53 protein-coding genes and 1 riboswitch (1 of these 54 running past the window's edge) are annotated in these 57,671 nt (G+C 40.0%); of the genes, 11 read left to right on the plus strand and 42 right to left on the minus strand.

Annotation, left to right across the window (positions count from 1 at the left end):
- Positions 1-199: 199 nt before the first annotated feature.
- Both RVY80_RS10255 and RVY80_RS01495 read right to left on the minus strand, forming a co-directional pair.
- The gene (locus RVY80_RS10255; protein ID WP_459350125.1) at positions 200-625 is read right to left on the minus strand and encodes a YdcP family protein; all 426 of its coding nucleotides are present in this window, start codon (positions 623-625) and stop codon (positions 200-202) included.
- 386 nt (positions 626-1,011) lie between these two features.
- The gene (locus RVY80_RS01495) at positions 1,012-1,947 is read right to left on the minus strand and encodes a YitT family protein (RefSeq protein WP_295193851.1); all 936 of its coding nucleotides are present in this window, start codon (positions 1,945-1,947) and stop codon (positions 1,012-1,014) included.
- Positions 1,948-2,135: 188 nt separating this feature from the next.
- Between RVY80_RS01495 and ispE the strand changes: the two genes are divergently transcribed.
- From ispE to RVY80_RS01515, 4 genes are all read left to right on the plus strand, one after another.
- A complete protein-coding gene (gene ispE, locus RVY80_RS01500; RefSeq protein WP_295187459.1) occupies positions 2,136-3,017 on the plus strand; it encodes a 4-(cytidine 5'-diphospho)-2-C-methyl-D-erythritol kinase in 882 nt (293 codons plus the stop codon).
- A complete protein-coding gene (locus RVY80_RS01505) occupies positions 3,017-3,727 on the plus strand; it encodes a GntR family transcriptional regulator (protein WP_295187455.1) in 711 nt (236 codons plus the stop codon). The genes ispE and RVY80_RS01505 overlap by 1 nt, the downstream gene beginning before the upstream one ends.
- 61 nt (positions 3,728-3,788) lie before the next feature.
- Positions 3,789-5,231, plus strand: a complete 1,443-nt coding sequence (locus RVY80_RS01510; protein ID WP_295193846.1) for an alanine/glycine:cation symporter family protein — start codon at positions 3,789-3,791, stop codon at positions 5,229-5,231.
- Positions 5,232-5,634: 403 nt separating this feature from the next.
- Positions 5,635-6,891: a Glu/Leu/Phe/Val family dehydrogenase gene (locus RVY80_RS01515; protein WP_295193843.1), complete on the plus strand. Its 1,257-nt coding sequence runs from the start codon at positions 5,635-5,637 to the stop codon at positions 6,889-6,891.
- A 187-nt stretch (positions 6,892-7,078) separates the two neighbouring features.
- Here RVY80_RS01515 and RVY80_RS01520 read toward each other — a convergent pair whose 3' ends face one another.
- The 8 genes from RVY80_RS01520 to RVY80_RS01555 form a co-directional block, all read right to left on the minus strand.
- Positions 7,079-7,567, minus strand: a complete 489-nt coding sequence (locus RVY80_RS01520) for a QueT transporter family protein (RefSeq protein WP_295187448.1) — start codon at positions 7,565-7,567, stop codon at positions 7,079-7,081.
- A 256-nt stretch (positions 7,568-7,823) separates the two neighbouring features.
- Positions 7,824-8,990, minus strand: coding sequence for a glycoside hydrolase family 3 protein (locus RVY80_RS01525; RefSeq protein WP_317329388.1), 1,167 nt, complete (start codon positions 8,988-8,990; stop codon positions 7,824-7,826).
- A gap of 250 nt (positions 8,991-9,240) precedes the next feature.
- Positions 9,241-9,930 carry a 7-cyano-7-deazaguanine synthase QueC gene (queC, locus tag RVY80_RS01530; protein WP_317329567.1) on the minus strand — a complete coding sequence of 230 codons (690 nt, stop codon included), beginning with the start codon at positions 9,928-9,930 and terminating at the stop codon, positions 9,241-9,243.
- A gap of 116 nt (positions 9,931-10,046) precedes the next feature.
- The gene (locus RVY80_RS01535) at positions 10,047-10,802 is read right to left on the minus strand and encodes an exodeoxyribonuclease III (RefSeq protein ID WP_317329390.1); all 756 of its coding nucleotides are present in this window, start codon (positions 10,800-10,802) and stop codon (positions 10,047-10,049) included.
- Between the two features lie 106 nt (positions 10,803-10,908).
- The gene (locus RVY80_RS01540) at positions 10,909-11,139 is read right to left on the minus strand and encodes a hypothetical protein (RefSeq protein WP_295187438.1); all 231 of its coding nucleotides are present in this window, start codon (positions 11,137-11,139) and stop codon (positions 10,909-10,911) included.
- Positions 11,139-11,984 carry a sulfurtransferase gene (locus RVY80_RS01545; RefSeq protein WP_295187435.1) on the minus strand — a complete coding sequence of 282 codons (846 nt, stop codon included), beginning with the start codon at positions 11,982-11,984 and terminating at the stop codon, positions 11,139-11,141. Before RVY80_RS01545 ends, RVY80_RS01540 begins: the two co-directional genes overlap by 1 nt.
- Complete coding sequence (locus RVY80_RS01550; RefSeq protein WP_295187432.1) at positions 11,981-12,385, minus strand: (deoxy)nucleoside triphosphate pyrophosphohydrolase; 405 nt, start codon at positions 12,383-12,385, stop codon at positions 11,981-11,983. Before RVY80_RS01550 ends, RVY80_RS01545 begins: the two co-directional genes overlap by 4 nt.
- Before the next feature lie 95 nt (positions 12,386-12,480).
- Entirely contained in the window at positions 12,481-15,396 is a 2,916-nt protein-coding gene (locus tag RVY80_RS01555; protein WP_317329392.1) for a DEAD/DEAH box helicase, read from the minus strand.
- Positions 15,397-15,606: 210 nt separating this feature from the next.
- Here RVY80_RS01555 and RVY80_RS01560 point away from each other — a divergent pair, with 210 nt between their 5' ends.
- The gene (locus RVY80_RS01560; RefSeq protein WP_317329393.1) at positions 15,607-16,533 is read left to right on the plus strand and encodes a DUF3829 domain-containing protein; all 927 of its coding nucleotides are present in this window, start codon (positions 15,607-15,609) and stop codon (positions 16,531-16,533) included.
- Positions 16,534-16,628: 95 nt separating this feature from the next.
- Here RVY80_RS01560 and RVY80_RS01565 read toward each other — a convergent pair whose 3' ends face one another.
- The 10 genes from RVY80_RS01565 to RVY80_RS01610 all read right to left on the minus strand — a co-directional run bounded on the left by RVY80_RS01565 (position 16,629) and on the right by RVY80_RS01610 (position 29,714).
- Complete coding sequence (locus tag RVY80_RS01565) at positions 16,629-17,558, minus strand: ABC transporter ATP-binding protein (RefSeq protein ID WP_317329394.1); 930 nt, start codon at positions 17,556-17,558, stop codon at positions 16,629-16,631.
- Positions 17,548-18,348, minus strand: a complete 801-nt coding sequence (locus tag RVY80_RS01570; RefSeq protein ID WP_295187418.1) for an ABC transporter ATP-binding protein — start codon at positions 18,346-18,348, stop codon at positions 17,548-17,550. The genes RVY80_RS01565 and RVY80_RS01570 overlap by 11 nt, the downstream gene beginning before the upstream one ends.
- Positions 18,349-18,428: 80 nt before the next feature.
- On the minus strand, positions 18,429-19,997 hold the full coding sequence (locus tag RVY80_RS01575; protein WP_295187415.1) for an ABC transporter substrate-binding protein: 1,569 nt from the start codon (positions 19,995-19,997) through the stop codon (positions 18,429-18,431).
- An 86-nt stretch (positions 19,998-20,083) separates the two neighbouring features.
- Positions 20,084-20,905, minus strand: a complete 822-nt coding sequence (gene nikC / locus RVY80_RS01580; RefSeq protein WP_295193285.1) for a nickel transporter permease — start codon at positions 20,903-20,905, stop codon at positions 20,084-20,086.
- On the minus strand, positions 20,906-21,844 hold the full coding sequence (gene nikB, locus RVY80_RS01585) for a nickel ABC transporter permease (protein ID WP_317329395.1): 939 nt from the start codon (positions 21,842-21,844) through the stop codon (positions 20,906-20,908).
- 277 nt (positions 21,845-22,121) lie between these two features.
- A riboswitch (cobalamin riboswitch) is annotated at positions 22,122-22,305 on the minus strand.
- Positions 22,306-22,670: 365 nt separating this feature from the next.
- A complete protein-coding gene (gene potE / locus RVY80_RS01590; RefSeq protein WP_317329396.1) occupies positions 22,671-24,008 on the minus strand; it encodes a putrescine-ornithine antiporter in 1,338 nt (445 codons plus the stop codon).
- 687 nt (positions 24,009-24,695) lie between these two features.
- Positions 24,696-25,223: a hypothetical protein gene (locus RVY80_RS01595; RefSeq protein ID WP_317329397.1), complete on the minus strand. Its 528-nt coding sequence runs from the start codon at positions 25,221-25,223 to the stop codon at positions 24,696-24,698.
- A gap of 409 nt (positions 25,224-25,632) precedes the next feature.
- The gene (gene argH / locus RVY80_RS01600) at positions 25,633-27,060 is read right to left on the minus strand and encodes an argininosuccinate lyase (protein ID WP_317329399.1); all 1,428 of its coding nucleotides are present in this window, start codon (positions 27,058-27,060) and stop codon (positions 25,633-25,635) included.
- A complete protein-coding gene (locus RVY80_RS01605; RefSeq protein WP_317329400.1) occupies positions 27,060-28,271 on the minus strand; it encodes an argininosuccinate synthase in 1,212 nt (403 codons plus the stop codon). The genes argH and RVY80_RS01605 overlap by 1 nt, the downstream gene beginning before the upstream one ends.
- Before the next feature lie 375 nt (positions 28,272-28,646).
- Positions 28,647-29,714: a transglycosylase domain-containing protein gene (locus RVY80_RS01610; RefSeq protein WP_317329401.1), complete on the minus strand. Its 1,068-nt coding sequence runs from the start codon at positions 29,712-29,714 to the stop codon at positions 28,647-28,649.
- A 260-nt stretch (positions 29,715-29,974) separates the two neighbouring features.
- Here RVY80_RS01610 and RVY80_RS01615 point away from each other — a divergent pair, with 260 nt between their 5' ends.
- Entirely contained in the window at positions 29,975-30,253 is a 279-nt protein-coding gene (locus tag RVY80_RS01615) for a metal-sensing transcriptional repressor (protein ID WP_295187395.1), read from the plus strand.
- Between the two features lie 158 nt (positions 30,254-30,411).
- On the opposite strand, the gene RVY80_RS01620 is transcribed toward RVY80_RS01615, so the two are convergent.
- From RVY80_RS01620 to ptsP, 4 genes are all read right to left on the minus strand, one after another.
- Positions 30,412-30,810 (minus strand): hypothetical protein, encoded by a 399-nt coding sequence (locus tag RVY80_RS01620; RefSeq protein WP_317329402.1) that lies wholly within the window; start codon positions 30,808-30,810, stop codon positions 30,412-30,414.
- A gap of 536 nt (positions 30,811-31,346) precedes the next feature.
- Entirely contained in the window at positions 31,347-31,610 is a 264-nt protein-coding gene (locus RVY80_RS01625; protein ID WP_295193295.1) for a hypothetical protein, read from the minus strand.
- A gap of 99 nt (positions 31,611-31,709) precedes the next feature.
- Positions 31,710-31,970, minus strand: coding sequence for an HPr family phosphocarrier protein (locus RVY80_RS01630; RefSeq protein WP_295187388.1), 261 nt, complete (start codon positions 31,968-31,970; stop codon positions 31,710-31,712).
- 106 nt (positions 31,971-32,076) lie between these two features.
- Positions 32,077-33,804 (minus strand): phosphoenolpyruvate--protein phosphotransferase, encoded by a 1,728-nt coding sequence (gene ptsP, locus RVY80_RS01635; RefSeq protein WP_295187386.1) that lies wholly within the window; start codon positions 33,802-33,804, stop codon positions 32,077-32,079.
- Positions 33,805-34,023: 219 nt separating this feature from the next.
- Between ptsP and dapF the strand changes: the two genes are divergently transcribed.
- From dapF to RVY80_RS01655, 4 genes are all read left to right on the plus strand, one after another.
- Positions 34,024-34,857 (plus strand): diaminopimelate epimerase, encoded by an 834-nt coding sequence (gene dapF, locus RVY80_RS01640; protein ID WP_295187383.1) that lies wholly within the window; start codon positions 34,024-34,026, stop codon positions 34,855-34,857.
- 81 nt (positions 34,858-34,938) lie between these two features.
- On the plus strand, positions 34,939-36,336 hold the full coding sequence (locus RVY80_RS01645; RefSeq protein ID WP_317329405.1) for a Na+/H+ antiporter NhaC family protein: 1,398 nt from the start codon (positions 34,939-34,941) through the stop codon (positions 36,334-36,336).
- A gap of 102 nt (positions 36,337-36,438) precedes the next feature.
- Positions 36,439-37,353, plus strand: coding sequence for a 1-phosphofructokinase (gene pfkB / locus RVY80_RS01650; protein ID WP_295187378.1), 915 nt, complete (start codon positions 36,439-36,441; stop codon positions 37,351-37,353).
- Positions 37,354-37,434: 81 nt separating this feature from the next.
- The gene (locus RVY80_RS01655; RefSeq protein WP_317329406.1) at positions 37,435-39,444 is read left to right on the plus strand and encodes a PTS fructose transporter subunit IIABC; all 2,010 of its coding nucleotides are present in this window, start codon (positions 37,435-37,437) and stop codon (positions 39,442-39,444) included.
- 224 nt (positions 39,445-39,668) lie between these two features.
- On the opposite strand, the gene RVY80_RS01660 is transcribed toward RVY80_RS01655, so the two are convergent.
- Positions 39,669-40,226 carry a nitroreductase family protein gene (locus tag RVY80_RS01660; RefSeq protein WP_317329408.1) on the minus strand — a complete coding sequence of 186 codons (558 nt, stop codon included), beginning with the start codon at positions 40,224-40,226 and terminating at the stop codon, positions 39,669-39,671.
- A 325-nt stretch (positions 40,227-40,551) separates the two neighbouring features.
- On the opposite strand from RVY80_RS01660, the gene RVY80_RS01665 reads away from it, so the two are divergent.
- Positions 40,552-42,498, plus strand: coding sequence for a subtype B tannase (locus tag RVY80_RS01665; RefSeq protein ID WP_317329409.1), 1,947 nt, complete (start codon positions 40,552-40,554; stop codon positions 42,496-42,498).
- Between the two features lie 100 nt (positions 42,499-42,598).
- Here RVY80_RS01665 and RVY80_RS01670 read toward each other — a convergent pair whose 3' ends face one another.
- From RVY80_RS01670 to RVY80_RS01750, 17 genes are all read right to left on the minus strand, one after another.
- Positions 42,599-43,108 (minus strand): hypothetical protein, encoded by a 510-nt coding sequence (locus tag RVY80_RS01670; protein WP_317329410.1) that lies wholly within the window; start codon positions 43,106-43,108, stop codon positions 42,599-42,601.
- 185 nt (positions 43,109-43,293) lie between these two features.
- The gene (gene cysK / locus RVY80_RS01675; protein WP_295187366.1) at positions 43,294-44,229 is read right to left on the minus strand and encodes a cysteine synthase A; all 936 of its coding nucleotides are present in this window, start codon (positions 44,227-44,229) and stop codon (positions 43,294-43,296) included.
- Positions 44,230-44,280: 51 nt separating this feature from the next.
- A complete protein-coding gene (locus tag RVY80_RS01680; RefSeq protein WP_317329412.1) occupies positions 44,281-44,730 on the minus strand; it encodes an RrF2 family transcriptional regulator in 450 nt (149 codons plus the stop codon).
- A 439-nt stretch (positions 44,731-45,169) separates the two neighbouring features.
- A complete protein-coding gene (gene ahpC / locus RVY80_RS01685; protein ID WP_295187359.1) occupies positions 45,170-45,733 on the minus strand; it encodes an alkyl hydroperoxide reductase subunit C in 564 nt (187 codons plus the stop codon).
- A gap of 238 nt (positions 45,734-45,971) precedes the next feature.
- The gene (locus RVY80_RS01690; protein WP_295187356.1) at positions 45,972-46,100 is read right to left on the minus strand and encodes a hypothetical protein; all 129 of its coding nucleotides are present in this window, start codon (positions 46,098-46,100) and stop codon (positions 45,972-45,974) included.
- A gap of 180 nt (positions 46,101-46,280) precedes the next feature.
- Positions 46,281-46,703, minus strand: a complete 423-nt coding sequence (locus tag RVY80_RS01695) for a redoxin domain-containing protein (RefSeq protein WP_317329413.1) — start codon at positions 46,701-46,703, stop codon at positions 46,281-46,283.
- Between the two features lie 272 nt (positions 46,704-46,975).
- On the minus strand, positions 46,976-48,586 hold the full coding sequence (locus tag RVY80_RS01700; RefSeq protein WP_317329414.1) for a CTP synthase: 1,611 nt from the start codon (positions 48,584-48,586) through the stop codon (positions 46,976-46,978).
- A 12-nt stretch (positions 48,587-48,598) separates the two neighbouring features.
- The gene (gene argS, locus RVY80_RS01705; protein WP_317329416.1) at positions 48,599-50,320 is read right to left on the minus strand and encodes an arginine--tRNA ligase; all 1,722 of its coding nucleotides are present in this window, start codon (positions 50,318-50,320) and stop codon (positions 48,599-48,601) included.
- On the minus strand, positions 50,286-50,768 hold the full coding sequence (locus RVY80_RS01710; RefSeq protein WP_295187344.1) for a YwiB family protein: 483 nt from the start codon (positions 50,766-50,768) through the stop codon (positions 50,286-50,288). Before RVY80_RS01710 ends, argS begins: the two co-directional genes overlap by 35 nt.
- A 109-nt stretch (positions 50,769-50,877) precedes the next feature.
- Positions 50,878-51,339, minus strand: coding sequence for a GIY-YIG nuclease family protein (locus RVY80_RS01715; RefSeq protein WP_310746132.1), 462 nt, complete (start codon positions 51,337-51,339; stop codon positions 50,878-50,880).
- A complete protein-coding gene (locus RVY80_RS01720) occupies positions 51,308-51,961 on the minus strand; it encodes a peptidylprolyl isomerase (protein ID WP_295187341.1) in 654 nt (217 codons plus the stop codon). The genes RVY80_RS01715 and RVY80_RS01720 overlap by 32 nt, the downstream gene beginning before the upstream one ends.
- 199 nt (positions 51,962-52,160) lie before the next feature.
- Positions 52,161-52,589 (minus strand): VOC family protein, encoded by a 429-nt coding sequence (locus RVY80_RS01725; RefSeq protein WP_317329417.1) that lies wholly within the window; start codon positions 52,587-52,589, stop codon positions 52,161-52,163.
- Positions 52,546-53,322 (minus strand): HAD family hydrolase, encoded by a 777-nt coding sequence (locus RVY80_RS01730; protein ID WP_295193316.1) that lies wholly within the window; start codon positions 53,320-53,322, stop codon positions 52,546-52,548. The genes RVY80_RS01725 and RVY80_RS01730 overlap by 44 nt, the downstream gene beginning before the upstream one ends.
- Positions 53,323-53,330: 8 nt before the next feature.
- Entirely contained in the window at positions 53,331-53,573 is a 243-nt protein-coding gene (locus RVY80_RS01735; protein WP_310746133.1) for a DUF1653 domain-containing protein, read from the minus strand.
- 11 nt (positions 53,574-53,584) lie between these two features.
- Positions 53,585-54,655: an iron-containing alcohol dehydrogenase family protein gene (locus tag RVY80_RS01740; RefSeq protein WP_295187330.1), complete on the minus strand. Its 1,071-nt coding sequence runs from the start codon at positions 54,653-54,655 to the stop codon at positions 53,585-53,587.
- A gap of 213 nt (positions 54,656-54,868) precedes the next feature.
- Entirely contained in the window at positions 54,869-56,197 is a 1,329-nt protein-coding gene (gene brnQ, locus RVY80_RS01745) for a branched-chain amino acid transport system II carrier protein (RefSeq protein ID WP_317329418.1), read from the minus strand.
- 199 nt (positions 56,198-56,396) lie between these two features.
- Positions 56,397-57,671, minus strand: the 3' portion of a protein-coding gene (locus RVY80_RS01750; protein WP_295187324.1) for a molybdopterin-dependent oxidoreductase. The gene runs 732 nt beyond the window's last position; only the last 1,275 of its 2,007 coding nucleotides appear in the window; the start codon falls outside the window, past its right edge; it ends in the stop codon at positions 56,397-56,399.

Genomic DNA, 57,671 nt, shown 5'->3' on the forward strand with positions numbered 1-57,671 from the left:
TGTAAAATGTACTTGGGTCATGTAACGTCCTCCTGGGTATGTTTTTGTGGTTAAAAACATTGTACCGTAAAAAGGGCTGTTACATGGCCTTTTAACTTTTACACAATTATATGGACTTTATCCCATTAATACTGTGCTAAATTTTACCTTCTATTATACATAGACATATTAGCAACTCTGTACATTATTATCTTAGCATTTATAGCTCCCATGAATAGTAGACTTTCGCAAAGTTCTCTACAAAATTTTCTACATGATGAGTATCAACGTATTCCTTTTCTATGATAGTTGTTTCGTGAATAGTATGAGTATCTATAGCTGTAAAGTGCTTGAATATCGCAAAGCTGAAACTAAGCCCTAAAAGTACCCACAAGGCAATCACAACCTTTTTATGAGGATTGACTAACTTCACACGTTCCTCAAAGCCGAAATGTTTTTCGCCAGCTTCAGCAGGAAGCACCACCACAATATCATCTGCTCTTTGAACATCAGAATAGAGATTATAGCTTCTTGATAAGACAGTTAGCCGTCCGTTGATTCTTCGCTGAACGACTTTATCCTCGCCAGCAAATTCTAAATTGCCGAATGTTTTTTCCATGTTGGGAATCACAAATTTAAGTTCCATATTTTTACCTATCCTTTCTTTTTTATTGGCTGAATGAATGTTTGATGGTCTTAAAGAGTGGGGAACGACCTTTTGATTCTTGATTTTTTGTTTTCATAAGTTCACTTCCTTTCAAAATCGGGTAAAAAAATAGACACCTCATTTTTTGAAGTGTCTACCTATTAAATATTCAAATTTTATTGGAAGTATCTTTATATCTTCACTTTTCAAGGATAAATCGTCGTATCAAAGCTCATTCATAAGTAGTAAATTAGTAGTAAATTGAGTGGTTTTGACCTTGATAAAGTGTGATAAGTCCAGTTTTTATGCGGATAACTAGATTTTTATGCTATTTTTGAATTCAAAAAAGGCTAACTTTCATTGTGAAAGCTAGCCTTTTCAATAAATTATTTTGAACTCATTTCAGAGTCGCGGGTATCATGTAATGATTTTTCATATTCCTCCGCTAATTTTTCCTCTACATTTGTTGGGTTAATAGGTTTTGTGAACCCTTGACCAATAACCTCTGCCGCATCAGTGATGAGCATAAATGCAGATGGGTCTACTTTATCAACGGCTTCTTTCAAACGATTAACCTGCATCAAACTAATAGCAATCATCACTGTGTCTCGAGGTGCACGGGTATAAGCCCCTACACTATTCAAAATAGTGGCACCACGCCCCAAATCATTGAGTATCATTTCACAAATAGCATTTGTTTTAGTCGTAATAATAAAAGCTACCTTACGTTGATTAAAACCAGTTACAATTTTATTCGTAACCAATGTATACACATATAAACTGATTAAAGTAACCGCCACTGATTCAAGACCCACTACAAAAATGGAGGCTACTAGTACTAAGGCACTAACACCAAAAAGAGCACTGCCAATTTGGATACCATAATATTTACGAATAATGAGTCCGATAGGATCGAGCCCCCCTGTATTACCGCCTACCCGATATACAATACCAAGGCCTACCCCAGTGACAAGACCAGCTATCATAGAACTGATAATCGGGTCTTTTAGCAAATGCATATATTGTAAGAAGTCAAAATAGTTAATGAACCATGATGATATCAATGTGCCATAAATAGTTGGCCACATTTGAGCTTTCCCCAAGAACCGCCACGTAGCCCACATGATGGGAATATTTAAGATTAAATTCATGGCACCTACCGATACATCAGTCAGGTAGTATAAGAAAAGGGAAATACCGCTCACACCGGTGCTTACCAATTTATGAGGCAATATAAAAGCATTTAATCCCGCCCCAAATATCGCCGAACCAATAGCCACCATCATATACTGATAAGCTATCCCCTTCATATTCCTAGTCATAATTCCTCCTGAAATTGAAATTTCACTATAAATAGACTATAATTAATTGACAAAAACGAAACACTCAGAATATAGTTTTTATAAAATTACGCATACTATAGACTATATTTTTGAAACACACAATCTCTTGTTTGCCCTTTCATGGTAGACAATTTATAACACTTTGTCAATAACGAGGAAACAAAACTTTGGAACAATTAGGTTGTAGTAAAATCAATATCGGTTTATCTATTTTAAACAAACGCAACGATGGTTATCACAATATCGACACCATCTTTCAATCCATCAGACTCAGCGATTCTATCTATTTCGCCCGTCATCACTCCGTTGTATTCTCTGGCATCGCCCCAGAATTACCGCAATATATTCAAGATATGATTCCCTATGATGAAAGAAACCTCGCACTCCAAGCAGTGCGCGAATTACAATCCTACACCAGTTGCAAGGCCGGAGCAGCTATTCATCTATTAAAACGTGTGCCCGCAGCCGCCGGTCTTGGTGGTGGCAGTGCTGATGCCGCTGCTATGTTAAAAGGTCTCAATAAATTCTGGGATCTGCGACTCACAGAGGACGAATTATTAACTATCGGCGGTAAACTTGGGTCCGACGTTCCTTTCCTTTTAAAAGGTGGTACAGCTCGTGGCACTGGTCGCGGCGAAATTATGGAGTTCCACGAATCACCAGCGCCACATTGGTTGCTCATCGTAAAACCTGAGATTTCCGTCTCTACAGGTATTGCGTATAATAAATTTAACGGCATTAGCCAATTTACCTCTACTACAATCGATCATGTATTATCTGCATTAAAGGCCAGCGATTTACAGCGAGCTTTCACTGTAAGCGGTAATACATTCGAAGAATTATTATTCCCAGAGTATGAAGAATTGCAGCAATGCAAGGACTTCTTTACAACCCGCGGATACAATACCATTATGACCGGCAGCGGTCCAACGATGGTCGTATTATTAGATAAAGCCACTGATGCGTTGGCCTTACAAGAAGAAATCAAAGCCAATGGGCACAACTGGCTCTCTCTCATTACCAAGACTTGTTCACAGGAGGACGTATAATGTCAAAACGCTTGCAGCCTATCCGATTAGACGCATACAAACCACTTCGAGAAGTGGTAAGTGAAACATTACGCCAAGCAATCCAAGATGGTGTATTAAAGCCAGGCGAACGCTTAATGGAAATCCCCCTCGCCGAAGAACTAGGCGTCAGCCGCACACCAATTCGGGAAGCCATCCGTAAATTGGAACTAGAAGGTTTCGTTATTATGATTCCTCGCCGTGGCACCTATGTGGCGAACATTACGCTCAAAGACATTACACAAGTATTTGAAATTCGATCCGCCCTCGAAGAATTAGCCGCTGGTTTAGCTGCCGAACGCATCACGGAGGATGAAATCGAAACATTAGAACGTATGCTCGTTGAGATTGGCGACCTCATGGAAGCGAAAGACATGGAAAAAGTTGTAGCTGCTGACGTTGAGTTCCATGAAATTCTCTATAAGGCCTCTCGTAATGATCGCCTTGCAGAAATTGTTCATAATCTTCGTGAACAAACCTCTCGTTTTAGAAGTTTTTCCATGAACCAACCAGGTCGTTTGACCAAAACTTGGGAAGAACATCGTCAACTCGTAGAGGCCATTGGTTCACACAATGCAAGTCAAGCACAAAAAATTGCACGTCTTCACATGGAACATTCAGAACAAACATTATTAAAAGGTTTAGAGGATGCCCAATCCCTCTCCACCGATGGAGCGTTTGTAGCGCCATAATCACTAATGAAGTATTTGTAATACGATTATATTATATGTATTTTTATAGTTAGGAGCTATCATGGAAGAACTATTAAACTCTTGGGTCTCCACACTTAATGGTTATTTGTGGAATTATTTAATTATCTTTATTTTAATTGGTGCGGGTCTATTCTTTACAATGACCACTCGCTGTGTACAGCTCCGCATGATTCCTGAAATGATTAAACTCGTAGCAGGTGGTGTAGGCAACAAAACAGACAACAAGCAAGTATCCTCATTCCAAGCATTCTGTGTTAGTACTGCCTCTCGTGTAGGTGTTGGTAACATTGCAGGCGTGGCTATTGCCGTAGTTCTCGGTGGCCCTGGTGCGGTGTTCTGGATGTGGATGATTGCTATCATCGGCTCTGCTACAGGCTTTATTGAAAGTACACTAGCACAAATTTACAAAGAACCATTAAAAGAAGGAGGCTTCTACGGTGGCCCTGCATACTATATTCGTTATGGGTTAAACAGTCCCTTCCTATCCATCCTATTTGCCATTCTAATCAGCGTAACCTTTGGTTTGATTTATAATTCTGTACAAGCAAATACATTATCTGCAGCGTTAGCTACCTTTGACATTCCAGCTATGGAAACATCTATCGTCGTCGCTGCTCTTGCGGGACTAGTAGTATTTGGTGGGATTCACCGCGTAGCTAAATTAAGTGAAGTCCTTGTACCAATCATGGCAGGCCTTTATATTCTAACAGCTTTATATGTTATTATTACAAACATTACTCAATTTCCTCATGTCATTTATACCATTATCACATCCGCCTTCGATCCACTCGCTGCAGGTGGTGGTTTCATGGGTGCCACAATGATGAATGGTATTAAACGTGGCCTATTCTCTAATGAAGCTGGTGAAGGTTCCGTACCAAATGCAGCGGCTACAGCAACCGTAGCACACCCAGTAGAGCAAGGTCTAGTTCAAGCTTTTGGCGTATTCCTTGATACATTAATCATCTGTACAGCGTCTGCTTTCATTGTGTTAATCGTTGGTGATTATAGCACAACCGGCTTAACTGGTGTGGCCCTTGTACAATACAACTTAGCTCAAGAACTCGGCTCCTGGGCGCCCTATGCAGTAGCGGTATTCATCATCATGTTCTCCTTCAGTTCCATCGTTGGTAACTACTACTATGGGGAAATCAATATCAGCCATTTGACAGATAAAAAAATCTATCTTCAACTGTTCCGCGTTGGTGTTATCGCTATGACATTCCTCGGTGGTATTGCCTCCCTTGATCTTGTTTGGAACCTAGCAGATTTATTCATGGGCTTCCTCGTATTGACAAATGTAAGTGCCATTGTTCGTATGGGCCGCCAAGCTGGTTTGGCATTGGACGACTATATCGCACAAAAACGAGCTGGCATCGAAACACCTGTATTCCACCGGTCCCTATTGCCTAAACAAGAGGGCATCATCTGGTGGGGTGACGGTCAGACTACAGACAGCAGTGCTGGTAAATTTGATAAATAATTCCATATCCTATTCACCAATTTGGTAATACTGTTTTGATAAAATCATTTTGGTGAAAGTAACAGCCGTTGAGCATGACCCTTAACGGTTGTTTTTATTTTCTTACACCTTTTACTTCACCTTGATCTTCTAGTTTTTATGACAAGGTATATTCTATTCCCTCCGCATTTGCCTCAACTGCACTTTTTCATCGAATTTCATTGCTTGTTTATTGTAAAGGGACCTATGTTTATCTACTCTGCATAGATCAAACTATAGAATATAGTTGCATGCAATTGAAAGACTTTTACCAAATAATCGTTTATAATTATATGTATAGAAATAATATTAATGCATTGTATGCAAAACACAATGCGAAACCATTTCCGTTTCATGCAAGCTGTTTATTAACGAGGTGATTTTTATGAGTACTTACAACCCTTATGAAAACATGTTAAACACATTGGATGCAGCAGCAAATCAATTAGGATTAACGCGCAATGATTATGAAGTAATCCGACATCCAGAACGAGAATTAAAAGTTTCTATCCCATTACAATTAGATAATGGAGATGTAAAAGTATATGAAGGCTATCGTTGCCAACATTCTACAATTCGTGGTAGTGCAAAAGGCGGTCTTCGTTTCCACCCTGATGCAGATGAAAATGAAGTACGCGCTCTTGCTGCTTGGATGACAATAAAAAATGCCATTGCCAACCTCCCTTATGGCGGTGGTAAAGGTGGCATCAAAGTAGATCCAAAAACATTATCCATTCGTGAACTAGAAAGATTAACACGTAACTTTACGCGTCGTATCGCCCCTATCATCGGTGTAAATACAGACGTTCCAGCACCAGATGTAAATACAAATGGACAAGTTATGAGCTGGATTGTTGATGAATATAGCACATTAAAAGGTGAATGGAGTCCTGGTGTTGTTACTGGTAAACCTATTGAAGTAGGCGGTTCCCTTGGTAGAAACGAAGCAACTGGTCGTGGTTGTCTCATCGCCTTACAAACTTACCTAGAACGCGAACATCTTGATTTATCCAAGATGGCCGTAGCCGTACAAGGCTTTGGTAATGTAGGCTCTGTGGGTGCTCTCCTCATCAGTCGCGCTGGTGGCAAAGTTGTTGGTATCGGCGATGTTAACAACGCCTACTACAAAGCAGATGGTATCGATGTTGAAGCAGCTTATGTATACGCTAATTCTCATGGCCGTTCCCTTGATGGTTATACAGAAGAAGGCTTAACAATTATCGGTCATGAAGAATTATTAGATCTTGATGTGGACGTTTTGTACCTCGCTGCTCTTGAAAACCAAGTCAATGCAGATAACATGAAAAATATTAAAGCTCGTATTATCCTAGAAGGTGCAAATGGACCGTTAACTAATGATGCAGATGCATACTTCACTGAAAAAGGTACCACAATCATCCCTGACGTACTCGCTAATGGCGGTGGTGTTGTAGTATCCTATTATGAATGGGTACAAAATAAAGCTGGTTTCTACTGGTCTGAAGAAGAAGTTAACGAACGCTTGAAAGTTAATATGCAAAATAGCTTTAATGCAGTATGGGAAATTAAAGAAAAATATAATGTTCCATTCCGCTTAGCGGCTTATATGTTAGCATTGCAACGGTTAACTGCAGCAATTAAATTACACGGATATAACTGCTAATTTTCAATAGATAACAGTCAATTCAGTTATGTTGGCTATTAATCGCACCAATGGTAATTGCTAGTGCGAACAAATATCTGTAAATAAATTAAGACCTAGTAATCATCATTAACGATCATTACTAGGTCTTTTTATGTCCATTCTATTTTATATTGTAGTGCTAAAGTTAACTTTCACCAAGGAAAATTTAACGAATCCCCATGACAGCTGCCATAGCTGCTCTACGAGATAGTACACGAATCAACGTAGCACCCAAGATCGCTGGGATGGTCTGACCCACTACTAAATTTGTCACCAACATAGCATATGGCAAATCAAGCAAATAGGATAACCACAAGGGTACGCACAGAGCTGGTACAAAGATGATAGGCAACACAATCCACCACGTATTCATTTCGTATTTACGAATCAACACGATAAGTCCTGTTGTAATAACACCTACCATAAATCCACCGAACATATCCAATGGACCAAGCCCCCCAAAGAGCAAATTAGAAATTAAATTGGCTACGCCCATGGGCACCATCAAAAACGGAAAGGCATAAGCAAGTGCATATAATGATGTAGCAATACGAATTTGGTACGCTCCAAATGAAACGCTTTGTGTTAGATATAAAACAACGATATACAAGGCCACAACCATGGCAGAAATAGTTAGTTTTTTCGTAGAACTCATAGCACTCACCTCCTTTTCAATAAAAAAGAGCATGGCGAAAACACCATGCTCATAGTCATTATACTTATGTTTCCGTAGTTTTGTTTAGAGACAGGATGGTTCCAAACTGTCTTATTAAATTGTACAATTAATATTACCATAAAGACGCTACTCAATTCAAGGGTGATTTAGCGAAAGGTCACCGCAATCAGGTGTAGTCCAACACAAATGTCCCGACTCAAGAGCCGGGACATTTCATCATGCACCATTAGCACAACTATTTCATTTGTTGCTTCAACATCAACACCCGTTTTACGGATTCATTCAACCGTTGTTGGCTGATTTTTCCTTCTTTCACAGCCTTGAGAACACCATTATAGGCCTCTTGCATATGCTCGTATTCATGACATACGAGGAGAATATCGCTACCAGCGAGAATGGATTGTACCGCCATATCGGCAAAGCTGTAATGATTCGCCACGGCTCCCATTTCCAAATCATCCGTAATAACAACGCCAGTATAGCCAATTTGTTTCCGAAGTATATCTGTAATAATTTTACGAGACAAGCTAGATGGTATGTTTGGATCTAAATTAGGATATACTGCATGAGATACCATCATCATGTACGTATTAGCTGGCGTTTTTTGAGCCAATTCTCTAAACACGCGCACATCTTGTGTTAACAATGTTTGTTCATCCGCATCAACGATGCTAGAGTCATCATGCAAATCCTCATTCGTTTTACCAATACCTGGGAAATGTTTATAAGAGAATACAAGACCACTATCATGATACGCCTGTCCTACTGCATGGGCAAAGGGAATGACATAATCTGGATTATTGCTATAGGAACGTTCATTGCCTAGGCCCAAATCCGCATCCGGTGCAAAATTCACATTAAAACCAAGGTCTTTTAATTCCTTACCAGATTTTCTAGCAAAATCTACAGCAACGGATTTATCCTGTTGGCCTAATATTTCTGCAAAGGGTACTTGAATCAATTGATCCGCCATGCGACTCACCACACCGCCCTCTTGGTCAATGGCTACGAATAATGGAAAATCACTGCCTGTTTTACCAGTTTTTTTAATATCACTGATAAAAGTTTTCACCTGATCCTTGTTTTCCATATTTCGATCAAAGAAAATGACACCACCATATTTATATTCTGTTAGCATGAAACGAATATCGTCATTCATAGCCGTACCATGAACGCCAATAATAAATAGCTGACCTACCTTTTCCTCAGTGGTCATAGCATCAATACTAGCCTCTACCTTTTTTTCTGGTGTTAACCCAGACTTTTGAATTTCCTGAACGGTTGGTTTAGATGGCTCGAGATTCGATTTAATACTAGATTTATCAAAACTACAGCCTATGAGTAGACCTATACAAGATAACACCGCTAATAGGACTAACCAAATTTGTTTTTTTACATTCATTATGTCGCTCACTCATTTATAAAGTAATCTGTTTCGCCTACAATGCCTTGCTCAAGTACATATCGGTGAACCTCATCATGTAGGACGTCATCAACCTGTATAGCATTACACAAAACAGCATAAATACACATTATATGTTTATTTTACCACATAATGCGAGTGAATTTAATAGTCTTCCCACGGACAAAACCTCTAGGCGAGTCCGCTGAACTGAGTAATAGACCATTCAGTTTAATATATTCATGCAAGACTATAACGCAGGATCCTCCATACCATTGGCTCTGAAAGCCTCAATACGATCGATGCACGTCCCACAATGGCCACAAGGGCGTTCGCCCCCTTCATAACAAGACCACGTCAATTCATAAGGTACCTGTAAACGCAATCCCTCACGAACTACATCGGATTTATTGGAGTGGATAAATGGTGCCTCTAATTTGAGTTCATACCCAGAACCTTCATAAAGAGCTGTGCCCATAGCATTGTAAAATGCATCCGTACAATCTGGATAAGCATTACCCGCTGCGTCATCAGCATGAGCACCATAATAAAGGTAGCCACAATCGAGGCTCAACGCCAAGGATGCCGCTGCCGACAGAAATAGTCCATTACGAAATGGCACATAGGTACTCACAGGCCCCTCACCATGTCCAGCTTGTTGTTCTGCATAGGAACCTTCTGGGACGGCCTCTGTGGATTGTGTTAACAGAGAAGAATTACTAAAGGCAAATAGCTTTGTCACATCTAAAGATTTACCCTCTAATCCATAAAAATCTAAAATATTTTGAGCTGCTTCTAGCTCTTTTTTATGTTTTTGACCATAAGCGATAGATAATGGTACCACATTATCCTTACCAAAGCGTTCAATGGCAAGGGCCAAACACGTCGTGCTGTCTACACCACCGCTGAATAAGACTACGGCCTTATTTTTAGGTTCAATATGGACTGGAGACAATCCAGATTGTGGATTAGTACCAGTATGCACGGCCGCTACGCTACTATTCACAGTTTGTTCCACATGTTCGGATTGATTTGTTACTTTCACAGAATCGGCCATTATACATTAATCTCCAATTCCACTGGGCAATGATCACTGCCCAAGATTTGGCTATGAATTTTGGCCTCCACAATCGCATCATCAAGGCGCTGGGATGTAACAAAATAGTCAATTCTCCATCCTACGTTCCGGTCACGTGCCTTGCCCATGTAGGACCACCAACTATACGCATCTACCGCATCAGGATAAAGGAATCGGAATGTGTCGGTAAAACCAGCGCCCAATAATTCCGTCATTTTTTCCCGTTCTTCGTCAGAGAAGCCCGCATTTTTGCGATTTGTTTTTGGATTTTTCAAGTCGATTTCATTGTGGGCCACATTAAGGTCACCACAGAGAATAACTGGTTTTTTCTTGTCCAATTCCAATAAGTAGGCGCGGAATGCATCTTCCCAAGTCATACGGTAGTCCAAACGCGCCAATTCACGTTGGCTATTTGGCGTATAACATGTCACCAAATAGAAATTATCATATTCTGCGGTAATCACGCGACCTTCTTGATCGTGTTCTTCGATGCCGATACCATTTACCACAGACAATGGTTTTACACGAGTGAAAATAGCCGTACCGGAGTATCCTTTTTTCACGGCACTATTCCAATATTGTTCATACCCAGGCAATACCATTGCGATTTGCTCTGGTTGCAATTTTGTTTCTTGCAAACAAAACATATCCGCATCCAATTCGTTAAATGCATCCATAAACCCTTTTGTCATGGCTGCACGCAACCCATTGACGTTCCAAGAAATTAATTTCATTCTATCTCCTTAATTATCTACTACTGCTCAAATGACATGCCCCTGGGTAAAAGTTCCATAAAACGTTTCCCCAGAACTAACCACTATAGGGCATGTGTCTTTATAACTATTGTTTGTTTTTATGTCGGCGATTGTAGCTTTTTTCTTTCTTCTCCAATGCCTTCTTTTCTAATTCTGCAACTTTCGCATCCCGTTTATAGCGCAAATAATCCGCCCCTAGGGATACGATAAATAATGCCATCACCACCGCATTAAATGTGGTCACACCATAAGTATACATATGGTATGCCAAGTACACAAAAGCGATGATAGACAAGATACGATTTAGTTTTTTCATTAAATATGTTCCTCACCCGTAGTTAATGGAAATCCTTCATAGGTTACCCAATCACTAGAACTACCTACATATAAAGCCGACTCAATACCAATTTCACTCATGGCAAGCATGGTCAAACATGCAGTGACACCAGATCCACAATAGCTAACAATTGGTTTCTTCGCCACATTATTTTGCTCTGCTTTAGACTGGGAGTCAAGAATATCCTTGAATTCTTTACGTAATTCCTCATCATTCCGCGGCCCCTCTTGGGTAAATAAATGACCAAAGAAATGATTAATAGCCGTTGGCACATGACCAGTCATACCATCAAAAGTATCTTCTACAGCACCAGAGTACCGTTCTGGGGCGCGAGCATCCACGATAATATGACTTTGAGATTTACTCGCCAAGAATACTTCATCACGAGTCATCGTCATGGATGTATTAATTTTGTATTCCAACGTGCTAGATTCTGTTGGTACTTTTGTAGGCTCCATCGTTAATGGATGACCTTCACGAACCCAACGTTCTATACCGCCGGCAAGGACTTTCACATTGGAAATACCTAAGTATTTCAGCATCCACCATAAACGGCCACATAAGAAAATCCAAGAATCGTACACGACGATTTGGGAATCCTTCGTGATGCCATAGACCTCAAGGGTTTTCGCGAAACCGTCCATATCCGGTAATGGATGACGACCTCCGTGTTCACATACAGGACCGGACAAATCACGTTCCATATCAATGACAAAGGCCCCCGGGATATGACTGAGTTTATAATCTCCATATCCACGAACATCGAGAAGTATATAATTATCTAGATTTGCTGATAACTCAGCAGGGGTAATAAAGTTTTTCATGAAAGGTGCTCCTTTAAGGCGCCTACCACCGCAATGTCGGCAGGCAACCAATCTACGGAATCCAATGTTTCCTTCGTGAGCCATTTTGCTGCTTCATGTTCTACTAGAGTAATAGTCTCATTCTCTAGTAATGTACAAAAATAGCAATGCATCACTAAATAAAACTTATCATAATCATATTCAACGGTCGTCAAGAATTCTCCAACAGAAATACTTACCTGCAATTCCTCTTGAATTTCACGCGTCAATGCAATGGTATGGCTTTCACCAGGCTCAATTTTACCTCCGGGGAACTCCCATCCATCCTTTAATTCACCATAGCCACGTTGCGTGGCTAGTATAGCGTCATCCTTGCATATGATAGCCGCTACGACCTCTATTGTTTTTTTAGATTCACTCATTGTGACTCCTAACTTATATTTTAACATGATCTAGGTGCTCTGAAATAATAAATCCACAGATTTTAAATGAGTTTCCTCATCAAATTAAATACAGCTTATCCATTCACAATGTAATCATACATATCATCGCGAACAGGTACCTCTAATCTATATTCTAACTCTACAGCCTTGGTTTTTCCATCCGCCATAAGAATTTCTTTCGCATGCTCTTTACCTGTGGAATGAATACGACCTAAATAATAGAATTTCTTAGACTCATTATCATCTTTATTTTTACGTACAAACAAATCCATACGGATACTACGACTATCAGCTTCAAATGCATTGATAACATCTTCAGATTCAAGGGTACGTTTACTTTTTGAAATAGCTTTTAAAATGGTTGGAGATACAAATCGATCCTCATATTTAATAGTATCCTGAATATCCTCTGATTTATGATAATTGATAAACACCGGATATGTTTTCGTTCGTTTATCATACTTATAACCACCTATATTCAAAGGCACTTCATTGCGTTCCCATTCTAATAATCGACACACATCCTCATAGGTATATTTCTTGTATAGACAAAACGTGGAATCACCATAATGATTTTGATATTCTCTGTGAAAGCGTCGTAAACCGAAATCTAGCACTTCTTGGAATTGTCTAGCAAATTCATCATTACCTAGTGCCCGTTTCAATGTATCCGAAATAACATAGCCATACTCGGATTCAGTTATACAAACACATTCATTAAAGCCTTTTCTTGCCACAGAGGTAGGGAACACGTTCGTTAACACATTTGCAATACTCTCGGCTGTATTCTCTGTAATTCTAACCCCATATGAATTCTGTAATTCCTGAAGCACCGGTGTCATTATATCCTGATTGATATTATTTTCGTGTATTCCTTGCACTAAAGATTGTAGTACTAGTAATTCATGAATGCGTAATCCGTCTGCTAACTTTTGTGAGACAAACTTCAACAATTGTTCTTGCGTAGAGTTAAAACTAATTTGGTAATCCTCTTTTTCTACTTTCTGCAAGAAAGCATGATACGAATCGAACTTGGTAAAAACACGAAGCACATCAATAGAGCCATAATCTTCAAAATCTTTCAACTTTGGAATACGCCCCAATTTAAATCGTAGTGCCTGATAAGATTCCCTGATCAATTTAACATCACTAAATTTTGCCGTATCAATAGATTCAAAAATACGTTTCTTAGAAATGGCATCAAAATGTATTGTTGATTTACCAGGAATAATGCGGTTTCCCTCTTGTACATAGAGACGTAATGTATCCTTGTTATAACTGCGGTCACCAGACAATGCCAATGGAATCATAAAATTATTGGTATAATTCCCAATAAAATCGAGGATAACTACATATTCTTTGTCTTCAAACTTACGTAATCCACGTCCTAATTGTTGAATAAATACAATAGGACTCTCCGTTTGACGAAGCATGATAACTTGATTAACCTCGGGAATATCTACACCTTCATTAAAGATATCTACAGTAAAAATATAGTCCAATTGCTTTTCTGGCTCACCAGGGAAATTTTTAACTAGTCGTTCAATAGCCTCTTCGCGTTTTTCTTGTGAGTCATCGCCAGTTAAGCAGCAAGTTTGGTAACTGCGCTCATTAAACGCTCGTGATAAGCTTCGTGCTTCTTCTTTATTGCTACAAAATACAAGGCCTTTCACGCGAGATCCACTATGTCCAAAGTAGCGGATTTTTTCAATAATTTTATCTACTCGTTCCGTTGTAGACAAATTAGAGAATGATACTAAATCTAAATCTTGTTGCTCTCCATCCACCCATAAATCGCTAAGTCCGAAATAGTGGAACGGACAAAGTAAATCTTCTTCTATAGCCTGTTGTAATCGAATCTCATAGATAATATTATGATTAAACAGTCCATATAAATCGTATCCATCTGTACGATCCGGGCTAGCAGTCATCCCTAGGAGGAATGTGGGTTGAAAATAATCAATAATTTTTTGATAACTATGTGCTCCTGCTCTATGTACTTCATCAATGACTATATAATCAAATGCATCTACTGAGTATCGTGCTAAACTTTCATCCTTCCCAATTATTTGCATAGTGGAAAAAACAAATTGTTTGTCAAAATCTTTCACATGCCCCGATACTATGCCATAAGTAATTTCATTAGTACCAAACACTCGTTCAAAACTTCGTTTAGCTTGCTTTGCAATTTGTTCACGATGGACTAAAAATAATAGCCGTTTAGGTTGTACCTCTCGCATAGCAAAGGCAGCAGCATAGGTTTTTCCCGTACCTGTAGCAGAAATCAATAATCCTCGATTTTCGCCTTGTTTGCGTAATTCCTCAAAGTTTTGAATAAACTGTTGTTGCATCAAATTTGGTTCTAATTGTTTCTTTGGCTGATTATACTCTTGAACTTGCTCAACAAGAGTCTGCCAAGACTCACGGTTGGGACGCACCCACCGTGGCCGATACCAAGGAATAAAATCCTCATAGGTCATAGCAGCAGCCGAATTCCAATAAGATTCAAACTCTTCCATTACCTCCTGAGTATACGCATTAGAGGCCAAAACGGAATTCCGCGTATTCCACTCCTTGTTGCGTTTCAATGCATTAATTGTCAGATTAGAACTACCGATAATAATTTGGCATTCTTCTTTTTGCTTAAATATATACCCCTTTGTATGAAAGCCCGGATGACTGCCCCGAGTGGTGCAATAAATTTTTAATTCTACATTACGTAGACCATGCAAATCATCTAATACTTGTGGACTATTAAAGCCAAGATAATCCGTCGTCAAAATGCGTCCACGAATTCCTTTATCTTCTAGTTCCTTTAAAATAGGTTTTAATGTTAGTAGCCCCTCTGCTGTAATAAAGGCCACACTAATCAAAAATTCATTACATTTACGTAAACCATCTTCAATGGCTGATAATACATTACGACCTTCCCCATTTGTAATAAAATCAGTTTTATAGTTAAAATTGATGAGTGATTCTCGTTCATTCATAGAAACTCCCCCATATACTGATGCATAAAATTCACATTATATTATTACTATAGCTGGTTGCAGATCTGAGATCAACCAATTGTGAAATTTATTATTTTATTAATCGCTTGTATGCTATAATTTATATACATATGATATTCCCTCTCTTTTATAAATTTAGAAATATTTACTTGTTATAGTATGAAAAAACATATCCTTGAAGGAGCTCACATGAACACATATATGTCTAAGAAATTTCTATCTATCATCGGTTGTTTAGCCGTAATGATGGTCACTTTCATTATTGCTGGCTGTTCTGATAATAATCCAGTAACGGCAGCCCTCGATAACAAACCAACTGTAGCCAATCAATTACGTCAATTAAAACCTTACATGGATGCAGCTAATACATTTAATACATATTCCACCAAAAATGCGACTATGATTCAACCAACGATGGATCAACTACGCAGTGGTGGACATAATTCAACGATTGTACTGCCACCATATGCTGATTTACAAACGGCACTGAAAGCGGCCCAAAGTGAGGGCTCTAGTGGTTCAAAAGAGGTAGATGAGGCCACAACTAATGTATTAACAATCCTACAGGATATGGTCCCAGTAAGCAAAGAATTGGAAGATTACTACAAAAACCAAACTTTTACAAAAGATAATTACATGGGTAGTGACAGTTTGGCGCCCAAATTGATTCCTATGGAGGAAAAATTTACCATTGCCTATAATACACTAGATTTAGCAATTACCAATTATCACAAAGAACTCAATGATACACGTGTGAAGGATTTTCAAGCAGATAGAAAAGAAAATGCAGTGAAATTCATTCAAATCAATATGTTAATGAGTGAAACCATAGACATGATTAATCCAGATGGCACAACGGATGTGAAAAAGGTGGAGGCTAACTTAAAACAAATTACGGATAGCGTAAATACTCTTGAACAAGGTACAACAACGGCTACGCAAAAAGCGGTGAAAGAATATCAAGACGCTGTACGTCAATTCATAACTGCGGCACAGAGCTATATTACAGTTAACTCCACATTCCTAGAGGCATATAATCAATTATTTGATATCTATAATGCCACTATGAACAAGGCGGATGCGGTGAATATGGATGAGCTAGATAAGATAAAATAAATATAATTATACTGAAAGAGGCGACACCGCGCGGTGTCGCCTCTTTGCGTATACGTCTACTCCTCTTAATTATAGCTTATATAAAAGTTATTTTTCTATACCGATACCGTCGAGCGCATGCCATGCAAAAATCTATTGGCTACAGATTTTCTATCTGCTTCTACGATAAACTTACGTGCTGACAATTCACCCTGTGAATCGACTACGAGTTGCAATGGATTATGTTCTTGACCTACCTCAAAAATAGAGCTGAGCAATACTTTCGTGTATGGATGTTGGCCCTCACAAATATGATACGCATCTAATTCTTCCACTACAGCACCTTTATACATAACGGCCACTTTATGACACATAGTTCTAATGAAAGCAATATCATGGGCAATAAAGATATAGGACAAATTCTTTTTCTTTTGCAATCGTGCCAACAAGAAGCAAATGGAATCTTGTACAGACACGTCAAGAGCACTAGTGGCCTCATCAAATACAAGAATCTCTGGCTCTAATACGATAGCACGCGCAATGGCAACACGCTGACGTTGACCACCACTCATTTCATGCGGATATCTGTGCATAAATTCACGAGGCAAATCGACCATTTCAAGATATTGTCCAACAATATCTTCTTCTGTTCCCTTTTTCAAAAGTCCAAAATTATATAATGGTTCTAGAATGATATCTTTTACTTTCATCCGAGGATTACAAGCTGCGCTGGGATCCTGAAATACCATTTGAATTTTCTGACGATATGCACGCTCCTCATCTTTATTCATGTTAGAGATATCCACACCATCAATAATAATTTGCCCTTCACTAAGGGACATCATTTTCATAATCATACGTGCCAACGTGGATTTACCAGAACCAGATTCCCCTACAATACCTAATGACTCACCACGTTCTAATGTAATATTCACCTTATTACAAGCTCGTAATGTACCACCAGTAGGCAGGCGAAAGTCTTTACACACACCTTTTAGTTCCAAAATAGTACTAGCCTGTGGAGCTATATTTTCTCTATTCGACATATCGGCCACCTCCTAATGTTGGTACTGAATCCATTAAATGTTTTGTATACTCATGACTAGGGTTTTCTAAAACATCCTTCGCCATTCCAGAATCTACTACACGTCCTGATTTCATAACAAGAATTTTATCCGCCATATGCGCTGCTACACCTAGATTGTGCGTTACAATGATAATCGCAGTTCCCTGATTTTTTGCCAGTGCCTTCATTTCAAGTACAACTTGTGCTTGGGTTGTGACATCCAATGCTGATGTTGGTTCATCACCTAATAATAATTTAGGTGATAATGCTAGTCCCATAGCAACACCTAACCGTTGGCGTTGACCACCACTGAGCTCATAAGGATACCGTTGTAATATATCTACCCCAGCAGTCAATGCTACACTCGCCAACAAGCTAATAGCTTTTGCATCGCATTCTTCATCAGAAAGTGTTTCATGTGTTTTGAAATACTCTCGGAATTGTTTTCCAATTTTTTGAATAGGATCTAGGGCACTACCACTATCTTGGAAAATCATGGAGATTTCTTTTCCTCGGATAGGCTGCCATTCTCTTTTAGCCAAATTATTGAGAGACCGACCTTCAAAAACGATATCGCCCGTTGTTATTTTACCACCCGTCGAAAGCAACCCTAAAATAGCTCGAATAACCGTAGTTTTGCCTGAGCCAGACTCACCTACTATGGCGAGGACTTCGCCTTTATTAAGGGTGAAATTCACATCCATTACAGTTGGATTATCCTGATAAGCGATATGTAAATTTTTAACATCTAATAAAAGCTCCTCGCTCATAGTGTTCCTTTCAACATATTTACTAACTCATTCTAGATATTTAATAATAACACTTTATACAACTAACACATCACACCACATTATTTAGAAATTTTGTTTGTAATCCAATAGTAATCACTTGGATACATAACAACATTGTTAAGGTATTTAGCATTAACAATATTAGTTTTAGGATAGCCAAAGAATAATGCTGCACCATCGTTCATCAATAATTGTTGAATTTGGATTGCATATTCTCTGCGTTTAGCTGGATCAAACTCTACAGTAGCGGCTTCTAATAATTGGTCAACTTGTGGATTGGAATATCCAGATCCATTTTGAGGGTTAGAACCATCGATATTAGTATGCCAGTAATTGCCAAGGAACCAGATTGGATCACCAGTATTAGCCGTTACGATATTAGAAATCAACATATCGTATTTACCTTCTTTACCGATACCATCAAGTAAGTTGTAATCTACTGTTTGGATTTTCATATCGATACCAATTTTTTTCAAATCTGCTTGCAATGCTTCTGCATATAACGGCAATTCTGCACGAGAGTTATACACAATGAAATTGAACGTCAATGGTTGGCCATTTTTATCTACAATGCCATCTCCATTTGTATCAGTCCAACCGGATTGTGCTAACAACTGTTTTGAACGGTCAGGATTGTATGCATTAGGATCTTTTAATTGATCAAACCCGTAATCCATAGATGGTGGAATTGGTGCAGAACCTGGAAGGAATGTACCTTTCAACAATACATCTGCATAGTTTTTACGATCTGCCGCAGAAATCACAGCGTCACGCACATTTTTATCCCCCAATACACCATTCATATTAATACGCGCTAATACAACACGAAGGGATGTAATCTCATCCACCTTAAATTTATCATTGTCTTTAAATAAGCCGATTTCACCTGGACCAATGTTAACAGCCATATCTACATCGCCTGATTGCAATGACATGGCACGTGTATTTGGATCATCGATGGATGGAATTTCTACTGTTTTAAATGGTACTGCACCATCCCAGTAATTTGGATTGGCTTCCATCACAGCGAGCTCTTTTGTAAAGCTTTTTACTACATATGGACCTGTACCAATAGGACCTTGTTTTGCGAAATCACGGCCGTCTCTCTCAGATTGAACATCTACAACAAGGAAGAATGGATCAGCTAACAAGCTTGGTAAATTAGGATATTCTTTATCTGTTTTAATAATTAAATCTTGCCCCTTAGCTTCTAGGCTTTCATATTGGAAGAATGTTTTAGGCATTGAACTCTTGGCAAAGGCACGTTCAAGGGATTCTTTGACAGCTTGTGCCGTTACCGGTTTGCCATTAGAGAATTTAACATTATCCTTAACAGTAATTGTCCAAGTTCTTTTATCATCCGCCACAGACCATTTAGCAGCAAGCCATGGCACTGGTTTCATTTGTTTATCAAATTTAGTTAATGTTTCGCCCACACCATAGCGCATAACAACCCAGGAGAAGAAGTTTTCTGCTGGATCCAAACTACTTGCAAAGTTGGTAACGGCTACTTTAAGTGTATCTTTGTTCTCAGCATTTTTAGAATCATTACCACAACCTGCTAAGAATGCTCCACACATAAGCACACTCAGCCCTACTAATAAAGATTTCTTTAGACTTTTCTTCATTTGAATCCTCCATACTACATACAACACAGATAGTCCCCTATTTAGCACTATCAATCACTTATATCAATGCCCAATAGCAAGATATCCTAACCTTCATTTTTTGGATCCACTACATCGCGTAATGCATCACTCCACAAGTTAAAGATGGAAACAACAATTAAAATAGATGCACCTGGGAAAATCATTAACCACGGTGCTAGTTGTAAATACTGACGGCCTTCATTGAGCATCAAGCCCCATTCTGGCGTAGGTGGTTGAGCACCAAACCCCAGGAAAGATAAACCCGCCACTTCTATCATCATTACCCCTAAATCAAGTGCCCCCGTTGTTACTATTAGTGGCATAATATTCGGGATAATATGTCTACGCAAAATGGTCCATGTTGAAGCCCCCATCATGATAGAAGCTGTTACAAACTCTTCTTGCCGTACTTTCAACGTTAATGACCTAACAATACGTGCATATTTAGCCCACCCAACGATTGTAAGAGACAAAATAGTATTCGCTATACTACCACCCAAAATACCTGCGATAGCAATAGCCAAAATAATACCTGGGAACGATAACACTATATCTGTAATTCGCATCAATACAACTTCAATAAATCCGCCAAAATAGCCCGCCACAGCCCCAATGATAGTACCGATAAGAACCATCGTAATAACAATCGTAAAGCCCATGAATAAGGATAGTTGTGTGCCATATACAATACGTGATAACACATCACGACCTAATTTATCTGTACCAAACCAATGCTCACTACTAGGGGCCTTTAAAGCATCTGCCATGTTAGAGTTAAAGGCATCACCTGGCGCCAAATGCGGTGCAAATATAGCTATAAATATAATCAGCAACATTAATGCACTATAGAGGGAAAACAATTTATTTTTTTGGATAAAATCTTTCATTTATTGTTGCCCCCTTTTCAATCTTGGATCTAATAATCGATAAGACACATCCACAAGGGCATTAATAATCATAAACCCTACGGCTACCCATAGTACAAATCCTTGCACCAATGGATAATCACGCATGGTAATGGCATACACCGCCATATTACCGAGTCCTGGCCATGCAAAGACCATCTCAATAACCGTAACACCACCGAGCAAATACCCGACAAGTACACCAAGTAATGTAATTAATGGTAAAAGAGCATTTGGTAAAATATGACCAAATAAAATTTTCCATTCAGCTATCCCTCTAGAACGAGCACCAATTACATAATCCTTTTGCATTTCCTCCAGAATAACTAACCGAACTTGACGCATATATTTGGAGCCCACCACGACAGCCATAGTAGTAGCCGGTAAGATAACTCCAGAAAAAGAAATTTTTGAGGAAGCAATAGGTACTAGGCCAAGTTTCAGTCCAAAGATATAAATCAAAATTAAGCCTAACCAAAATGTTGGCATGGACACACCCACAAAGGACAAAGACCGTAAGATATAATCAATTTTCTTGTTCTGATTTATAGCACTTATAATACCTGCTGGGACAGCATATAGAATAATCAATATTGTTGAGGCCGCAGCTAACATCAATGTTCCGGGCAATGATTCAAGCATGCGATCTACCACTGGAATTTTGGCAGAATAGGACATACCTAAATCACCTTGCACAGCATTAATCGCCCAATCTGCATATCGTACCAAAAAGGGTTTATCCAAGCCTAACTCAGCACGGACCTCATCTAATTCTTGTTGCGATACAATACGGTCCCCCGACTCTAATAGCATCATCGCTGGATCGCCTGGTGCCAAGTAGGTCAAACAAAATGTTAAAAATGAAATGCCCACCAATGTTATTACGAATTGCGATATATATTTCACTATACCTTTTACCATAGACAACTCCCTCTACCACAACCAGCATGTAAATAACTACTGCGATTCAAACTACTATTGAAAATTCTTTAACTACTACTGCGAATACCATAACCTATTAAGGTATTCAAATATCCGAAAAAAATTGAGCTAACCAATCCTTTACTCACTTGAGAAAGGACTGATTAACTCTAGTCATATACATACTATCTAGTTGCGCATCAGTCACCAGCATTTCAATGGCTATCTCATCACCCTCATGATTCGATAGTCTTTACTATACGCATTGTAGATATTGTAATCCATAATCTCGTGAGCAGGCTTTCTGACTTATGCTTCATTACGCTTTTCCGCCTTCCCAGTTTCCCAGTGACCCTTGTTGAAAAACGTTCCACATTACAGCTACATTCGTAGTTCAGGATTTACACCTGATTTCCTCTTTTACGCTCGGCCATGCCGACACTCTCTTTAGTCAAATTATGTTATAAATATACTACAATGGTGAAAGCCATACAATTCCCATACCCCTATAAGTATTGATAATTACTAGCTTTCTTGCTAACTATTATTCATATGTATAGACCTCAAAAAATGAGACAAATTCTAATTTATACGAATATATCTATGAAAATTTTTCGGGGTAACTCTCTCGATATCAAATCTCATAATTTTCATATAACCAACATTCATATGATATTTCTCATACACATGATAAATCCGATTCACCTCATGGTAAATTCCATTAGTATTCATAGCTTATACCTTATTCATTATAAGGGCACAAAAAAGCCTCGTTCCTGAGAACGAGGCTTTTATTATGAATATTTAATTATGAACGAGGTATTTACTAATCTATCGTACGTTGTACACTACGTAGTGCTTGTAATTTAGGCAAGATTACGAATTTCACTTGGTAAATGACATAGCCCAATGCGATAGTACTGAAACCACCGATGATTGCAATATCTCCACAAGCATAGATAGCATACGCACAGTATGCAAGGCCAAAGATGGAGAACGGAATCATTTTTTCGTTACGAGATAGATGCGCTCCCTCTGTTTTAAGCAATGTATTCAAGGATAAGATACATAAGATGTATGGGAATACATTTGTTACAACAGCTAGGTTAACAAGATTTTCAAATTGTTGACGCAAGGATTCGTCCGCAGTCATCATCGCTAAAGCAGTTTCTACTAAAAGCAAGATGAATACGCCACGAACAGGAGCGTCATTGCTGTTTACACGAGCAAATACTTTTGGGAAGTAACCTTCCTCTGCACAGCTTTTGAATACGCGGGACAATGTAAATTGCCAGCAAAGCAATGCACCACAGCAAGAAATAACCATGGAGGCCATTACGATTTTACCAACTGTGTCGTTAAACATAGTAGCATAAGTTAAACCAAATGGAGCTGTAGAGTTTAATAGATCCAAGTTAGGCACGATACCGGCCATAACATTAGTGGATAATACATAAATAACCGCTACTGCTAATGTGCCAACGAAAGTGGCAATAGGTACATTTTTCTTAGGATTTTCAACTGCATCAGCGTTTGCAGCAGCCGATTCAAAACCAAGGAACGCCCATAATGTAAGAGAAATAGATTCGCTTACAGCGTCAAAAAATGGTAATTCATTCGGATTCCAAGCAGTCATGTACAATTCAGGACTGAACCAGAACCAACCAATGGTACTGATTAAAAATACTGGGACAATGGAGCCCCATACTGTAATATTACTCAAACGACCTGTGAAACGGTTTCCTTTGAAATTAAGGATAGCCGCAAACCACAAAAGGACAACAGTGATTTCACTGACTTGCCATGGGTTCAGATCAAGACCAAATAATACTGCACCGTAGCCAACCGCGGAAACGGCAATCGCTACATTAGCAATGACAAGCGATATGCTATAAGCATAATTCGCCATAAAATGTCCGGTTCTACCAAATTTATATTCTGAGTAGCCACCCATACCGCCTGGCTTGGTATTGAACATACCAGCTTGTGCAAAAATATGAGCTAAGACTAGGGCCCCTACCGCAGTAACGAGCCAAGATAGAATCGAAATAGTTCCTACAGCAGCTAAGTTCGTAGGCAACATAATAATCCCAGCACCAAGCATGTTGGCTGCTACTAGAGTAGTTAGCTGGAATACAGACATTTTTTTAGCGGTGGTTTTCATGTATCAATCCCCTTTCGAACAGGTGAATTTTTTCTCGTCCATAATTCACTTTTAAATATTAAACCGCCAAAACGAATTCAGTTCTTGCGTTAATGGGCGTGAATGTGAATTCGTCGTTTTTAATTCGCAACTAATAATACCACCTATAGTACAAAAATAAAAGAGTTTTTTTCACTCGCCAACCCCTTACAAGCTTAGTAGCCATCAAGGTTTGGAGCACTTTTTTAACGTCCGTTTCTCAAACTGGGCATTATACCTACTTTTTTAGAAAATTTTTGTAAAAGTTTCACTATTGGCGTACATAAAAATTACACGAATTGAATAAAATTGAGTATATTTTATATCTAAAACGAATAGGTTTAATTTTAATGATTCTAGCTATATATTTCTGTCTATTATTTTATATGCCTATATATGATTTTCCGTATCTATGACAGATAAACTCCTCTAATACAAGAAAAACACATTGCATTGTCCACTGTACAGAAACACAATTATAAGAAAATTAAACGCATCTACCTCAACCACTCAGAATTCCTCAGGCATTATCACCAACTTGCTTAATACTATTACAGGCTTCATCCACCATATTAGGGATTCAACAGATCCGATCTCAAACACTGTTAGTGCCTTAACTGGCTCTGGTTCCACCTTACAAGAAAAAATAACAGCCCTTGGTGGCTATATTCAAGCTACCAAGGGATATAATAGCAGTATGACTATTTTCGGAAAAACCATGACAGAGCACTTAGATAATGCAAAACAAGGTAAAACATCCGGATGCAAGGCATTCATATCTTTCACCAAGCGATGACCGAAGGATTTACCAAGGACCATACCAAAGTGTAAATCACTAGCAAAAGCCACTATGTAATCCCGAGATAGATGTTTATTAACATGAATGTCTATGTGATTCATGATGGGGTGTTTCGCTGTATACCAAGCTTTCACCCCAATGTATGCCAATATAGCAATGGTACACCATGCATACATTTTGCCGATTAGTTCCCACAAATTCATATACGTAAAAATAGCATAACTGCCGATGAGCATCCAAATTTGGAAGCCTGTCCATAGCACCAAATAACCAAGTAATAGTAGCGTTGCATAATAGGTGAGGAGCAACCAGTACCCACCGATGGTGACCATGATGCGGTTCAACCACGTAGGCATGTATTTTTCGCAAATATTGGGGATCACGTAGGTAAATGGCATAACAAGGAATGCGAACAATCCCCATCCGGAGTAAAGTTGTGGTATAGCGTGTTAGAACAGTCCCCACTGGAGCAGGCTCGATACAAGGCCTAAGCCGCCAAGAATGAGGTAAAAATATATCGTCTAATCACATTAATTGTCCTTGTTATCATTAATGATTGCCTTCGGCGCTCTTGTGGCGTTGATCGTTTCAAAGTAATCCTACTTTAAAACGAAAAACCTAACGTCCAATCTTTGGTATTACCAGTACCTTAGATCACGTTAGGTTTTTCAATTTCCCATTTTTTGATGAGCCTAACGTCTAGACACGTTGTTGACTCTTTCTGTTTTCATTATAGCACAACAATTAAGACTGTCAAACTAAACAATTCGCCTTGTTACCACTCGCTATGTCATAGTAGAAAACTTATTATTCTTCTACCGAAGTAATAATAGCCGTCCATTTCGCAATTTGTGCTTCTTCGTCAGCGATGAGTTGTTTCCCCACTTGGCGTTGACGTTCTACGCATTCAGGGGCAGTACCGCTATAGTTATTACGGCCCGCCACACATGCCTCAATAGTGATGGCATCTAGAATATCCGCATCAAAATGACTAGAAATAGCCTTGAAATCATCAACAGATAAATCTAGCAATACGCAACCTTTTTGAATACAGTGTTGTACCGCAGAGCCAACGATTTCATGAGCTTCACGGAATGGCACACCTTTTTTAGCTAAGTAATCGGCCATATCAGTAGCATTAGAGAAATCATCATTTAACACAGCATGCATGCGTTTACCATTTACAGTCATGCCACGAAGCATAGCTGTATTGATAGACAATGCAAATGTTACGGTATCGATGGCATCAAAAATACCTTCCTTATCCTCTTGCATATCTTTGTTGTATGTCAAAGGTAACCCTTTTAATGTCGTCAATAGACCAAGTAGGTGCCCATAGGTGCGGCCTGTTTTACCACGCACGAGCTCACATACATCAGGATTTTTCTTTTGTGGCATAATGCTAGAACCTGTGCAATGTGCATCGTCTAGCTCAATGAAACCAAATTCATTCGTAGACCACAAGATAAGTTCTTCACTTAAACGGCTCAAATGCATCATCACAAGGGATGCAAAGCTCAAGAATTCTACTACGTAATCACGATCACTAACGGCATCCATACTATTTTCATATATACGGGAGAAAGCAAGTAATTGTTGAGTATAGGTTTGGTCAATGCCATAGGTGCTACCCGCTAGAGCACCAGCGCCTAACGGCATGATGTCTGCATGCTTGAACACCAAAGGCAACCGATCAAAGTCACGTTCCAACATGGAGAAGTAGGCCATCATGTGATGCGCGAACAATACAGGTTGCGCCCGTTGCAAATGAGTATATCCAGGCATGATGACATCACTGTATTTTTCGGATACTTCGATAAGTGCCTTTTGCATATCTACGATGAGCTCGCCCATGTGTGTTACAGCTCTACGTACATACATGTGCAAATCTACCGCACATTGGTCATTACGGCTACGGCCTGTGTGTAAACGACCGCCTGCTTCACCGATGTCGTCAGTCAACCGTTTTTCGATGTTCATATGAATATCCTCTAAGGATACGGAGAATGGGAATTCCCCTGCATCGATTTGACCTTTAATTTTTGTAAGACCTGCTACGATATCGTCACAGTCCTTTTGAGATATGATGTTTTGTTTCGCTAGCATTTTAGCATGTGCTTTACTGCCAGCAATATCTTCTGCGTACATTCTAGCATCAAAAGCGATAGAGGATGTAAAATCCTCTACCGCTTTATCTGTGCCCTTTGTGAACCGTCCGCCCCAAAGTTTAGCCATTATAAACCTGCCTTTTCTTTCATCAAAGCATTAATTTTTAGAGGTAAGCCGAACAAGTTGATGAACCCTTCAGCATCTGCTTGGTTGTATACTTCGTCTTCTTCGAAAGTAACGAATTCTTGGTTGTACAAGGAGTAAGGAGAAGTTGCACCAGCATTAATGATGTTGCCTTTGTACAATTTCAATTTTACTTCCCCAGTTACAGTTTGTTGTGTCGCATCAACGAAACCTTGTAATGCGCTCATCAATGGAGCAAACCACATGCCATCATATACGAGTTCAGCGTATTTATTAGCAATCAATTCTTTGTAGTGGTAAGTAGCTCTGTCTAGGCAAAGGTATTCCATTTCTCTGTGTGCGTACATGATGATGGATCCGCCTGGATTTTCGTATACGCCACGGGATTTCATGCCCACTAGACGGTTTTCTACGATATCTACAACGCCAACGCCATTTCTAGCGCCGATTTCGTTCAATGCTTCGAGCAATTGTAATGGAGTGCCTTCTTTGCCATTCACAGCTACTGGCACGCCTTCTTTGAAGGATACAGTTACATATTCTGTTTCATCAGGAGCTTGTTCAGGAGTATGTGTTACCAAGTATACATCGTCTTTTGGTGCGTTTGCTGGATCTTCCAAGTCGCCACCTTCATGGGATAAATGCCATACGTTTTGGTCCATGGAATATGGATGTTTTTTAGTTGCTACTACAGGGATATCGTGTTTAGTAGCGTATTCCATACAGTCTTCACGGGATTTCAGTTCCCATTCACGCCAAGGAGCGATGATTTTTGTATTAGGGGACAATGCTTTGATTGTCAATTCAAAACGAACTTGGTCATTACCTTTACCGGTGGCACCATGTGCGATAGCATCAGCGCCTTCTTTGTTGGCAATGTCTACCAAGATTTTTGCGATTAATGGTCTAGCGAAAGATGTGCCCAATAGATATTTACCTTCGTAAATGGCACCCGCTTTTACAGTTGGCCAAATATAATCCGCTACGAACTCTTCTTTTGCATCCACGATGTATGCTTTTGTGGCGCCAGACTTGATAGCCTTTTTCTCTACTGCATCATAATCTTCAGGTTGACCCAAATCAACGCATACGGCGATAACTTCACAACCATAATTTTCTTTTAACCAAGGGATGATAACGGATGTATCTAACCCACCAGAATATGCCAATACGACTTTGTTTGCTTTACCCATGATAACACCTCATACTTTTTACTCTGTGCGTAAACGTCCTCAAAATGCTTTCAATGGTGAAAGTCCCGTCTACGTATATATGTATTATATCTAACAAAAATAATTTTGTCTGTGAACATTCAGTTCACCTGACTACGAATGTAAGTATACACCCGAACAAATATTTATGCAAGTATTTTTTATAAAAATTCCATCACCCCCTAAAAAACATATCAAATACAGTATTTACAAGGATTTATATTCTGTCTTTATAGTCTAATAACATTGATTTATAACTACTATATACAGAAAAAAGAACCCTCTTATACACATTTTTTATGTATAGAGAGAGTTCTTTAGTTACATTTTTTGTATATTCTGTATATTCCGTGTAAATCATTCACCAATATAACCTTTAGCTCGATCACCGCGTTTATCCGCATTCGATTTGCTAGAGCTATCGGAATCACTAGAGCTATTAGATGTTCCCGAATCATTGTTTGAAGACTTGGAGTCACTAGAGCTATCTGAAGCCCCGCCATACTTAGAAGTTATTTCCTTCAAGGTATCTAAACCTTTTTTAGCAGTATCAGCCAAATCATCAAGTTTTTTATTATTGCGACTTTCCAAGTATGTATCATAGTCCATTTCATCTGGCAGGCCTAGTTCTTCTTTAAATGCAGATTCTGCTTCAGACTTGCTAATCATCCCCTGATCAACCATTTGCATCAATACAATATATTGGCGCTCCTTAGCGGCCCTGAAATTAACCTTCGGATCTAAATAACTTGGTGCCTGTGGCAGGCCTGCAAGCATAGCAGATTGAGCAAGAGTCAGACGTCCCGGGGTAGTTTTAAAATACCCTGCGGCAGCTTGTTTAATACCATAATAATCATGACCATAGTAAATAGTATTCATATACATAGTGATAATATCGTCTTTGGAATAATAATGTTCCATCATCACAGCCATCACCGCTTCCTCAACCTTACGAGACATAATTCGTTTGGATGAAAGGAATAGATTTTTCACTAATTGTTGTGTAATAGTGCTACCACCTTCCAGCGTTTCACCAGCTACCGTATTTGTATATAGTGCACGAGCAATGCCCATAGGATCAATGGCACCATGTTCGTAAAACCGTTTATCCTCGATGGCCACAAGCGCCTTTTTAGCGCTTTCACTAATAGCCGTAGATTTCACGCGGTCATTAAAAGGAACTCGACGATTCAACGCATTTTGCACGCCCTCTTGTAAATTCAGTAGACGTTTCAACCGGTCCGTCCGGCTCAACTCGTCCTCCGAGGACTCGATAGTTTGTTCTACCGCGGTATGGGCCACGCTCTGGCGATTCGTGCCCTGCGAGCTATTATACATATCATACGCATACATCCCACCAATAATGAGCACCACAAGTAAGATAAGACGTACAAAAAATTTTATGATAGATTTGATTATAAACATAGATTCACTTTCACCTTGCAGGTGTCCTAAGCTGTTACAAGTTTTCTATATTGTATCACACTCTATCTAGACTTTCATCTATTCATAATTTTGTGAAAGTTCCTCCTAGATAGTCATAAATGATACATGCATAATATTCCATTAACCTGATGTACCTATGCATATATGATATATGTTAAAAATTGGCATAAAACCACCATTTAATGTATAATAGATGAGATGATGAATGCCCTGATAACTATTAAGGAGCGTGTGTATTTATGAAACAATGTATGGATTCGGACAATCTGCATCTCAGATTAAAGAAAATTTTAGGCCAAGTCCAAGCCATCGATCGCATGATTGATGAAGATATTCCTTGCGAGGATGTTCTGAGTCAAATCAATGCAGCAAAATCTGCTCTACACAAAGTCGGTCAAGTCGTACTAGAAGGACATATTAACCACTGTGTCCGTGATGGTATCGAACACGGCGATGTGGATAAGACGATTTCAGATTTTACGAAGGCAGTAGAACGTTTCGCAAACATGGGGAAATAACTGAGTCACTATGTCTTGTGCCCCTCGGCGAGAGACAAGCTCTAAGCTCGGTTCACAAAACAATATTGACATCAACTATAACGTGTGTGCAAAAAAGCCAACCATTCAACGTGAATGGCTGGCTTTTTTATTTGCTAAATTACAATTTTGAATTGAACTTAAAAGACTACAGAGTAAGAACCAGACTCGATATGCGTACGTTGACCACCCATGGACGCTACAATTGGATTGTTAGTAGCCGCTCTATTGGCTACAGCAGCAGAGGAAAATGCAGCAGTATCTAGCATATCTGCACCTTGGTTAATGAAACCTGTTACAGCTACACGAGTTTCTACAGGAGATTTACTTTGTTCAGTAGCCGCTTTATCAGTTACTACAGCATTTACGGATTTCCCATCACTCCCAGTCATGCCTTTCAAGTTATAGTTCAAGCTGACACCTTGTTGAATCTTGCCATATTGGATGTCGTCGGTTTTAACACCATTCTCATTGCGTACCGATGTAACGGAATCGCCCACTTTGAAAGCTGGTGCAGAGCCGGCAACCCCAACATTCACCTTGCTATAAACGCATACACCCCATCAGCCACATTAGTCATAATAACAGATGGTGCAAATAATGCGCCTACTGCCAACAATACAGATACTTTTAAGATTTTTTTGTTCATCCTTTAAACCTCACACTTCTTCAAATTAATAAAACTAATCAATTTATGTCAAATATCAACTAGTTCCACACGATTCTAGCTATAGTTCATTACAGAGTAATCTCATAATAGAACAAATTAAAAACAAATAATTTGCAAGTATCCATAAAAAGAAACTTTTTATTACTCTATTCAAAAACTTTCATCAAAACCCGTCAAAGCTGAAATACAAGAATATGCAAAGAACCCGGGATTATCTAATATTAGTCGCATCATCATAAACATCTTCCTAAAATATAGGTAGACCGTATTATTTTGTATCCTCCGCTAGAGACAAACTCTAAGCCCGCTTCACAAGATAATATTAACCTCAGATATAACGTATATGCCAAAAAAAGCTTCTAATAATCAAAATTGATTATTAGAAGCTTTTTTCAAACTATATCTCTACCATTTATCCGCATCCTCAGAAGGATCATAACTACCTATACCATAACCACCGATTTTAATTGTTCTTGGTTCTTTACCGGTTATATAAAACTCTTTAGTTTCAGGATTCCATTTAGTAATATATTTTGTTTCATCTCTAGCAATGGTACCATCACTATTTTGATACTCTTCCGTTGATGTATAAGCTACAACACCATAACGGCCAAAATAGAATACACCTTTTCGTTCAGGTTCCTTCGGCACAATGTGCGAATTCTTCAACACCTCCACGCTAAAGTTATAAAAAAATGCGGATATGATTGTCGAGGCGAGCTTACGTAGGAGCCGAGACGAGATAATCATATCCGCATTTTTTACTTATTAGTCGTGGTTCGTTGTTAAGAATTTGCTCATTGCAGCCAATGCTTCTTCTTCATCGGGACCATCAGCTGTCAACACTACGGAAGTATCTTTTGTAGCGCCAAGAGTTAATACTGTCAAAATAGATTTAGCATCTGCCGTTTTGCCATTTGCAGCAATTGTTAATTTGGATGCGAATTTAGCATTCATTTGTGTAAATGTTGTGGCTGGACGAGCATGTAAACCAGATTCGTTTGTAATTACAACTGTTAATTCTTTCATAGTAAACCTCTTTCTAATCGGTGATAATGAAAGTCTCTCGACTTTCACCAAGAAAACCGTCGTATTAACACGTGATATTGTACAGTTCTATAGTAGTATTATTGTATCAATTTAAACCTTTTTCGGCTAGTAAGGATTTAGCATAAGCCGTAATCTCCTCAGCCGTATCCATTTCAAGGGCCTTCGCAGCGATACCCTCACATTCTGCTTTGGACACAGAACGAACGATGTTTTTAATCAATGGAATGGAGGATGCGGTCATACTGAATTCATCAAGGCCAAGACCAAGAAGAATCATAGTAGCCATCGGGTCCCCACCCATTTCACCGCACATGCCCGTGAACTTGCCCTGTGCGTGGCTGGCATCAATAACGGTTTTAATCAACCGAAGTACTGCAGGATGTAATGGTTGGTATAGATAACCGATATTCTCATTCATACGATCCACAGCCAATGTATATTGACACAAATCATTCGTACCAATACTAAAGAAATCCACGTATTTCACTAAAATTGGAGATATCACCGCTGCTGCAGGGACCTCAATCATGATGCCTACTTTGATATTTTCGTTAAAATCTTTGCTTTCATTACGTAACTCTTGTTTACATTCGTCCAAGATAGCATTCGCTTTTTTAACTTCCTCAACAGAGGCAATCATAGGATACATAATGTGAATATCCCCAAATGCACTCGCACGCAATAGTGCGCGCAATTGTACTTTAAAAATATCTGGACGATTCAAGGAAATACGGATAGCACGATACCCGAGGAACGGATTCATTTCATGTGGCAAATCAAGGCATTTCAATTCCTTGTCGCCACCGATATCCATGGTGCGGATGATGACAGGCTGTCCCTTCATCTGTTCCGCAACCTTTTTATATTCCCCGAATTGCACGTCCTCCGTTGGCAATGTATCGTTTTCCATATAAAGAAATTCAGTACGGTATAAACCGATGCCGGCTGCGCCCATGGTTAATGCATTTTTACTATCTTTCGCTTTACCGATGTTGCCGAACAATTCCACGTGATGACCATCGGTGGTTACCGCTGGCAAATTGGCAGATTCTTTCAATAATTGCAATTCCTTTTGGAAATCTGCCGCTTTCTGTGTATAGCTAGCAAATTCTTCGTCCGTTGGTTCTAGGATAACGTCACCGTCTGTGCCTAGAACGACGGCTCTTTCACTATTGGTGAAAGCCTCAATATCTCCCAGCCCCATAACGGCTGGAATTTCCAAAGTACGCGCCATAATCGCTGCATGGCTAGTCGGACCGCCAGCTGCGGTAACAATGCCTTTCACAATGGATTTATCTAAAGATGCCGTATCGGATGGTGCCAAATCATGAGCCACCAAAATCACATCACCAGTCACGTGCGAAAGTCCACGCGGGTTCATTCCTAGCATATTACGAAGCAAACGATCACCAATATCCTTGATGTCCGCGCCACGCTCACGCATGTATGGGTCCTCCATGCCGAGAAAAATATCCGCGAAGGTATTGATGGTTTGTTCCGTTGCTGCCACCACATTCATAGCCCCAGATTCTACAAGCGCTTTGATGCCATCAGACAAAGATGGATCTTGGGCAATTTGCATATGCGCCTCGAAAATAGCAGCCTCCTCCGGCCCCATTTCATCGAGGGTTTTCTTTCGAATATTATCTAATTGCTTTAATGTGGCCGCCATAGCACCGGCAAATTTTGCAATTTCTTGATCGACTCCGCCCTCTGGCACAATGTAATCAGGAATAACGATTTCTTCTTGTATATATTTGTACACATTGCCTACCGCAATACCGCGGGAACCAGAGATACCTTTAATACGCATGTGGCTCTACCCTTTCTCAATGAAATGTAAATAACTCTATCTTGTATTTTAACATTTATTAGTAAAAGAATAAAGAAATAATGGGCGTGTCAAGACTCTAATAATGGGCGTGTCAAGACTCTATAGAACATGATATAATAATAAATACGAAATTTAAATTTAATAGATTTCAATGATTTTGTACATATGATATTCCATATACAGCAAGGAGTTTATTACATGAAATTAACAAAGATGCACGGTCTCGGAAATGATTTTGTCGTTTTCTCTGATCCTAATGGTGCAAACAAAGATTATACAGAATTAGCTATCAAATTATGCCATCGTCAAACTGGTATCGGTGCTGATGGCCTTGCTATCGTTGTACCTTCTGATGTAGCAGATATTCGCATGCGTATCATCAATTCTGATGGTAGTGAGGCAGAAATGTGTGGTAATGCCATCCGATGCTTTTCTAAATACGCCTATGAACATGGCCAAATCACGACAGATACTTTCACCATCGAAACATTGGCAGGTATCATGAAACCAAGTTTGACCATTGAAAACGGCAAAGTAACACTAGTAACCGTTGATATGGGAAAACCATTCTTTAACAGTAAAGATATCCCAATGGATGTGAACATCGACAAAGTCATCGACTATCCATTGGAACTGAATGGCGAAATAATCCCTGTTAGTTCTGTATTGATGGGTGTTCCTCATACAGAGGTATTCGTAGAGGACGTAACAAAAATAGCTCTTCATACACAAGGCCCTCAACTAGAAACACACCCAATATTCCCTCGAAAAAGCAATATCAACTATGTTGAGGTTGTAAACGACCATCATATCAAAGTCCGTACTTGGGAACGCGGTGCTGGTGCTACACTTGCATGCGGTACTGGTTCTTGCGCATCCGCAGTCATGTCCTACGAAAAAGGTCTGACGGGCCGCGAAGTAGACGTAGAATTGTACCTAGGCACATTACATATCAGCTATCGTGAAGACAGCACCGTATTTATGACTGGTCCTGCAGAAGAAGTATTTGAAACAGAACTCAATATCGATTAATTATTTGGGACTCATATTCACAGCCATAGCTAAGTCGAACACTCCTATAAATCGAATCTAGCTACTAGCTGCAACACATATATGAGTCCCCTTTTAGGTATGACTATGAATTGGTTACAACTACTCAAACAATTACTAGGCCAACGATATCACTTGCCAAGCAATTGGCTGCCCCTATTGGCCTTACTCATTTCCTGCATATTCATCGTTGTATGCGTGGCCAACGGTGTTTCCATTGCCATTGCGCTCATTTTCGTATGGCTCATCATGGCCTATGCGCTCAATCAGTCTGGCTACGATTGGTCTACGCTTATAGATTTTTCAAAAAAAGGGGCCTTTTCCGCCTCTATCGTCATCCAAATTTTCTTGCTTATCGGCTGGCTCACCTCCATGTGGCAGGCATCTGGTACGATTCCTACCATCATATCCGTAGGACTCAGTTTTCTAGAACCGTCACTCTTCGTGGTATGCGCCTTCCTATTGCCTGCTCTCGTGAGTGGCCTCTTGGGTACATCATTAGGCACTGTCGGTACCATTGGACTTGTGCTCATTATTATTGCCAAGGCAGGTGGCATTCCGGCAGACATGGTGGCCGGGGCCATCATCGCCGGCGCCTATGTAGGGGATCGCAATTCCCCGCTATCATCTAGTGCGAGCCTCGTAGCAGCCCTCACCCATACATCAGTACCGCGCAATATCGGACCTATGTTTATGAACAGTTTGCCCGCATTGCTTGTTTCCATTGTGCTCTATACGGCTTTATCCTTTATGTATCCACTAGAAACCGCTGAAAGCAACCTAACAGAGCAAATTGCATCCACATTCACCATGACACCAATGTTATGGATACCGGTAGCCATCGTCGTGGCATTATTGCCATTTAAACTATCCATTCGTTGGCCTATCGGCCTCAGCGCTCTCGCAGCATCCGTATTGGCCTATCTATACCAAGGGCACTCAGTCCTAGAACTCATCAACATGAGTTTCTGGGGATTTACATTACCTGTGGACAATCCATTGAGCACCATCATTCACGGTGGTGGCATCAAGGTTATGGCCGAACCAGCTGTATCAATTTTTGTGGCCTGTGCCATCTCCGGCATGCTCGACGGCGTTGGATTCTGGTCTAGCGTCCGCCAATTATTGGAACACGCCCAAACACGGAGCGATATATTCGTGGCGAACGTCATTTTATCCATTATTACTGGCGGCATTGGGTGTAGCCAATCCATTGCCACCGTTATGACCCATTCCATCATGCGCATTACTTATGCGAAACACAAGATTCAAGATAAAGATGTAATGCTCGATTTTGAAAATACGGGCATTGTATTAGCACCGATGATTCCATGGAACATCGCCGCCATGATACCGACGGTTATGATGGACACATCCCTAACTGGCTATATACCATTCGCATTTTATCTATATCTACTACCTCTATTTCATTGGTACCAATTACGAAAACGGTCCATGTAACTATGTACCATGGAATACATTACACGTCCATTAGCTAGCGCCTGATACAATTCAGGCCCATGCACAAATATATTCATTACTCTAACTGCAAGGAGAACAACCATGATTTATACGGTTACCTTCAACCCTTCTCTTGATTACATCGTCCATTTACCAACGCTCACTACAGGTACAATCAACCGTACTGAGGACGAGCTAGTTCTCGCCGGTGGCAAGGGCATCAATGTGTCTATTGTCCTAAATAATCTTGGTATAAACACAACGGCTCTCGGCTTCATCGCCGGATTCAGCGGTGATGAAATCGTACGCCAACTAGGCGAATTCGGTGTGTCCGAACAATTTATCCGCCTCAGCACTGGTCTCACGCGTATCAATGTGAAAGTGAAAGCCACCTCAGAGGAAACGGAAATTAATGGCCATGGACCTATCATATCGGATGACGAACTACAAGCATTGTACACACAACTAGATACTCTGCAAGATAATGACATTCTTGTACTAGCCGGCAGTATCCCAAGCAGTTTGCCTAGCGATATGTACGAACTCATTATGCAACGCATGGAATCAAAAAATATCCGCATCATCGTAGATGCTACGAAAGATCTATTAACAAAGGTATTACCATACAAACCATTCTTGATTAAACCAAATAATCACGAACTATCTGAAATATTTGGTCGCCCCCTATCTACTCAAGATGATTTAGTAGCTGCCGCGAAAGAATTGCAAATCCAGGGAGCACAGCATGTACTCATCTCCATGGCTGGTGACGGTGCTATTCTAATCAGTGCAGACGGTCAAGTATTCACAAGTCTTGCACCAAAAGGAACCTTAATCAACTCTGTTGGGGCTGGTGATTCCATGGTAGCAGGCTTCATCACGGGATACGAACAATCTAATGGCGATTTGCAAGAGGCCCTCTATTGGGGTATCTGTACTGGTTCCGCCTCTGCGTTCTCTACGAATTTAGCCACAAAACCAGAAGTTGAGGTCTTACTTTCAACAATCAAAAAATAATAGTATAATAAAAAGGTTATGATACTCAAGTATTAGTTTTAAAATATTCACTGTAACAATGTAAGAAAGAGGAGTTACATTATGCAAATTACGGATTTACTGAAAAGCCAATCCATTCAGCTCAATGCTGCCCCTGCCACCAAGATTGACGCTATTTATATTCTTGGGGATTTAATGGAAAAAGGCGGCCATTTAGCTGACAAAGATACGTATTTACAAGCCGTATTTGAACGCGAAAATTCTGGTTCCACAGGACTTGGGGAAGGCATTGCCACACCACATGCGAAATCTAGTGGTGTAAAAGATGCCGGCCTTTCTGCTATGGTCGTACCTGGCGGTGTCGATTTTGATAGCCTGGACGGTAATCCTGCGCGATTGTTCTTCATGATTGCAGCCCCAGAAGGAGCTGCTAATACACATGTAGAAGTATTGAGCAAATTAGCAACGATGATCATTGACCCTGATTTCAAAGAAGCATTGATTGCAGCTGATTCTACAGAACGTTTCTTGGCATTAATCGATGCAAAAGAAAACGACAAATTCGACGTAACTGTACCTGGTTTTATTAAAACTGAAGATACCCTAACAGACGTGGCCAATGATATGTCTGCCAACGCCACAACAGTGGCCGCGACAGCTGCAACAGCTACAGCAGAAACTACTGGCGCTAACGAAGAAAAACCATCCGCCAGAAAAGTAAAAGGCCAATATGATGTTTTAGCCGTAACAGCATGTCCTACAGGCATTGCCCACACATATATGGCTGCTGAATCCCTCGAACGCAAAGCCAAAGAAATGGGCATTTCCCTCAAGGTAGAAAAAAATGGCGCTGCAGGTATCAAAGATGCGTTAACACCGGAAGAAATCTCCAATGCGAAATGCATCATCATCGCTGCAGACAAACAAGTAGCACTGGCACGCTTCAACGGTAAACAATTAATCCAGACGAAAGTAGCTAACGGCATCAACAAATCTGAAGAATTATTGACCCAAGCCATGTCTGGCGACAATCCTGTATACCAAGCAATAGCTGACGATACAGCACAAGTAGAAGACTCCGCAAACGACACCATCGGCCGTCAAATCTATAAACATTTGATGAATGGCGTATCTCATATGCTTCCATTTGTTATCGGTGGAGGTATCCTCATCGCCCTCGCGTTCCTATTTGATACATTCGATCCTACCAATCCATCCGGCTTCGGCTCCGGTACTCCATTGGCGGCCTTCTTGATGAAAGTCGGCGGTACATCCTTCGGCTTTATGCTTCCCGTATTAGCTGGTTACATCGCCATGAGTATTGCTGACCGTCCTGGTCTTGCTGCTGGTTTCGTTGGTGGTATGCTTGCTAACCAAGGTGGTTCTGGTTTCCTTGGTGCCTTAATTGCTGGTTTCGTAGCTGGTTATCTTGTATTAGGTATCAAAAAATTAGTATCTGGTTTACCTGATTCTTTGGAAGGTACAAAACCTGTATTATTCTACCCAGTGCTTGGCGTATTGTTCATCGGTATCGCCATTACTTTCATCATCAATCCTCCAGTATCTGCCTTGAACAACTGGTTGATGGAAAGCCTTCAAACTATGGGCACATCTAGCCGTGTTCTCTTAGGTCTTATCTTCGGCGCTATGATGTCCGTAGATATGGGTGGTCCTGTCAATAAAGCCGCTTACGTTATCGGTACTGGTGCTCTTGCTACTGGTGAATACGGTATCATGGCATCCGTAATGGCAGGCGGCATGGTTCCTCCATTAGCCATCGCCCTTTGTACTACATTGTTCCCTAATCGTTTCAGCGAAGCAGAACGCAAATCCGGTCCTACAAACTACATCATGGGCCTATCCTTCATCACAGAAGGTGCCATCCCATTTGCAGCGGCTGACCCTATTCGCGTATTACCGTCTTGCATCATCGGTGCTGGTACAGCAGGTGCCTTATCCATGTTCTTTGAATGCACATTGCGTGCTCCACATGGTGGGATCTTCGTAGTACCAACAATTGGTAATCCATTAATGTACCTAGTATCCATTGCCATCGGTGCAGTGATTGGTTGTGCATTATTGGCCATTTTGAAAAATCCTGTGAAAGCTTAAAATAAGATACATAGCAAAATATGCCCCTCATTGAGACTCGGCTGGAGGAGACCTCCAAGCTCGCTACAATGAGGGGCATATTTTTGCTATTTTAATTTATCCTTTAATACTTTCGACGTGAAGCTAGTAATCAAAATGTCCAATAATGCAATGGTTAGCTCCGAAGAGAAAGGCCTGATAACTAGAGTCTTGAATTATAGTAGTTTACTAGTGTAAAAATTCCCTTATTTTAGGTATGTAATTGGTAAGCTTTCACGTTTTACTTGGCGTTCTTTTAATTCAATTTCTGTTTTACCTAGTAATAAAGAACCTAATGGTTCATAACCGTTCGGTACACCTAATTTTTCAGCGAATGCTGGGTTGTCGCGAAGAGAAACGACAGACATATTCATAGCCACAGAACCTAGACCGATGCTTGTAGCAGCAAGTTGCATGTTTTGAATCATACTCCCTAATGTCCAATATTCGTTAGTTCGAATCATATCTCCAGTGAAGTTTGTATTTGGCATGCCTTCTGTTTGGTGTTTACCAGAAATCAAAATCCAGCAAGCTGCTCCGTAATTATATGTGGGGTAACCTAACTGGCAAAAGCGCTCTGTATTTTCTTCTGCTTCTTTTAATAGCGCTGAATTTGTGATGACAGAAATATGGATATCATGCATAGGAAGTTGTGGAGATAATAGGGCTGTATCTAGCACAGTTTGAATTTCTTGTTCCGTTGGCACTTCGCCAGTATATCTACGAATGCTACATCTTCTTTTTAATGCTTCAAATAATTCCATGTTAGTCTTCTTATTTAATGAATAATCACAAGAGCTTGCACCCAATATTTCTAAATTATTACTGATTCTCTGTTACATTTCGATTATTTCGATACATTAATTATATTTTACACAACCAAATTCGTCAATTTAATTTTACACAATCTAAAAATTAAACTCCTATATACTATTGCTATTAAACAAGCTCTATTGGCAGAGCTATATTACGGAACTTTCACCATGATTTCATACTTTCAGTGTAAAGTATTATAAGAATTTTGATTTTTTACGAACTCAATATAGTTAGTCCCGATGTCGACTCAATTATATTTTTTGGGAGATCAACATGAAATTATCTAAAACCTATTCCATCACGGCCTTGGCTTGCGCCATAGTCATCACTGGTAGCGTACCTGTATGGGCAGCCTCTAACGCAACCAATGCATCTGCAGCAACACCAAACAACGCCATTATAAGTTCCAAAATTAATGATACCAATGCCACGATTATAACTGTCCCCACTGTAGGTCTGGCGTCCGGTACAATTTCACAAATGCCAGTATCAACACAACAGTCTCAAAATAGCACACAACCAGTCGGCACCACTCGTCAAATTACAGAACAGCCCCTAGAAGTGCCATTATCAGCCACAACGCAATCCAACTATAGTTTAACATTTGATGCTAATGCAACATACGAAACTCGCACCGCTACCGTAGATAACAAAACTGTATCTTACCGAGCGTACGAAAACATCCCTTACGTGGCCAATCCAGTGGACGTGAACTACCAATACATGAACATCTACATTCCAGAGGATTATTTCCAAAATAAAAAGGTCGGCAAATACGACGCGAAAACGGCGCCTATTTTCTTACCAAATTCCGTCGGTGGTTATATGCCTAGTACCGCTGCCATTCCTGGTAAAAGCCTCGAAGGAGGCACTGACGCATCCACATATGCCCTCTTTCGTGGCTATGTCGTAGCAGCCCCTGCCACGCGTGGTCGCACAAACAAAAATGAAACAACCGGTGAATACTACGGCAAGGCCCCTGCGGTCATCGTCGATCTCCAAGCGGCTGTAGCCTACCTTCATTCCAATGACAGCCGTATGCCTGGGGATGCGACGAAAATCATCTCCAATGGTACTAGCGCTGGCGGTGCCGTGTCCCTATTATTAGGCGCCACAGGCAACCACAGCGACTACCGTCCATACCTCAACGCTCTCGGTGCCGCTGATGCAAGCACAGACATCTTTGCCGTCGTGGCCTTCTGTCCAATCACCGACCTCGATGCCGCCGATATGGCCTACGAGTGGAATTATCACGATGTGACAACATACAAAAAATCTATGATGGGCCGTGGCATGGTCCCACTAGCTCAAACGGGCTCTGGTGAAAGCTCCGCAACCAAGGGGCAATTACCAACAGCTGACATGGGTAACACACCTACAGAACAGGCACCTATGGCAGTGGCGACAACAAGTACGCCTTCAATGGACGGAAACGCTCTATCTACTAATACATCTAGGAATAACTCTGCCAACATGATTACTCTTAGCGATAGCGATATTTCCTATTCCTATATGCTCAAAGCTCAATACACAGACTACATCAACGATCTAAAATTAAAGGATAGTAATGGCAAAACACTGACCCTCAATAGCGATGGCACAGGTTCTTTCATGGACTATGTAAAATCCTATATCATTGCAGCTGCCAACCGTGCCGCGTCCGAAGGCACAGACATTAGCTCTGCCGATTTTCTAATCAAGGATGCTAACGGCACAATTACAGACGTGGATTGGAAAGCCTACAATGCTCACGTGAGCCGCTCTAAAGCACCAGGTGCCTTCGATAGCCGTGCTAATGATGCTGGCGAAAATAACCTATTCGGTACTACGAAAAAGGACTACGAGCACTTCACCGTGAATGGCGCCCTATTCGACACCACAGATATCTCCGCGACAGGTCCAGCTATTGCAAACCATCATATCATTAAAATGATGAATCCTATGAACTACCTTGGCAACACTGGCGCCACAAACGCTAAATATTACTACATTCGCTACGGCACAGCCGACAGCAACACATCCATCTCTATTCCCATCGTTGTAGGCACCAAGGCACAAAACCTGGGCTACTCCGTCAACATGGAAACACCATGGGAAATAGGCCACCGCGGCGACTATAACCTAGAGGAAATGTTCGACTGGATGGACAACTCCGTCTCTGATGCACGGATGAATCCTACTGTGAAAGCTATAAAAAACAAACTAAAGAAAATATTCTAAAAGCACTAGTAAAGTAAAAAATCCCTATATATACTTCACAGTCGACATTACACCGTTAGGCGTTCCGGAGACCAGCAGTATATATAGGGATTTTGCCGTTTTATCTAGGTTTTACCACTAATCCTTGACCTTGTGGTACAGTTGGATCCATTACAGTCAATAATGTTTCAGGCGTAGCATTAATATCAGTATCATCTCGAACCGCTACTTCAATCAATTGATTTTTATCATAATAAATGTTTTCGCCTTTCATAAAGAATCCGCCTACTAATGTAACAGCAGCCGCCACAACAACAGCACCATTATCATCGGAGCCATATCCATTAATATAGCCATTAAGTGGAACATCTATATTATTAATCGTACGAATCGAAGGACTATCAACTTCTAAATGACCACCACGGCCAAATAAACCATTTCTCTTAGATTTAAGAACAACACCACGTACAACTGTATCTTTTGGGATAGCAACCACATCATTTACCAATAGATTATCAATAGTTTTTAAATTAAATGTATCCCCTACTTTATTTCGTTTTGAACTTACATCATTCTGTAACTCTAAAACAATTTTTGTATCCTTAGGAATATAAAGATTGCCCTTTTTCACCCCAGTCCTCCACGCCCCACGTAGTTCATCCATCCTGACACCGATGGTAGATACTCTACATAGCCACTATCCCCTAAAGCGCACTAGTAAAGCAAAAACTCCCCAGATATACTTCGCAGCCGACATTACACCGTTAGGCGTTCCGGAGGCCAGAAATATATCTGGGGAGTTTGTAATTTTATCTATTAAGCTTCAGGGAATAGTGCAGTGGAAAGATATCTTTCACCAGTATCAGGAAGGATAACTACGATATTTTTTCCTTCGTTCTCTGGACGTTTAGCCAGTTCAGCTGCCGCCCACAAAGCCGCACCAGAAGAAATACCAACGAGTACACCTTCTTGATGCCCGAAGTCTTGTGCTGTATGGAATGCATCCTCATTTTCCACAGTGATGATTTCATCATACAAGTTTGTATCTAATGTATCAGGAATGAAACCAGCGCCGATACCTTGGATTTTATGAGGACCTGGTTTGCCAGTAGACAACACGGAAGAGTCTTTAGGCTCTACAGCTACTACTTTTACACCAGGGTTTTGTTCTTTCAAGAAACGACCTGTACCAGTCAATGTACCACCAGTACCAACACCAGATACAAAGATATCTACAGTACCGTCTGTGTCTCTCCAGATTTCAGGACCCGTAGTTTCATAGTGAACTTTAGGGTTTGCTGGATTAACGAATTGACCTGCTTCGATAGCGCCTGCAGTAGCAGTTACGATTTCTTTTGCTTTCGCAATCGCGCCTTTCATACCAAGGGAACCATCAGTCAACACTAATTGTGCACCGTAGCCGATCATCAATTTGCGACGTTCTATGGACATTGTTTCAGGCATTACAATGATAACTTTGAAACCAAGGGCTGCGCCTACTGCGGATAAGCCAATACCCGTGTTACCAGAAGTAGCTTCTACGATGGTACCACCTGGTTGTAATTCGCCAGATTGGATAGCGTTTTGAATGATTGCTGCTGCGATACGGTCTTTTACAGAACCACCTGGGTTGAAGTATTCCAATTTAGCTAAAATATTAGCTTTTGCCTCATGTTTTGCACCAAAACGAGTAGCTGCCAATAAAGGTGTGTTACCAATTAATTCTACGAAAGATTTTTTTATATTAGACATAATAAATTCTCCTTTTCTCTATAGTTTGAACTATTGTACATAAACGATGTATTAAATAGAGCCATCCCAGTTATCGTATTTAGAATCTAATTTTGCATAGGTCCCATCAATAATATCTTGCAATGTGACCCCTTCTAAATAGTCGTGGATGTAATTTTGCAGGCCTGCCCAGAAACCAACTGTTTTTTCACTAATTACCGTATCTGTGGAAACACCTTCATCCAATGTAGCGATGATAGCCATAGATTCCTCTGTAGCTAACAATACCTCCATAACTGTATATTCTTTTGGGACTTTTGAAAGTTTATATCCACCATACTTACCGCGAATACTATCCACCAATTTAGCTGTGCTCAAACGAGCAACAATACCTTCTAAATATTTTTCAGAAATACCCTGACGTTCTGCTACGGATCGTAAGGATACTGGCTTGTCACTAGCTTGTTCTGCCAAATCTAGCAATACCATCAACGCATAGCGACCTTTAGTAGAAATCCTCATTTTATTTCCTTTCTATGAAAGACAATCATGTAGAATCTGCACATATATAAAGCCCTTCGACTAAAACCTTTTATTTCAATAGGGATTTATTTCATTATAGAATATGAATCAAAAAAATGCAAGAGTTATCTCCTATCTTTTTAAAGTAATATAAAGTTTGGGCTTTAAACAACAGCAAAAGCCCTAGCTGTGAGGACAGCTAGGGCTTTCTGTTGTAATAGTTTGTAGTTGTATTGAGGTTTTATTTTATATACGAGCAATATGAGGGAGGTGCTCGCATATATGAGAGAGTTTGTCGTGCACACCCTTTTAGACCAAAGTGTTCACGGTAATTTGAGTTGTTGTTTTAAGTTGTGTTTGAGTTAAGTTTGAGTTAAGTTTGAGTTGATGTTCCTATACAGGCGCATTGAGGAGGTTAGCCTGTATAGTTATGGTTGGATTATAGTTTACCTACAAGATCCAAACCTGGTTTCAAAGTATCAGCACCTGGTTTCCAACGTGCAGGACATACTTGATCACCATGTTGAGCTACGAATTGAGCCGCTTGTACTTTACGAACTAATTCATCAGCGGAACGACCGATACCCATGTTGTGGATTTCTGCAGTTTGAACGATACCTTGAGGATCAACTACGAAAGTACCACGGTATGCACGAGCGGAGCTTTCATCAAATACACCAAAGAAATCAGCCAATTCATGTTTTTGGTCAGCGATCATTGGGTATTGGATTTTGCCAATGCTAGGAGATGCATCAGCCCAAGCTTTGTGAACGAACTCAGAATCAACGGATACGGAGTACACTTCAACACCAGCTGCTTGCAATGTTGCATAGTTATTTTGAACGTCTTCTAATTCAGTAGGGCACACGAATGTGAAATCTGCTGGATAGAATACGAATACAGCCCATTTACCAAGAACATCTTGTTTTGTTACTGTTTCGATTTCAGGGTTGCGGAACGCTTGTACGGAAAAATCAGGAATTTCTTGTCCAATAATAGCCATTATAGGGCCTCCTTATCATTCATATAGCAACTAAAATTTAATTTTAAGACTGTGTTAGTAGAACCATATCTACCTTTGTCTATATAATAACAAATATCAATACATATTGCAAGAACTATTTTTATATTTTTCGATATATCATTTTTATACAATAAAAGGCCGGTGGACATATGTAATATATGACTCAGCTCGGCCTCTTATTGTAAATCTCTATTCAATTATATTGAAATCAAAGAACTTATAGCTTTAATGATTCTAATAATTCACTAGTAGTATACCCCGCTTTATTTAGCTCAGTTTTACTTTCGGCTTCTTTCAATTTAAGATACACTTCACTTTCAAAAGAAAGATCTTCATAGACCTCCATACTCATACCTCCACATGCACCAAGCAATACACTAATATTACTTATTCTATGTATTATAATGTATCGCAATTATGATTAAAGAACTACATCAATAAAATGATATCCTAAACAATGTTTCTACCAGTCTAGTTACTAGGATTCTAAATAGGTATATCGTTATATCTTCATCAATTAGTATTTTTATTTACGTTTCAACCCTGCATCGCCAGGTTTCCAATTCGCTGGGCATACATGATCACCATGTGCCGCAATTAATTGCGCGGCTTTCACCTTGCGAATTAACTCCTCTGTAGAACGACCAATAGGATTATTATTAACCTCAATGGCTTGGATAATGCCCTTTGGATCTACGATGAAAGTAGCTCGACTAGAGCGTCCAGTTTTGGCATTATATACGCCAAAGAATTCTGCCAATGCATGTGTTTGATCCGCTACCATTGGATATTGAATGCGACCTATGTCCTCAACTGCATCAGCCCAGGCCTTATGGGAATATTCAGAATCAACAGACACCGCATACACTTCTACCCCAGCCTCTTGCAATTCAGCATATACAGCTTGTAACGCCATCTTTACAGTGACGCCGAAATTAAAATCAATCACAGACCTACAGGCGCACCTTCACTATTTAAATCGATTTGAGATGACTTGCGAACGTAATCACCAGCTCTAAAAAAATAGTATCAAAGGAAAAAACAAAAGAGACCAAAAACACCAATCATCGGAGCGAGCTTAGAGGTCCCCTCTAGCCCCACGAATCGCCGGATCACAAAAAATGTATTTAAAGCAAGATAGGACCTATACCTTGTCGAGCGAGCTTAGAGGTTCCCTCTAGCCGAGTCGAGATAAGATATAGGTCCTATCGGTTTATAAAACTATTTTTTTAGTTCCAAGATTGCGTCCACAAAGGATTTAAATAGTGGATGCGCCTTTGTAGGTCTGGATTTTAATTCCGGATGGAACTGTACCCCTACAAAGAACGGATGAGCTTTTACTTCTACACATTCCACCAAACGATTATCAGGAGATGTACCAGAAATAACGAGACCTTTATCTGTCAAAATTTGACGGAATTCATTGTTGAATTCATAACGATGACGATGACGTTCGTAAATCAAATCTTCACCATAAGCTTCGCGTACTTTAGAGCCTTCAGTAGTTTTACATGGGTAGATGCCAAGACGCATTGTACCGCCTTTTTTATCTACATCTACTTGGTCAGGCATCAAGTCGATGACTTTGTATTGTGCTTCTTCATCAAATTCACTAGATGTAGCACCTTCAAGGCCACATACGTTACGAGCAAATTCCATTACTGCAGATTGCATGCCGAGGCACAAACCAAGGTATGGGATGTTGTTTTCACGAGCGTATTGGATAGTGCGAATTTTTCCTTCTACACCACGGGAGCCAAATCCACCTGGTACAACGATACCATCAAGATCTTTGTACAATTCAGCAGGATCATTGGCATAATCATCTAATTCTTCAGAATCAATCCATTTGATATTTACTTTTGTATCAGTAGCAATACCTGCATGGCTCAATGCTTCTGCTACAGAAAGGTATGCATCATGCAAGGCTACGTATTTACCAACTAAACCAACGTTAATTTCACGTACTGGGTTCGAAATTTTATGAACCATGCCTTTCCAATCTTCCATATCGCATGGACGATCTTCAAGACCTAGTTTTTTCACAACGATGCTGTCTAAGCCTTCTTCTTGCATCATCAATGGTACTTCATAAATGCTGTTACAAGTACGGTTTTCGATGATAGCATCAGCATCAACGTCGCAGAACAATGCTAATTTTTCTTTCATATCTTGAGAGATATGTTTTTCGGAACGGCATACCAAGATATCTGGTTGAATACCGATACCGCGCAATTCTTTTACGCTATGTTGTGTTGGTTTTGTTTTCAATTCACCAGCAGCACTGATGTAAGGAAGCAATGTAACGTGGATGTACAATACATCGTTACGGCCTACATCTTTACGCACTTGGCGGATAGCTTCCATGAAAGGCATACTTTCAATATCCCCGATAGTACCACCGATTTCAGTGATTACCACATCAGCATTATCCTCTTTGCCTACACGGTATACATTTTGTTTGATTTCATTCGTTACGTGCGGGATAACTTGTACTGTGCTACCAAGATAATCACCTTTACGTTCTTTATTAATAACAGACCAATATACTTTACCAGCAGTGATATTGGAACGTTTACTCAAGTTAATATCTATAAAACGTTCATAGTGACCTAAATCAAGATCAGTTTCAGCACCGTCATCAGTTACGAATACTTCCCCATGTTGGTAAGGACTCATAGTGCCTGGGTCGATATTGATGTATGGGTCAAATTTTTGAATCGTTACATTGAAACCACGGTTTTTCAACAAACGGCCCAAGGAAGCTGCTGTGATACCTTTACCAAGAGAAGATACAACACCACCTGTTACGAAAATATACTTAGTTGCCATGATGCCTCCCAATTACATTTTTTCCGGAGCGGAAATACCTAATATACCTAAACCTTGACGAAGTACAAGGGCAATAGCTGTGATCAAGCCCAAACGAGCTTGTTGCAATTCACTATCCACACCAATAATACGACCTTGGCGATAGAATGAATGGAACATACTAGCCAAATCGTACAAGTAACGAGCAATGCGATGTGGTGCACGGTGCTCTGCAGATTGTGTGATTTCTTCTGGATACTCAGCCAATTTTTTGATTAACTCAAGCTCTAGTTCGCTCGTTAACGGACTGAAATCAACTGCATCCCATTCACCAAATTTGATGCCTGCGTCACGTACTTGATTATAAATACTATGAATACGCGCATGCGCATATTGAATATAATACACTGGATTGTCATTGCTACGAGATTTAGCAAGGTTAATATCAAAATCGAGCTGGCTATCTAAGGAGCGCATCAAGAAGAAGTAACGAGATGCATCTACACCTACCTCTTCAATCAATTCGTCCAATGTTACTGTATCGCCAGTACGTTTAGATAATTTCACCATTTCGCCATCGCGGAACAATGCCACCATTTGTAATAACAAGATTTCCAATTTATCTGGATCAAAGTCAAAGGCCTGCATCGCAGCTTTCACACGGCATACGTAACCATGATGGTCAGCACCCCAGATATTAATCATTTGTTTAAAGCCTCGTTCGTATTTATTGCGATGGTACGCAATATCCGCTGCTAGATATGTAGGAACACCATTATCACGAATAACAACGCGGTCCTTGTCATCGCCGTACTTAGTAGAATTCAACCATAACGCGCCATCCTTTTCATAGATAGCACCGAGATTTTTAAGTTCATCTACAGCGTATTTAATTTCATCTGTATCATGCAAGGAACGTTCGCTGAACCATTGGTTAAATGTCACTTGGAAATTGCGCAATGTTTCCTCTAAACGTTTCAATTTTTCTTGCAATGCTGTTTCCTTGAACATCGCCACGCGATCGTCAACGGACATAGCGTTCAATGTTTCAAGACCTTTTTCATCGATAATCGCTTGGGCTGTTTCCGTAATGTCATCACCGCGGTACCCATTAGCTGGGAAAACGATATCATTAGGGCCAACTTCGCCTTCGATGTTGCCTTCTTTATCAGGGAATACAAGGTGTTTACCTTGAATTTCTTGGAATCGCGCCTCTACGGACATCGCCATATTGTCAATTTGGTTACCCGCATCATTGATGTAATATTCAGCTTGTACGTTGAAACCTGCGGCACGAAGCAAGTTTACCAATGCACTACCATAGGCAGCGCCACGACCATGGCCTACATGTAATGGACCAGTTGGATTCGCACTCACATATTCCACTTGCACTGTGTCTTGACTACGAGTTGGTTGTACACCATAATTGTCGCCAGCCGCTAGGATGGCTTTCAACGTATCGTATACCATGTCAGATTTCAAGAAGAAATTGATGAAGCCTGCACCAGCTACCTCAGCACGGTCAAGCCAATCAAAGTCCATGTTTGCTACAAGAGCATCAGCAATAGCACGAGGATTTTGACGCGCCACGCGAGCGGATTGCATAGCAATGTTACTAGAGAAATCGCCGAATTCCTTTTGAGGAGGCACTTCAAGTACGATTTCTGGGTATTCCCCTGCTGGCAATGCCCCACTGGCAATCGTTTTTTCTAAGGCCGTCTCAATTCCTTGTTTCAGGATTTCTTTCATGTCCATGCTCTTTATCCTCCCGTACATGAATATCTAATTGATTATAAAATTGCCATTCCCCTTGAATAGAAATGTCATATCCTAAATGAACAAACCCAACGAGGCCATCCTCAGCAGATGTACCCTTTTCTGGGAAATTCATGGTTAATTCGTGTGTTTTTACCGCCATATGCATATCACCATACGGTGTTTCATAAATGGCTTCGCGTTCTTGACCACGGATATATTGATGGCGCATATTCACCGCCCCAGTCCGCATCAACACGATGGAATCAGGGTAGATCTTAATTGTCGTTTTTACACCATCCAAACCCGTCACGCTGGATTCCTCATAACGCACATATTGCACGCCATTTTTTTCATAAAAACTGCCTGGTGAAATCAATTCCACCACGGTATCTTCGCCATTCATATCACGCTGCACGCTCTTCACGGACACTAATACGCGTTTCATGATTCACTCCTTTGCAGTCATAACATTATCAGTTCATTATACCACAGAAACAATTCGATTTATATATTATTTACAATGACTTGTATTCACATTTTCGAGGCCCCATTGTTCACAATGAATTCGCCTCGTCAATCTTGTCACCGTCATCGAGATTTGCACTTAATGCTAATTTCTTCTCCCGTGAAAGCTGCTTCACAGCATATTCTCGAGACTGTGCCTCCTGCTTGATGTCAAATGCATCAAACCAAACGAGCTTCACAGGCCTACGGGATTTTGTGTACTTTGCACCGCCCTTAATTTTGCCATTATGAGCGCGCATCCGTCTTCGTAAATCCGTTGTCCAACCAGTGTACAAGGTGTCGTCTGCACAACGTACCATGTACGTAAAATATCGTTTCTCTTCTACAATATTTTTTGTAGTTTTATTTTGACGTTTTTTTGACGATTTAGGTGACTCACTTTGTGTTGCTCGATTCATTGGCTCTATTTTAGACGCTGTCATTTTCTTGGCAGCACTTTTTCGAGCAACACTTTGAGATTTATTTTTTCGTGTTGTTTTGGCTTGCGTCATCGGTAATAGGCTCCAATGTAATGCCTTTAATTACTACAGGTTCCACTGGTTTATCTTGTTGGTTTGTTTTCACCTTGCCAATTTTTTCAACCACATCCATGCCTTGTACAACGGCACCAAAGATCGTATGTTTATTATCTAACCAATCTGTTGGACCCAATGTAATGAAGAACTGGGAACCTCCAGTATTGGGACCACGGTTCGCCATAGCTAACACGCCCATTTTGTTGAAATGCAAATCTTTCACAAATTCGTCTGGAATCGCATAACCAGGACCACCTGTGCCATTGCCATTAGGATCTCCTCCTTGGATCATGAACCCTTCAATAACGCGGTGGAACACTAAATTATCATAATAACCTTTTTTCACAAGGTACTCGAAATTTTTAACTGTAATTGGTGTTTTGGAACCATAGAGGCGCACTTTGAAAGTCCCGTAGTTCGTGTTAAACACTGCATATTCATCCGCGATTGGTTCACTCGTAAAGTTTGGCATTTTGTTAGCAGATTCAGCATTCACTGTTTTCGCATCCACGGCTGCTTGTTGACTGCCACACGCAGTCGCCGTAATTAATGCAAGACCAAGAGCTACACATGAGAAAATACGTTTAATTTTTTTCATTATAGGTTCTCCCATTTCGATTTATATATCTAGAAACAATTTTTCAATCATTCGTTTTCATTTTGTTTTTTACAATAAAGATAAGCCGCTCAAAACCATGAGCGGCTTACTTAATTATTATAGCATATATTTTTGTGTTTGCGGCAGAAATCACGCTAAAATTTCATCGTAATTTCCCATACTTTTTCATTGCAACATCCTATATGATTTCGTTGCTGATTTCCACCAAATTACCATCTGGATCACGTATGTAAACAGACATCAACGGATGTTGTGCACCAGTTCGTTTTACTGGACCTTCTTCGATAGGCGCTTGATGCTTATTTAATTCCTCCACCACGATTTCTAATGGCGTATCTGTGAGAAAACACAAATCTGCCGAACCAGGTGTAGAATGATTAGCCTTTGGTTCAAATTCGCGGCCCACCTCATGCAAATTAATTTTGGAATCACCATAGGCCAAGGCCTTGCGATTTGGGCCAAAGGTAATAATTTCCATTCCAAGCACATCATGATAAAACCATAATGTTTTTTCAAGGTTTCGGACCGTTAGTACAAAATGGTCTAAAGATTTTATATTCATACTACTTAACCCATCCAAAATGCCGGCACGCATGCAAAATGCCATCTTTATTACAATCCGTAGTGACATAGTCAGCCTTCGCCTTCAGCTCAGGGCGAGCATTGCCCATGGCAATATTGAGCCAATTAGGGCTGAACATGGATAGATCATTGTAGCCATCGCCGAATACAACGGCTTGGTGTTGTTCCATGCCAAAGTATTCTAGCATTTGTCGAACACCGAGTGCCTTTTCCATTGGTTCATAGAGTACACAACCTTCGCCATAGCGAATGAGTTTGTGAGTCATGCATTCGATGTCTTTTTTCTCTTCTTCACCATCTTGGAAAAACACATATATTTTATAAAACTCCTCTACAGTGTGGAAATCAAAGTCTAGATCCACAATCGTTTTGAATACATCCCAGTCTGGATGCCACTCTAAAATTTGTTTATATGGCGTGATGCGCCCCAGCTTGTTGCGGTCCGTCACAGCCCACGGGATATTGTAGCTTTCAAGATATTCTAAATAATTAATGCACTGTTCACGATTCATCCCAATCATGGAAATCAATTCACCGTCTACAGTAATACTATGACCACCATCAGCTACGACATTCGTAATATTTGCCATTTCCGCAAACCGCAATGCATCCACTTGAATACGACCAGTGGCAAGGGCTACCTTATGACCTTGTCGTTTTAATTCTTCAATACAATATTGTGCAGAATCAGGGATGATTCCTTCTGGCCACATGGCCAAGGTATTATCGATATCGAAAAAGAAAAATTTCTGTTCCACCATAACTCCTATTCTTCACGACCTGGCATGAGTTTGAAACGTTCTTGTTGTTCTACATCAGGATATTTTTCACGGTCCACATCACTGGCAAACATATCAAGAGGTCTAATGAAAGTTCTCCGTTCACCATACAATTGTTGGTACACCACGAATTGTTCGCCTGTTTCCGAATGCGTTGCAATATCCATTACATAATAATACATACCCTTAAAATGGCGGTATAGTCCACCTTTTACAATCGTTTGCGCCATAGGACACCTCATTACATGGATTCTAATTTCAACATGGCTTGTTCCATCATGTCACGGGTGATTTCATAAGGACTAACGACCACATCATTAACAGATAATGCTTTATCAATAATATTTGGAATATAATCCTTTGTTAAATGTAAATGCTCTAATTTGCGAGGCCAACCAATTTCTTTATACACTGGGTACCAACGATTGAATTCGTCCATTTGTTGATCCACTAGTAAAAGCACCAATACACCGTAAGATACGAGTTCCCCATGCAAATGTTTATGTTCCGTTTCAGGATTTGTAGCACAACCATAACAGGTAGCGTGAGCTACATTACTATTATAGTCCTCTCGCAAAGAGCCGGATACAATAGCTGTAGTGAACACAACGGACATAACCATCTCATCAAACGCAAGGGATCGTTTTTTTGCTTTATTATCAGCAATGGCCTGTACAGCATATTTCAAAATTGGTTCTGCACACATAGGTGCTACCATGAGACCCAATTGGGAATTGTAGGTTTTCTCACGATTACGAGAAGAAAACTCTGTTTCATAGCGCTTTGCAATGGTATCGCCCATGCCAGCCCATAAATATCGTTCTGGGGCTTCCACCAAAATTTGAGCATTAATAAAATTATGCAATGGTGGATGTTTCACAAATGCCATTCCAAAGAATACATGATCTGGTGTATACACAGCTGCCGCTTCAGAACTAGCCGCACAAGTAGCAGCAATGGTAGGAAATGTAAAAAATGGTTTATCCTCTAATTCGATGGCTACAACTTTTACCAAGTCCATTACCTTACCGCCGCCAACAGCAAACATGAAATCAGCTTGTTTTACTTCATCCATACTAGCAATTTCACGAGCTCGTTCATACGAACACTCCCCACCGCCAGGAATTTCTGCAAGGATTTCAATGCCCTCCTTGTCTAACACAGGGCGTAAAATAGGCATAGCTACAGACAAAGCTGTAACACCACCAATGATAGCCACTTTATTACCATAAGGGGCCGTAAATTCTGGCACCTTGTCATATACCTCATGACCGCCAAAACTATAGGACGGCAACCGATGTGTTTCTCTCATATATATTCTCCTAAAACAAGAAATTTACTTCTAAAAGCTATTTTATAAAAAAACTCCCCAACTAGTGGGGAGTTTTATAATTAACGTATTATGACCACTATATATTAACTATATCACTTGGTCTAATTATATGGCAATTAAGGAAAGTATAAAAGTACTTAATTAACCGTCAAAATTAATAAATCCTTTGAGTCTATTGGATAAAGCTCAAAATTATTTAGCTTTCACTATAGATTTATGAATCATACCAATGATAAAACCTACAATAGCAAAGCCAATCCAACCCATACCTACCATATGGAATGGTACATAATCTCTAAATACAGATTCTAAGAATCCTGGTGCAAGACTCGCTGCCTCAAGACCACTCATCAAGGCAGAAATCATAGTAAGGCCTATAGTCCATGCATAAACACAACGACGGCCTTCAAATAGACTATTCATCAAAGCTAATCCAATAATAACAATAGTCAATGGGTATAACAACATCAATACTGGAATTGCTGCACTAATGATAGTTTTCAATCCGTACATACTAAAGAATAGTGATGCTAATGAGAAGATAACAACATATGTTTTATAGCCAATACCAGAATAAATAGTACCAAAGTATGCAGAACAAGAGGTAATCAAACCAATACTTGTTGTTAAACATGCTAAGAGTACAATAATACCCAAGATAATGCCACCGAAATCACCAAACAAAAATTGTGCGCTGTGACTTAATACAGGGGCCCCAGTATCAAATAAACCAAATTGTTCAACGCTAGTAGCGCCAATCATGGCAATAAAAATATATACAACACCTAATAAAGCTACTGCAACTGTACCAGTTTTAGTTACAGCTGATGTAATTTGTTCCTTTGTATGAGCGCCTGCTAATTTAACAAAGTCAATAACAAGTACGGCGAAACAAATAGATGCGAGAGCATCCATTGTATTATAACCATCAAGAAAACCTTGCAAAACAGCTGAACCAGTTGTTACATAATTACCTTGTGCTACAGAATAACCACCAATTGGTGTGATAAATGATTTAATAATCAACAATACAATAACTGTTAATAATGCTGGTGTTAATACTTTACCAATACGATTAACGAGTTTATGCGGATTAATAGACAACCACAAGCTAATAGCAAAGAATGCCACTAAAAATACGGTTTCTTCCACAGAACCAGCATTCTTGAAGAACGGTTTTACTGCGATTTCATAGGATACGGTCCCAGTTCTAGGAATGGCAAAGAATGGTCCAATAGATAAATATAATAATACCGTATATAAACGACCATACAATGGTGATACGCGACCAGCTAATTCTTCAGCATTTTTACAACCAGAATAGCCCATAGCAATAACGCCTAACAATGGCAAGCCTACGCCTGTTAAGATAAAGCCTAAAATAGCCCATCCAACGTTGTCCCCAGCCTGCTGGCCTAAAGAAGCTGGAAAAATTAAATTTCCCGCTCCAAAAAATAGTGCGAAGAGCATCATGCCGATTGCGGCATATGCACTTGTTGAAAGATTTTTCATCGTGTCCATGAGTTTCTCCCTTTCTTCATTTATAGATGCGCCCAGCATCATATACAATTATCAGACTTCTACTCAAAGGAATAGAAGGAAACTCACTTTTTTCTCATAATAGAATCGACGTCCCCAATTAATCATCGATTTCTAGCCAACTACTTTGTGTTATAAAATACGTACTACATCTAACCTAATATGTATTGATTGCTTCCTTTTATGTATTCAATCGCTTACGCACGTTCACTTTCACATCGTAGAATGTGCTGCCATCACCTTTATCGGTAAGTCGGTCAGCGGTTACTATATTTATATTACCATGTTTATCACTAGATTGTCTCTGCCACCATACACCTAATGTAACTACAGTGCCAGGTTGAATATGTCTATTTATACTTACAGGAATCTGCAAAGACCCTCGTTCATTGTAAATCTCTACCCAGTCACCATCTTGAATATCGAGTCGCTCCGCATCCCCATCATTCATACGCAAGTCCATTTGATTGCCTTCATCCAGTAATTCGCAGAAACTAGAGTCCAAAATTCGGATGTCATTTCCATTGATGAGCCAAAATTCTGCATCATCACCGTATGGCGCAAAATAATCAGGCAATGCCGGTGTTTCATTAGGATTCAAAATTTCAATTTTACCAGATGCCGTTTTAAACTGCATTTTATAATTGTCTGGCAATACAGCTTCCACAGGTTCACCAGCAAGGATTTTCTTCTTCTGATCCTCACTAATTGTATCTGCATCAGAAACGATGATTTCCACTAGTTCTCTATCTGAAAGTTTAAACACATCATCATCTAGCCCCATGCGACGAGCCAATTCAGAGATGACTTGCCAATTAGATCTTGATTCACCTACAGGCGAAATGGCTTGGTAACCTGTCCCTAGCGAATAATGTCCATAAGAATTATATACATCATCGTGTTCTACTGATGATGTGGCAGGTAAAATAATATCTGCATAATCACACGTATCCGTATAAAAACGTTCATGCACAACTGTGAATAGATCTTCTCGCATTAAACCTTTACGTAATACATTTTGATCTGGTAAGGTATTCGCTGGATTTGATGAAAAAATATATAAGCATTTAATAGGCTTGTCCGTATTATAGGCTAACTCAGGTCCTAGCTTAACCATCGGAATCTTACGTTTCTTTTCTGTAGGTATCTGCCATTGTTGCATGACACGTTCACCAAGGAAACTAGATCCTGCAGAACTAGTAAGAACACCGCCACCTTGTTTTTCATAAGCACCCACGACAGCTGCCAAACAAACCACAAGACGGATTGTCATCGCTCCATTACCATAACGAGATGGGCCACTACCTATCCGAATAAATGGAGCCCGCGCCTTGGCAAAAGCATGAGTCAATTCATGCAACCGTTTGGGACTGACACCCGTAATAGATTCCACATACTCAGGTGTATATTTCGGCAACACTTGAGCGACCAGGTCATCATATCCTTGCACATATTG

The sequence above is a fragment of the Veillonella absiana genome (assembly GCF_032970865.1).
Lineage (GTDB): Bacteria > Bacillota > Negativicutes > Veillonellales > Veillonellaceae > Veillonella > Veillonella absiana.

Coding starts and splice junctions, on each gene's coding strand:
- RVY80_RS01740 (WP_295187330.1), bottom strand. CDS start 54,655: ATGAGAGAAACACATCGGTTGCCGTCCTATAGTTTTGGCGGTCATGAG.
- RVY80_RS01710 (WP_295187344.1), bottom strand. CDS start 50,768: ATGAAACGCGTATTAGTGTCCGTGAAGAGCGTGCAGCGTGATATGAAT.
- RVY80_RS01525 (WP_317329388.1), bottom strand. CDS start 8,990: ATGAATGTAAAAAAACAAATTTGGTTAGTCCTATTAGCGGTGTTATCT.
- RVY80_RS01665 (WP_317329409.1), top strand. CDS start 40,552: ATGAAATTATCTAAAACCTATTCCATCACGGCCTTGGCTTGCGCCATA.
- pfkB (WP_295187378.1), top strand. CDS start 36,439: ATGATTTATACGGTTACCTTCAACCCTTCTCTTGATTACATCGTCCAT.
- RVY80_RS01540 (WP_295187438.1), bottom strand. CDS start 11,139: ATGAAAAAACTAAATCGTATCTTGTCTATCATCGCTTTTGTGTACTTG.
- RVY80_RS01495 (WP_295193851.1), bottom strand. CDS start 1,947: ATGACTAGGAATATGAAGGGGATAGCTTATCAGTATATGATGGTGGCT.
- RVY80_RS01610 (WP_317329401.1), bottom strand. CDS start 29,714: ATGTTTATAATCAAATCTATCATAAAATTTTTTGTACGTCTTATCTTA.
- RVY80_RS01510 (WP_295193846.1), top strand. CDS start 3,789: ATGGAAGAACTATTAAACTCTTGGGTCTCCACACTTAATGGTTATTTG.
- potE (WP_317329396.1), bottom strand. CDS start 24,008: ATGAAAACCACCGCTAAAAAAATGTCTGTATTCCAGCTAACTACTCTA.
- RVY80_RS01615 (WP_295187395.1), top strand. CDS start 29,975: ATGAAACAATGTATGGATTCGGACAATCTGCATCTCAGATTAAAGAAA.
- argH (WP_317329399.1), bottom strand. CDS start 27,060: ATGGCTAAACTTTGGGGCGGACGGTTCACAAAGGGCACAGATAAAGCG.
- RVY80_RS01700 (WP_317329414.1), bottom strand. CDS start 48,586: ATGGCAACTAAGTATATTTTCGTAACAGGTGGTGTTGTATCTTCTCTT.
- RVY80_RS01560 (WP_317329393.1), top strand. CDS start 15,607: ATGAACACATATATGTCTAAGAAATTTCTATCTATCATCGGTTGTTTA.
- brnQ (WP_317329418.1), bottom strand. CDS start 56,197: ATGGACACGATGAAAAATCTTTCAACAAGTGCATATGCCGCAATCGGC.
- RVY80_RS01645 (WP_317329405.1), top strand. CDS start 34,939: ATGAGTCCCCTTTTAGGTATGACTATGAATTGGTTACAACTACTCAAA.
- RVY80_RS01515 (WP_295193843.1), top strand. CDS start 5,635: ATGAGTACTTACAACCCTTATGAAAACATGTTAAACACATTGGATGCA.
- RVY80_RS01690 (WP_295187356.1), bottom strand. CDS start 46,100: ATGGAGGTCTATGAAGATCTTTCTTTTGAAAGTGAAGTGTATCTTAAA.
- RVY80_RS01715 (WP_310746132.1), bottom strand. CDS start 51,339: ATGACGCAAGCCAAAACAACACGAAAAAATAAATCTCAAAGTGTTGCT.
- cysK (WP_295187366.1), bottom strand. CDS start 44,229: ATGTCTAATATAAAAAAATCTTTCGTAGAATTAATTGGTAACACACCT.
- RVY80_RS01535 (WP_317329390.1), bottom strand. CDS start 10,802: ATGAAATTAATTTCTTGGAACGTCAATGGGTTGCGTGCAGCCATGACA.
- RVY80_RS01520 (WP_295187448.1), bottom strand. CDS start 7,567: ATGAGTTCTACGAAAAAACTAACTATTTCTGCCATGGTTGTGGCCTTG.
- RVY80_RS01630 (WP_295187388.1), bottom strand. CDS start 31,970: ATGAAAGAATTAACAGTTGTAATTACAAACGAATCTGGTTTACATGCT.
- RVY80_RS01550 (WP_295187432.1), bottom strand. CDS start 12,385: ATGAGTGAATCTAAAAAAACAATAGAGGTCGTAGCGGCTATCATATGC.
- RVY80_RS01565 (WP_317329394.1), bottom strand. CDS start 17,558: ATGTCGAATAGAGAAAATATAGCTCCACAGGCTAGTACTATTTTGGAA.
- RVY80_RS01725 (WP_317329417.1), bottom strand. CDS start 52,589: ATGGCATTTTGCATGCGTGCCGGCATTTTGGATGGGTTAAGTAGTATG.
- dapF (WP_295187383.1), top strand. CDS start 34,024: ATGAAATTAACAAAGATGCACGGTCTCGGAAATGATTTTGTCGTTTTC.
- RVY80_RS01555 (WP_317329392.1), bottom strand. CDS start 15,396: ATGAATGAACGAGAATCACTCATCAATTTTAACTATAAAACTGATTTT.
- RVY80_RS01570 (WP_295187418.1), bottom strand. CDS start 18,348: ATGAGCGAGGAGCTTTTATTAGATGTTAAAAATTTACATATCGCTTAT.
- RVY80_RS01680 (WP_317329412.1), bottom strand. CDS start 44,730: ATGAGGATTTCTACTAAAGGTCGCTATGCGTTGATGGTATTGCTAGAT.
- argS (WP_317329416.1), bottom strand. CDS start 50,320: ATGGACATGAAAGAAATCCTGAAACAAGGAATTGAGACGGCCTTAGAA.
- ahpC (WP_295187359.1), bottom strand. CDS start 45,733: ATGGCTATTATTGGACAAGAAATTCCTGATTTTTCCGTACAAGCGTTC.
- RVY80_RS01720 (WP_295187341.1), bottom strand. CDS start 51,961: ATGAAAAAAATTAAACGTATTTTCTCATGTGTAGCTCTTGGTCTTGCA.
- RVY80_RS10255 (WP_459350125.1), bottom strand. CDS start 625: ATGGAACTTAAATTTGTGATTCCCAACATGGAAAAAACATTCGGCAAT.
- RVY80_RS01505 (WP_295187455.1), top strand. CDS start 3,017: ATGTCAAAACGCTTGCAGCCTATCCGATTAGACGCATACAAACCACTT.
- ptsP (WP_295187386.1), bottom strand. CDS start 33,804: ATGCGTATTAAAGGTATCTCTGGTTCCCGCGGTATTGCGGTAGGCAAT.
- RVY80_RS01595 (WP_317329397.1), bottom strand. CDS start 25,223: ATGCCATTTACCTACGTGATCCCCAATATTTGCGAAAAATACATGCCT.
- nikB (WP_317329395.1), bottom strand. CDS start 21,844: ATGGTAAAAGGTATAGTGAAATATATATCGCAATTCGTAATAACATTG.
- nikC (WP_295193285.1), bottom strand. CDS start 20,905: ATGAAAGATTTTATCCAAAAAAATAAATTGTTTTCCCTCTATAGTGCA.
- RVY80_RS01605 (WP_317329400.1), bottom strand. CDS start 28,271: ATGGGTAAAGCAAACAAAGTCGTATTGGCATATTCTGGTGGGTTAGAT.
- RVY80_RS01545 (WP_295187435.1), bottom strand. CDS start 11,984: ATGAAAAACTTTATTACCCCTGCTGAGTTATCAGCAAATCTAGATAAT.
- RVY80_RS01575 (WP_295187415.1), bottom strand. CDS start 19,997: ATGAAGAAAAGTCTAAAGAAATCTTTATTAGTAGGGCTGAGTGTGCTT.
- RVY80_RS01735 (WP_310746133.1), bottom strand. CDS start 53,573: ATGGCGCAAACGATTGTAAAAGGTGGACTATACCGCCATTTTAAGGGT.
- RVY80_RS01660 (WP_317329408.1), bottom strand. CDS start 40,226: ATGGAATTATTTGAAGCATTAAAAAGAAGATGTAGCATTCGTAGATAT.
- RVY80_RS01655 (WP_317329406.1), top strand. CDS start 37,435: ATGCAAATTACGGATTTACTGAAAAGCCAATCCATTCAGCTCAATGCT.